At 72.7% G+C, this 57,243-nt stretch carries 46 protein-coding genes, 1 tRNA gene and 3 pseudogenes; 20 read left to right on the top strand and 30 right to left on the bottom strand.

All coding sequences use genetic code 11. The features are described from left to right. Window positions 1-50 precede the first annotated feature (50 nt). Window positions 51-305, bottom strand: a complete 255-nt coding sequence (locus AB0E98_RS25300) for a hypothetical protein (RefSeq protein WP_361706584.1) — start codon at window positions 303-305, stop codon at window positions 51-53. A gap of 113 nt (window positions 306-418) precedes the next feature. Further along, window positions 419-889, bottom strand: coding sequence for a DUF6415 family natural product biosynthesis protein (locus AB0E98_RS25295; protein ID WP_361706582.1), 471 nt, complete (start codon window positions 887-889; stop codon window positions 419-421). A gap of 122 nt (window positions 890-1,011) precedes the next feature. On the opposite strand from AB0E98_RS25295, the gene AB0E98_RS25290 reads away from it, so the two are divergent. From AB0E98_RS25290 to AB0E98_RS25280, 3 genes are all read left to right on the top strand, one after another. Then, window positions 1,012-2,352 (top strand): hypothetical protein, encoded by a 1,341-nt coding sequence (locus AB0E98_RS25290; protein ID WP_361706579.1) that lies wholly within the window; start codon window positions 1,012-1,014, stop codon window positions 2,350-2,352. A 167-nt stretch (window positions 2,353-2,519) separates the two neighbouring features. After that, a complete protein-coding gene (locus AB0E98_RS25285) occupies window positions 2,520-2,771 on the top strand; it encodes a hypothetical protein (RefSeq protein WP_361706576.1) in 252 nt (83 codons plus the stop codon). Between the two features lie 11 nt (window positions 2,772-2,782). Beyond that, complete coding sequence (locus AB0E98_RS25280; protein ID WP_361706573.1) at window positions 2,783-3,319, top strand: DUF6879 family protein; 537 nt, start codon at window positions 2,783-2,785, stop codon at window positions 3,317-3,319. Window positions 3,320-3,329: 10 nt separating this feature from the next. On the opposite strand, the gene AB0E98_RS25275 is transcribed toward AB0E98_RS25280, so the two are convergent. Next, window positions 3,330-4,148 carry a DUF6159 family protein gene (locus tag AB0E98_RS25275; RefSeq protein WP_361706570.1) on the bottom strand — a complete coding sequence of 273 codons (819 nt, stop codon included), beginning with the start codon at window positions 4,146-4,148 and terminating at the stop codon, window positions 3,330-3,332. 87 nt (window positions 4,149-4,235) lie between these two features. Between AB0E98_RS25275 and AB0E98_RS25270 the strand changes: the two genes are divergently transcribed. Together AB0E98_RS25270 and AB0E98_RS25265 are read left to right on the top strand one after the other, a co-directional pair. After that, on the top strand, window positions 4,236-5,225 hold the full coding sequence (locus AB0E98_RS25270; protein ID WP_361706569.1) for a hypothetical protein: 990 nt from the start codon (window positions 4,236-4,238) through the stop codon (window positions 5,223-5,225). A gap of 1 nt (window position 5,226) precedes the next feature. Beyond that, complete coding sequence (locus AB0E98_RS25265; RefSeq protein WP_361706566.1) at window positions 5,227-5,583, top strand: GntR family transcriptional regulator; 357 nt, start codon at window positions 5,227-5,229, stop codon at window positions 5,581-5,583. Here the strand turns inward: AB0E98_RS25265 and AB0E98_RS25260 are convergent. The 5 genes and pseudogenes from AB0E98_RS25260 to AB0E98_RS25240 all read right to left on the bottom strand — a co-directional run. Beyond that, a complete protein-coding gene (locus AB0E98_RS25260) occupies window positions 5,521-6,402 on the bottom strand; it encodes an SDR family NAD(P)-dependent oxidoreductase (RefSeq protein WP_361706563.1) in 882 nt (293 codons plus the stop codon). The two genes, AB0E98_RS25265 and AB0E98_RS25260, sit on opposite strands and share 63 nt — an antisense overlap. A gap of 41 nt (window positions 6,403-6,443) precedes the next feature. Further along, the gene (locus AB0E98_RS25255; RefSeq protein ID WP_361706560.1) at window positions 6,444-7,631 is read right to left on the bottom strand and encodes a serine hydrolase domain-containing protein; all 1,188 of its coding nucleotides are present in this window, start codon (window positions 7,629-7,631) and stop codon (window positions 6,444-6,446) included. 123 nt (window positions 7,632-7,754) lie between these two features. After that, window positions 7,755-8,521 (bottom strand): annotated as a pseudogene (locus AB0E98_RS25250) (ABC transporter ATP-binding protein). Beyond that, window positions 8,518-9,310: pseudogene (gene cbiQ, locus AB0E98_RS25245) on the bottom strand (cobalt ECF transporter T component CbiQ). The pseudogenes AB0E98_RS25250 and cbiQ overlap by 4 nt, the downstream one beginning before the upstream one ends. Before the next feature lies 1 nt (window position 9,311). Beyond that, window positions 9,312-9,602 (bottom strand): annotated as a pseudogene (locus tag AB0E98_RS25240) (PDGLE domain-containing protein); the annotation flags it as partial. A gap of 168 nt (window positions 9,603-9,770) precedes the next feature. Between AB0E98_RS25240 and AB0E98_RS25235 the strand changes: the two are divergent. Beyond that, on the top strand, window positions 9,771-11,069 hold the full coding sequence (locus AB0E98_RS25235) for an HNH endonuclease family protein (protein ID WP_361706557.1): 1,299 nt from the start codon (window positions 9,771-9,773) through the stop codon (window positions 11,067-11,069). Between the two features lie 83 nt (window positions 11,070-11,152). Here AB0E98_RS25235 and AB0E98_RS25230 read toward each other — a convergent pair whose 3' ends face one another. The 3 genes from AB0E98_RS25230 to AB0E98_RS25220 all read right to left on the bottom strand — a co-directional run bounded on the left by AB0E98_RS25230 (window position 11,153) and on the right by AB0E98_RS25220 (window position 15,578). Beyond that, on the bottom strand, window positions 11,153-12,352 hold the full coding sequence (locus AB0E98_RS25230) for a MarP family serine protease (protein ID WP_361706554.1): 1,200 nt from the start codon (window positions 12,350-12,352) through the stop codon (window positions 11,153-11,155). 286 nt (window positions 12,353-12,638) lie between these two features. Continuing rightward, window positions 12,639-14,855 carry an MMPL family transporter gene (locus AB0E98_RS25225; protein ID WP_361706551.1) on the bottom strand — a complete coding sequence of 739 codons (2,217 nt, stop codon included), beginning with the start codon at window positions 14,853-14,855 and terminating at the stop codon, window positions 12,639-12,641. 123 nt (window positions 14,856-14,978) lie between these two features. After that, window positions 14,979-15,578, bottom strand: a complete 600-nt coding sequence (locus AB0E98_RS25220) for a TetR/AcrR family transcriptional regulator (RefSeq protein WP_361706548.1) — start codon at window positions 15,576-15,578, stop codon at window positions 14,979-14,981. A 149-nt stretch (window positions 15,579-15,727) separates the two neighbouring features. Between AB0E98_RS25220 and AB0E98_RS25215 the strand changes: the two genes are divergently transcribed. Further along, entirely contained in the window at window positions 15,728-18,988 is a 3,261-nt protein-coding gene (locus tag AB0E98_RS25215; protein ID WP_361706546.1) for a S41 family peptidase, read from the top strand. A 64-nt stretch (window positions 18,989-19,052) separates the two neighbouring features. On the opposite strand, the gene AB0E98_RS25210 is transcribed toward AB0E98_RS25215, so the two are convergent. The 3 genes from AB0E98_RS25210 to AB0E98_RS25200 all read right to left on the bottom strand — a co-directional run bounded on the left by AB0E98_RS25210 (window position 19,053) and on the right by AB0E98_RS25200 (window position 21,749). Further along, window positions 19,053-19,256: a hypothetical protein gene (locus AB0E98_RS25210; protein ID WP_361706544.1), complete on the bottom strand. Its 204-nt coding sequence runs from the start codon at window positions 19,254-19,256 to the stop codon at window positions 19,053-19,055. A gap of 79 nt (window positions 19,257-19,335) precedes the next feature. After that, on the bottom strand, window positions 19,336-20,220 hold the full coding sequence (locus tag AB0E98_RS25205) for an SDR family oxidoreductase (protein WP_361706541.1): 885 nt from the start codon (window positions 20,218-20,220) through the stop codon (window positions 19,336-19,338). After that, the gene (locus AB0E98_RS25200) at window positions 20,217-21,749 is read right to left on the bottom strand and encodes an NAD(P)/FAD-dependent oxidoreductase (RefSeq protein WP_361706538.1); all 1,533 of its coding nucleotides are present in this window, start codon (window positions 21,747-21,749) and stop codon (window positions 20,217-20,219) included. Before AB0E98_RS25200 ends, AB0E98_RS25205 begins: the two co-directional genes overlap by 4 nt. A gap of 149 nt (window positions 21,750-21,898) precedes the next feature. Here AB0E98_RS25200 and AB0E98_RS25195 point away from each other — a divergent pair, with 149 nt between their 5' ends. Further along, window positions 21,899-22,627 (top strand): MerR family transcriptional regulator, encoded by a 729-nt coding sequence (locus AB0E98_RS25195; RefSeq protein ID WP_361706535.1) that lies wholly within the window; start codon window positions 21,899-21,901, stop codon window positions 22,625-22,627. A 563-nt stretch (window positions 22,628-23,190) separates the two neighbouring features. On the opposite strand, the gene AB0E98_RS25190 is transcribed toward AB0E98_RS25195, so the two are convergent. After that, complete coding sequence (locus AB0E98_RS25190) at window positions 23,191-23,856, bottom strand: hypothetical protein (RefSeq protein WP_361706534.1); 666 nt, start codon at window positions 23,854-23,856, stop codon at window positions 23,191-23,193. A gap of 152 nt (window positions 23,857-24,008) precedes the next feature. After that, window positions 24,009-24,803: an exodeoxyribonuclease III gene (locus tag AB0E98_RS25185; protein ID WP_361706531.1), complete on the bottom strand. Its 795-nt coding sequence runs from the start codon at window positions 24,801-24,803 to the stop codon at window positions 24,009-24,011. Between the two features lie 66 nt (window positions 24,804-24,869). Between AB0E98_RS25185 and AB0E98_RS25180 the strand changes: the two genes are divergently transcribed. After that, a complete protein-coding gene (locus AB0E98_RS25180) occupies window positions 24,870-25,370 on the top strand; it encodes a GNAT family N-acetyltransferase (RefSeq protein ID WP_361706528.1) in 501 nt (166 codons plus the stop codon). 57 nt (window positions 25,371-25,427) lie between these two features. On the opposite strand, the gene AB0E98_RS25175 is transcribed toward AB0E98_RS25180, so the two are convergent. The 3 genes from AB0E98_RS25175 to AB0E98_RS25165 are packed head-to-tail and all read right to left on the bottom strand — an operon-like array spanning window position 25,428 to window position 27,700. Beyond that, window positions 25,428-25,928: a DUF1269 domain-containing protein gene (locus AB0E98_RS25175; protein WP_361706526.1), complete on the bottom strand. Its 501-nt coding sequence runs from the start codon at window positions 25,926-25,928 to the stop codon at window positions 25,428-25,430. A gap of 37 nt (window positions 25,929-25,965) precedes the next feature. Beyond that, the gene (locus AB0E98_RS25170; protein WP_361706523.1) at window positions 25,966-27,195 is read right to left on the bottom strand and encodes a HAMP domain-containing sensor histidine kinase; all 1,230 of its coding nucleotides are present in this window, start codon (window positions 27,193-27,195) and stop codon (window positions 25,966-25,968) included. A gap of 40 nt (window positions 27,196-27,235) precedes the next feature. Next, entirely contained in the window at window positions 27,236-27,700 is a 465-nt protein-coding gene (locus AB0E98_RS25165) for a hypothetical protein (RefSeq protein ID WP_361706521.1), read from the bottom strand. Window positions 27,701-28,019: 319 nt separating this feature from the next. On the opposite strand from AB0E98_RS25165, the gene AB0E98_RS25160 reads away from it, so the two are divergent. Then, window positions 28,020-30,197 (top strand): alpha-N-acetylglucosaminidase, encoded by a 2,178-nt coding sequence (locus AB0E98_RS25160; RefSeq protein ID WP_361706519.1) that lies wholly within the window; start codon window positions 28,020-28,022, stop codon window positions 30,195-30,197. 163 nt (window positions 30,198-30,360) lie between these two features. Here the strand turns inward: AB0E98_RS25160 and AB0E98_RS25155 are convergent, their stop codons facing one another. Next, a complete protein-coding gene (locus AB0E98_RS25155; protein WP_361706517.1) occupies window positions 30,361-31,854 on the bottom strand; it encodes a hypothetical protein in 1,494 nt (497 codons plus the stop codon). Between the two features lie 291 nt (window positions 31,855-32,145). Beyond that, window positions 32,146-35,397 carry a BTAD domain-containing putative transcriptional regulator gene (locus AB0E98_RS25150; RefSeq protein WP_361706514.1) on the bottom strand — a complete coding sequence of 1,084 codons (3,252 nt, stop codon included), beginning with the start codon at window positions 35,395-35,397 and terminating at the stop codon, window positions 32,146-32,148. A 181-nt stretch (window positions 35,398-35,578) separates the two neighbouring features. Between AB0E98_RS25150 and AB0E98_RS25145 the strand changes: the two genes are divergently transcribed. The 4 genes from AB0E98_RS25145 to AB0E98_RS25130 all read left to right on the top strand — a co-directional run bounded on the left by AB0E98_RS25145 (window position 35,579) and on the right by AB0E98_RS25130 (window position 40,306). Then, a complete protein-coding gene (locus AB0E98_RS25145; RefSeq protein ID WP_361706512.1) occupies window positions 35,579-37,180 on the top strand; it encodes an MFS transporter in 1,602 nt (533 codons plus the stop codon). Between the two features lie 61 nt (window positions 37,181-37,241). Next, complete coding sequence (locus AB0E98_RS25140; protein WP_361706509.1) at window positions 37,242-38,585, top strand: FAD-binding monooxygenase; 1,344 nt, start codon at window positions 37,242-37,244, stop codon at window positions 38,583-38,585. 52 nt (window positions 38,586-38,637) lie between these two features. Next, window positions 38,638-39,483 carry an alpha/beta hydrolase gene (locus AB0E98_RS25135; protein ID WP_361706507.1) on the top strand — a complete coding sequence of 282 codons (846 nt, stop codon included), beginning with the start codon at window positions 38,638-38,640 and terminating at the stop codon, window positions 39,481-39,483. Window positions 39,484-39,538: 55 nt separating this feature from the next. Then, window positions 39,539-40,306 carry an SDR family oxidoreductase gene (locus AB0E98_RS25130; RefSeq protein ID WP_361706505.1) on the top strand — a complete coding sequence of 256 codons (768 nt, stop codon included), beginning with the start codon at window positions 39,539-39,541 and terminating at the stop codon, window positions 40,304-40,306. Window positions 40,307-40,374: 68 nt separating this feature from the next. Here the strand turns inward: AB0E98_RS25130 and AB0E98_RS25125 are convergent, their stop codons facing one another. The 8 genes from AB0E98_RS25125 to galU all read right to left on the bottom strand — a co-directional run bounded on the left by AB0E98_RS25125 (window position 40,375) and on the right by galU (window position 47,691). Next, the gene (locus tag AB0E98_RS25125) at window positions 40,375-41,994 is read right to left on the bottom strand and encodes an FAD-binding oxidoreductase (RefSeq protein WP_361706503.1); all 1,620 of its coding nucleotides are present in this window, start codon (window positions 41,992-41,994) and stop codon (window positions 40,375-40,377) included. Between the two features lie 247 nt (window positions 41,995-42,241). Beyond that, window positions 42,242-42,315 (bottom strand) — tRNA-Ala (locus AB0E98_RS25120). Window positions 42,316-42,409: 94 nt separating this feature from the next. Next, the gene (gene glpR, locus AB0E98_RS25115) at window positions 42,410-43,516 is read right to left on the bottom strand and encodes a gephyrin-like molybdotransferase receptor GlpR (protein WP_361706500.1); all 1,107 of its coding nucleotides are present in this window, start codon (window positions 43,514-43,516) and stop codon (window positions 42,410-42,412) included. Between the two features lie 146 nt (window positions 43,517-43,662). Continuing rightward, window positions 43,663-44,313: a GNAT family protein gene (locus AB0E98_RS25110; protein ID WP_361706498.1), complete on the bottom strand. Its 651-nt coding sequence runs from the start codon at window positions 44,311-44,313 to the stop codon at window positions 43,663-43,665. Continuing rightward, window positions 44,310-44,792 carry a MogA/MoaB family molybdenum cofactor biosynthesis protein gene (locus AB0E98_RS25105; protein WP_361706854.1) on the bottom strand — a complete coding sequence of 161 codons (483 nt, stop codon included), beginning with the start codon at window positions 44,790-44,792 and terminating at the stop codon, window positions 44,310-44,312. Before AB0E98_RS25105 ends, AB0E98_RS25110 begins: the two co-directional genes overlap by 4 nt. 101 nt (window positions 44,793-44,893) lie before the next feature. After that, the gene (gene moaC / locus AB0E98_RS25100) at window positions 44,894-45,388 is read right to left on the bottom strand and encodes a cyclic pyranopterin monophosphate synthase MoaC (protein WP_361706497.1); all 495 of its coding nucleotides are present in this window, start codon (window positions 45,386-45,388) and stop codon (window positions 44,894-44,896) included. A 70-nt stretch (window positions 45,389-45,458) separates the two neighbouring features. Next, window positions 45,459-46,775: a gephyrin-like molybdotransferase Glp gene (glp, locus tag AB0E98_RS25095; RefSeq protein WP_361706852.1), complete on the bottom strand. Its 1,317-nt coding sequence runs from the start codon at window positions 46,773-46,775 to the stop codon at window positions 45,459-45,461. Window positions 46,776-46,788: 13 nt separating this feature from the next. Next, window positions 46,789-47,691: a UTP--glucose-1-phosphate uridylyltransferase GalU gene (gene galU, locus AB0E98_RS25090; protein WP_361706495.1), complete on the bottom strand. Its 903-nt coding sequence runs from the start codon at window positions 47,689-47,691 to the stop codon at window positions 46,789-46,791. An 80-nt stretch (window positions 47,692-47,771) separates the two neighbouring features. On the opposite strand from galU, the gene AB0E98_RS25085 reads away from it, so the two are divergent. Beyond that, window positions 47,772-48,374: a 5-formyltetrahydrofolate cyclo-ligase gene (locus AB0E98_RS25085; RefSeq protein WP_361706492.1), complete on the top strand. Its 603-nt coding sequence runs from the start codon at window positions 47,772-47,774 to the stop codon at window positions 48,372-48,374. A gap of 134 nt (window positions 48,375-48,508) precedes the next feature. Here AB0E98_RS25085 and AB0E98_RS25080 read toward each other — a convergent pair whose 3' ends face one another. Continuing rightward, window positions 48,509-51,442 (bottom strand): penicillin acylase family protein, encoded by a 2,934-nt coding sequence (locus AB0E98_RS25080; protein ID WP_361706491.1) that lies wholly within the window; start codon window positions 51,440-51,442, stop codon window positions 48,509-48,511. Between the two features lie 323 nt (window positions 51,443-51,765). Here AB0E98_RS25080 and AB0E98_RS25075 point away from each other — a divergent pair, with 323 nt between their 5' ends. The 5 genes from AB0E98_RS25075 (at window position 51,766) to AB0E98_RS25055 (ending at window position 57,082) form a co-directional block, all read left to right on the top strand. After that, window positions 51,766-53,292 (top strand): potassium/proton antiporter, encoded by a 1,527-nt coding sequence (locus tag AB0E98_RS25075; RefSeq protein ID WP_361706488.1) that lies wholly within the window; start codon window positions 51,766-51,768, stop codon window positions 53,290-53,292. A gap of 249 nt (window positions 53,293-53,541) precedes the next feature. Beyond that, complete coding sequence (locus AB0E98_RS25070) at window positions 53,542-54,837, top strand: MFS transporter (RefSeq protein WP_361706486.1); 1,296 nt, start codon at window positions 53,542-53,544, stop codon at window positions 54,835-54,837. A gap of 66 nt (window positions 54,838-54,903) precedes the next feature. Continuing rightward, a complete protein-coding gene (locus tag AB0E98_RS25065) occupies window positions 54,904-55,233 on the top strand; it encodes an FmdB family zinc ribbon protein (RefSeq protein ID WP_361706484.1) in 330 nt (109 codons plus the stop codon). 128 nt (window positions 55,234-55,361) lie between these two features. Further along, window positions 55,362-56,231, top strand: coding sequence for an S-methyl-5'-thioadenosine phosphorylase (locus AB0E98_RS25060; RefSeq protein ID WP_361706481.1), 870 nt, complete (start codon window positions 55,362-55,364; stop codon window positions 56,229-56,231). A 416-nt stretch (window positions 56,232-56,647) separates the two neighbouring features. Next, window positions 56,648-57,082, top strand: a complete 435-nt coding sequence (locus tag AB0E98_RS25055) for an MscL family protein (RefSeq protein ID WP_361706849.1) — start codon at window positions 56,648-56,650, stop codon at window positions 57,080-57,082. The last annotated feature ends 161 nt before the right edge of the window (window positions 57,083-57,243 follow it).

Below are 57,243 nucleotides of genomic sequence, written 5' to 3'. Positions count from 1 at the left end.
GCCATCGTAGGGAACGGAGCTGTGAGGGCGCGGGGGGCGCGTCGCTCCGGTCAGGCGGAGCAGCTGATGCCGGGGCTGCCGGTCAGGCTGATGCTCTGGCCGGCGATGCCGGCCACGTCCTTCACGGCGCCGTTCACGACGTCGGCGGCCGGTGCCGGGAGGTCGGGAAGCCCGGCGTTGATGTCGCAGGCCGCCGGAATCGGACTCGGGGCGGCGGCAGCGGTCCCCGCGCCTCCCATGACGCTCAGGGCGGCGACGGCCGCGACACCGGTCAGGACGGAGACGGCTCGACGTGTACTGGACATGCCATCCTCACTCTCCGGGGCGCCCGCCCTGCCCGGACCACCCCTTCGCCTCGCGCGGACGCTACCCACCACCGGACGCGTCCAGCGCTTTGTGCGCGACCTCTCACAGGGCCTCACCGAGCCACCACGGACGCGTGCGCTTCGCGCTGGTGGACGCCCATCCGGAGGGCGGCGTCCCGCATCGCGGCGGAGTCGCCCTGCCGCTCGGCCTCGTGCCGGTCGGCCTTGATGTACGCGCACTGGGCGCACGGCAACGCGCTCCTCAGCTCGTGACAGGCCCGGCCGAGGTCCCGCATGTGCCCGACGGCCGAGCGCAGCCCGGCCCCGGGCCCCTCCGCGAGCGCGCGACGGGCCGCGCCGACCACCGACCGCGCCCGCTCACCGTCCGGCGTCGTCGGCGGCATGCGGCCGACGTGCGCCTCCGCGACCGGCAGCAGCTCCTCCAGGAACCCGCGCAGGCACGCGGTGGTCTCCGCGACCTCCTCGTGCCGGGGCAGGGCGGCGGGGTGCGCGATCGCGCGGCGGATGGCGTCGGCGACGTAGCGGGACATCGCGGTCGCGGTGTCATGGGCTTCCAGGTCCACGTTTCAGGGCTCCCTCGTGGAGATCGTCCGGTACGCAGAGGTAACACCCCTCGCGGCCCTCGCCGGTACCGTGGAGGCAAGGCGTGAACGTGAAAGCCATGAAAGTCGGCAGGAGTTGAAGCATGGCGAGCAACCCACGCACCTCGAACACGGCCCTGGTGGCTCTGCTCGACCAGGCGAAGTGGTCGCGCGGCCAATTCGCGACGGCAGTCAACCGGACCGGCGCCGAGGCCGGGTCGGCTCTGCGCTACGACCAGTCGGCCGTCTCGCACTGGCTGTCCGGGACGATGCCCCGGCGGGACGTACGGCCCATCGTCCTCGAAACCCTCGCCCGCCGCCTGAAGCGGCCGGTAACACACGCCGAGGCCGGGCTGCCCGCCCCGGACGGGAACGACGGCAGGAACACCCTCGAAGAGCTGATCGACGTCGGCAGGGCCGACATGGACCCGTCCCGCCGGGGCGTGCTCACGGCGGGCGTGTACTCGGCCGCGCTCGCGATCCCGCTCTTCCCCGACCTCGCCGGGGGCGTGGAACATCGTACGGGCGACACCGGCCGCACCGTACGCATCGGCGCGGGCGAGGTCGCCACGGTCCGCACCATGACCGAGAGGATCGCCGACATCCTCGACGAGCTCGGCGGTGGCCACGCCCGCCCCATGGCAGCCGCCTTCCTGGTCAACACCATCGCCCCGTACCTGAAGGCGTCGGCCCCGGGGAACGTGCGCAAGGGCATGCTGTCCGCCGCGTCCGACCTCGTCTATCTGACCGGCTGGATGGCGATGTACGAGCGCGAGCACGGCCTCGGGCAGCTCTACTACACCAAGGCCCTCAAGCTCGCCGGAGCGGCGGAGGACCATGTCACCTACTGCCGCACCCTGCGCGGCATGAGCCTCCAGGCCTCGAACCTCGGCCACGGCGCCAAGGCCCTGGAGCTCGCCGACGCCGCCGCCGAGGCCTCGCCGAAGGCCGGCCCGCGCCTGCGGGCCTTCCTCGCGGGCCAGCAGGCGCACGCCGCGTCGATGACGGGCGACCGCCACACCGCGCTCGCGCGGCTGCGGGAGACGGAGGCGGCCCTGTCGAAGGCGGACTCCCGGCGGGAGGCCATCGGCGGGTACGACGCGAGCGCGTACCACTTCCACGTGTCGCACGTGCTCTACGAGTTCAAGGACCTGGAAGGATCGATCCGCGCGATGCGGGAGTGCCTCAAGGTTCAGCCGCGACAGGAGCGCCAGGGGCGCGTGCACTCCAACGCTCTACTGGCGCAGCGTCAGTTCGAGCTCGGCCACGTGGAGGCAGCGTGCGCCACGTGGCACGCCTTCCTCGACGACTACGTCCAGCTCTCGACGGCCCGCGGGGACGAGCACTTCGACACGATGCGGCGCCGGATCCGCCCGCACGGGAAGGCACGAGCGGTGCGGGAACTGACGGAACGGGCCCGGGAGATCGCGCGCGCTAAGGCGTAGGAACCGGTAAGGCAGCGGAATTCCGCACCAGGAGAGCCAACGAATTGAGATTGGCGCTGCCTTCTCGACACCGCGGCGGCGGCAGCCGCGCATCACGACACCTCCGGCGCCATCGCCGCCACCACACGCGACATGGCCGCGATCCGAGCCGCCCTGGGGGCCCAACCGTGATCCCCCGCGCCCCACGCACGATCCAGGTCATCGCCGATGCCCTGGATCCGGAACGGCGGCCGGAGCTCTACCGCTTGGTCCTCACCACCGAGGCGGGGCCCGAGTTGCACAACCTGATCGCGACCTGGTGGGGCCACGCGATGCTCGACACCGACCCGGACCGCGAGCGCATCATCGCCGCCGCCGAAGTGGGCACCCTGCCGACCGTGAGCATGGACGCGGTCTTGAAACTTCGCCATGCCCGATGAAAGGTGAGCATGTGCCGGACATCATCCCGCTCAGTGAGGTCTCTTACCTGTTTGAGGACTTCGAGCACACAGCCTGGCGACTCCAGACGCGACAGGAGTACCCGTCGGACCGACGCAGCGTGAGGTGGAAGCGCTGGCAAGCCGGTGAGACCCTGGCCTACGAGGCCGATCATCCGTGGCACTCGAACGTCCGCGCCCAGGCCGAAGCGGGAAAGCGATTCGAGCGGGTGCGCGTCGTCGATGACCCGCCGACCGAAGGGCAGCGTTTCCTGCTGGCCTCGGGGCTCAGCAACGCCGAGGCAGGCGAAGACGTCCGTTACCTGGCCCGCATAGACGCCGAGCGCGTCGGGCTGCCCGACGGCGACTTCTGGTTGTTCGACTCGCGTATCCTCGCCCGCTTCCACTTCGGCGAGCACGCCGCGACACTGGGCGTCGAGCTGATCGAAGAGCCCTCGGCCGTACTGAGCGCCTGCCAGGTCCGCGATCTGGCCTGGCACTACGCCGTCCGTACAGAGGAGTTCCCGAAGCACGGGCTCCCCGACCGATAGTGGGGCCCGGTCACATCCACAGCCCCGGCTGGGCAGCCGGCAGCGCGGACCGGAAGGGCAGCAGCGGCGGGACGTCCCCCGACGTCACCTCGCGGTGGTAGAGCGCCATCCGGTAGATGCCCGACATGGTCGACGTGACGATGCCCGTCAGCAGCCACAGCAGCACCACCCCGCCCGCCACGCCCAGCATCACCGCGACGTCGTCCGTCTCGACCGCGAGGATCAGCGCTGCCACGCCCATGGCCGCCACGAGCGCGGTCGTCAGGAAAACCCGCATTGATCCGGCCACCTGGGCACCCAGCTCCCGGCGCCCCAGGGCCAGCGAGTGGCGCAGGGCCGTGAGCAGGCCGGAGCCCTCGACGACGAGGACGGGGAGGGCGAAGTAGGTCAGCAGCGACCAGGACAGCCCGGCCACGTCGAAGAGCCAGGAGACGCCGACCGTCGACTCGGCGATCTGTAGCAGCACCCCAACCGTGTTGCCGAGCACGCTCCAGCAGGCGAGCGTCGGCAAGCGGCGCAGCATCGCGCGCAGGGAGGTGCGGATCGTGGGCCGGTCGTCGTCCAGCAGGGCGTGCACGGAGTGGAGCAGCGCCGCGGTGAAGTAGGTGCCCACACAGGACAGCAGGGCCAGCAGCGCGAAGAGTTCGACAGTCTGGGGCGTCGTCGGCGCCTGGCCGTCCAGCACGCGGTCGCGGACGCCGCTCAGGGGCAGTAGCCAAGCGGTCGTCAGGACCGCGGCGAGCGCGGCGATGTTCATCGCCGGGAAGCACAGGAGCGCCGGTCGGCGCTTCAGTACCCCGAAGGCCGTTCTGATGATTCCTCGTCTCACGCCGCTCCTTTTCAGCCAATCGGGAGCCGCATCCTTCCACAACACCACTTGTCTTGTTCTATTACTATGCAAACAACTGGAGGTGCCATGTCGTCCACCGCACGCCGCGTTCTCGTCGCCGTCCTCCCCCATCCCCTCGCCTGCGCCGCAGTCGTCACCGCCTACTACTCGTTCCGCGACCGGCTGCCACACCCCATGGCCTCGCACATCGGCCCCGGGAACAAGGCCGATGGGTTCGACGACCCGGAATCGTTCCTCGCCGTCTCCCTCGTCGTGCTCCTCGTCATCGGTGTGGTGTTCGCGTTCCTGACGTGGCTGACGCGGTCGGCGCCCGGGCAGCAGCGCGGGGTCGCCGTGGCCGGGGGCGGCATGGGCGTGGCCCTCGGATGGATCGTCGTCGGCATTCTGCGCGCCAATGCCGAGGTCGGCGCGGGCGGCGACGCCGCCACCGTCACGCTCCCCCTCTGGCAGGCGGGCCTGGGCTTCGCCGCCGGTGCCGTGTACGGCGTTCTCGGCTGGCTGGTCACGGGGCGGGACAAGGCCCCCGCCCCGGCCACCGAGCGAGCCCCCGCCGAAGCCGCACGGCTGCCGCTCGGCGAGAGCGAGAGCGCGAGCTGGACCCGGGTCGTGGGGGCCCGGGCGCAGATCGGCGTCGGGGCGATCATGCTCGTGACGGGCGTGTTCGTCGCGATCGTCACGGGCTGGACCGGCGGGCTCGTCTGCCTCGTCTGCGGGGTGCCGCTGGTGCTCCTCTGCCGGGTGCGGGTCAGCGCCGACCGGCGCGGCATCACCGTCACGCCCGCCGCCCTGCCCTGGCCGCGCCTGAACGTACCGCTGGAGCGGATCGAGGAGGCCGGCCACCGGCCCGTCGACGCCCTGCGCGACCTCGGCGGCTGGGGCTACCGGGCCCACCCCGGCATCAGCGGTATCGTGCTGCGCTCCGGCGACGCGCTCAGCGCCCGGCTGACCACCGGCAGCGAGTTCGTCGTCACCGTCGACGACGCGGCCACCGCCGCCGCGCTGCTCAACACCCTGGCCGACAGGGAACGTTCCAACGGAAACGGAGTGCGGGGCTGACATGTTGTTCCGGGTCGACCCGTCCTCATCCGTCCCCCTCGGCGAACAGATCGCCGGCGGGCTGCGCGGCGCCATCGCCGACGGCTCCGTACGCCCCGGCGAGCGGCTGCCGTCCGCGCGGGAGGTCGCCGCGTCCCTCGGCGTCAACATGCACACCGTGCTGCGCGGTTATCAGCAGCTCCGCGACGAGGGGCTCATCGAGCTGCGCCGGGGGCGCGGGGCCGTGGTGACGGGCGGGACGGCGACCTCCGGGCGCGCCCGGCTCACCGCGCGGGCGCGCGAACTCGTCGCCGAGTCACGCGCGCTCGGGCTCTCCGACGACGACATCCTGGCCATGATCAGGTCGTCCCTCGGCTGAGTCTGAGCCTGATCCTGAGTCCGAGTCCGAGTCCGAGTCACGCCGCAGCGCCTGCCGCAGGCCCAGGTTCCCGATCAGGATGCCGCCGTCCACCGGCAGCGTCACCCCCGTGATCCACGACGCGTCCGGCGAGGCGAGGAAGGCGACGGCCGCCGCGATGTCCTCCGGCTGTCCGACCCGTCCCAGCGGGTAGTGCTCGGCCGCCCGGTCCAGCGAGTCCTCCCGCCCCGCCCAGCCGGGGGTGCGGATCGTGCCGGGCGCCACGAGGTTGACCCGTACGCCCCGGGCCGCGCAGTGGCCGGCCAGTGTCCGGGTCAGGCCGGCCAGGCCCGCCTTGGCCGCGCTGTAGGCGTGGTTGCCGAAGTCCTGCTCGCCGTTGACCGAGCCGACGCTGACGACCGAGGCACGGCCGCCCGCGGCGGTCAGCAGCGGCATCGCGGCCCGGACGCACCGGAAGGCGCCGGTGAGGGTGATGTCGAGGTCGCGGGCCCACGCCTCGTCCGGGAAGTCCTCGACCAGCGGTGGGTCCGGGTGGAACGAGTAGGCGTTGTTGACCAGTACGTCCAGGCGTCCGTAGCGCTCCGCCACAAAGGCCAGCGCCGCCGCGACCGCCGCCGCGTCGCCGACGTCGCAGGCGAGCGAATCGGCGGTGAGCCCGTCCGCCCGCAGGCCCGAGGCGGCCTTCGCCGCGCGCTCGCCGTCCAGGTCGGTGACGAGCACGCGCGCGCCCTCCGAGGCGAAGCGGCGCGCCGTGGCCTCGCCGATGCCCCGGCCCGCGCCCGTGATCAGTACAGCGTAGCCCTCGAACCTTCGGGTCATGCGGCCAGCTCTACCCCGCCGAGGGCCCCTTCTACCCCGCTCTACCCCGCCAGCGACCGTGCGACCGCCCGGACGAGCGCCTGGGCGCGCGGGTCCGCCGTGACGTTCTTCTGCATGCCGTTCGTGACGTACCCGAAGGCGACGCCCGACTCGGGGTCGGCGAAGGCCAGGGAGCCGCCGCGGCCCGGGTGGCCGAAGGAGCCGGGGGCCAGCAGCGGGGAGGCCGGGCCGTGGAGCATATAGCCGAGGCCGAAGCGGGTGTTGACGACGAGGACGCGGTCCGGGCCCGCCGACTCCTCCGTGCGCGCCAGGGTCAGCGTCGCCGGGGCGAAGAGCCGGCGGCCGCCGTCGACCGGGCCGATCAGCGAGGCGTAGAAGCGGGCCAGCGCGTCGGCTGTGGCGATGCCGGCGGAGGCGGGCAGCTCGGCGGCGCGGTAGGCCGGGTCGTTCTCGTCGGCGGCGGGGCTGATCGCGCCGAAGGCGCGGCGGGTCAGCGAGTCCGGGTCGCGGTAGGCGTCGGTGACGGACGCCTTGGGTCGGACACGCAGCCCGGCGGCGGCGGGCGCGGCGGGGGCCGGGGCGTCGGCGATCCGGCCGACGCGGTGCCGCTCCGCGTCCGGCAGGCCTATCCACAGGTCCAGGCCCAGCGGCCCGGATATCTCCTCGGCCACCCACCTGCCCAGGGACCGGCCGGTCACGCGCGGCACCAGCTCGCCGAGCAGCCAGCTGTACGTCTGGGCGTGGTAGCCGTGGTCCGTGCCGGGCTCCCAGGCGGGGGCCTGCGCGGCGAGGGCGCGCGGGCCGCTGACGCCGTCGATGGCCTCGGCGGGTGTGAGCGGGGTGTCCAGCACGGGCAGCCCGGCGCGGTGGGCGAGCAGGTGACGGACGAGGACCCGCTCCTTGCCGGCCGCCTTGAACTCGGGCCAGTACGTGCCCACGGGCGCGTCCAGGTCCACCTGGCCGCGCTGGTGCAGCAGGAGGAGGACGGCGGCGGCGACGCCCTTGGTGGCGGAGCGGACGATCTGGGCGGTGCCCCGGGTCCAGGGCTCCGCGTCACCGTCCGGATCCGCGTCCGCGTCCTTCGTGCCGGCCCACAGGTCGGCCACCTTCCGCCCGTCCCGGTAGACCGTCACGGCCGCGCCGCGCTCACCGCGCCGTGCGAAGTTCTCCGCGAAGGCGTCCCGGACCGGCTCGAAGCCGTCCGTCACCGTGCCCTGGACGTCCACCACTGTCTTCCGCTCCCACTGTGCCGATCGCTACAAAACCATCCACCATGGTGCAACGTGTCCGGAAGTGGTCGGGGACGGGGGTCGCCTCAGGTCGCCTCAGGTCACCTCGGATCACCTCGGGGGTCACCTCCCCACGACCGCCGTGCGCGGGTCGAAGCCGAACGGCAGCTCCAGGCGGTGGGCCCGCATGGTGCCCTCGTCGCACAGCAATTCCCCGGTGGGCCCGTCGGCGGCGATGACCCCGCCGCTGAGGATCACCGAGCGCTCGCACAGCTCCAGCGCGTACGGCAGGTCGTGGGTGGCCATGAGCACCGTCACATCCAGCGAGCGCAGGATGTCGGCAAGCTCACGCCGGGAGTCCGGGTCGAGGTTGGAGGAGGGCTCGTCGAGGACGAGGATCTCCGGCTCCATGGCGAGGACCGTGGCCACCGCCACCCGGCGCCGCTGCCCGAAGGAGAGGTGGTGCGGGGGGCGGTCGGCGAAGTCCGCCATGCCGACCCGCTCCAGGGCCGTACGGACGCGCTCCTCCAGCTCCGGGCCGCGCAGCCCGGCGGCGGCCGGGCCGAAGGCCACGTCCTCGCGGACGGTCGGCATGAACAGCTGGTCGTCCGGGTCCTGGAAGACGATGCCGACCCGGCGCCGCACCTCGGCCAGGTTCGGCTTCGTCACCGGCAGCCCGGCGACCCGGCGACCCGGACCGAGCCCACGCCGCCGCCGAGGATGCCGTTGAGGTGGAGGACGAGGGTGGTCTTCCCGGCGCCGTTGGGGCCGAGCAGGGCCACCCGCTCCCCGCGCCGGACGGTCAGGTCGACGCCGAAGAGGGCCTGGTGGCCGTCGGGGTAGGCGAAGGCCGGCCCGGAGACCTCCAGGGAAGGGGAAAGGGCGGTCATGTCAGGGTCCATCCCGTCAGGCAGACCGCCAGCGCGGCCGGCGGCAGCGCGGCAGCGTGCGTCCACTGCGCACGGGTCGCGGTCACGTCGTCGATCACGGGCATCGTGCCCACGTACCCCCGGCTGACCATCGCCAGGTGGACGCGTTCACCACGCTCGTACGAGCGGATGAACAGCGCCCCCGCGGACTTGGCCGGCACCCCCCAGTGGCCCACCCCGCGCGCGGTGAAGCCGCGCGACTCCCGGGCGATGCGCATCCGCCGCATCTCGTCCGTGACCACATCGCCGTAGCGGATCATGAAGGACGCGATCTGGACGAGCAGCGGCGGCATCCGCAGCCGCTCCAGCCCCAGCAGCAGCGCCCGCAGCTCGGTCGTCGCGGCGAGCAGCACCGAGGCGGCGACGCCCAGGGTGCCCTTGGCCAGGATGTTCCAGGCGCCCCACAGCCCGGGTCCGCTGAGCGCCACGCCGAGGACGTGCACCCGCTCGCCGGGTACGACGAACGGCATGCAGCGCGAACGCCACGAACGGCACCTCGATCAGCAGCCGCCGCAGCAGAAACCCGTACGGCACCCGGCCCACGCCCGCGACGGCCGCGAGCAGCAGCGCGTACAGCCCGAAGGCCCACACCGCCTCGCGGGGCATGGAGACGACGACGAGGACGAAGCAGAAGACGGCCGCGAGCTCGCAGTGCGGCGGCAGGTCGTGGACCGGCGACCGGGCGTGCCGGTAGAGCTTGTGGGCTCCCCCATAGCTGAACGCATGGGAGGTACCCCCATCGGCGCCCATGTCAGACGGTCTCGCCGGTCACGGCTGCGGCCTTGGCCGCGTTACTCCTGCGACGGCGTACGACCACGAAGACGCCCGTGCCCACCGCCGGCGTCGCCCCGACGCCGATCACACCGGCCAGTCCGCCGGAGAGCCGGGCGTCCGGGACGTCCTTGACCTGGTAGTCCGCGAGCGGGGAGTCCTTGGCCGCATGCTCCTTGGCCCTGGCGTCGATGCCCTTGTCGTGGGCGACCTTCTCCAGGCCGTCCGGGCTGGAGAAGGCGTAGAAGCTGACGAAGCCGGCGAGCGCCAGGCCCCTCGCCGGGGCCCGCGCCCCACCGGCCGGCACGGGCCGGAACCGCCCCCGGGGCCAGTCGGGTGATTCATCGCCGCCTCGGGCATATGTCCCGTTCCACGGCTTACTCATCATGACGGCCATCTCTGCTCTGCCCCTGGCTGCGGAGCCACCGAAGGAGGTCCCATGCGATCGCAGGACATATCCGCGCGCCGGTACCGGCGGCCGTTCCTCGCGTCCACCGTCACCGCCGCCGCCCTGCTGCTGGCGGCGGGTCCGGGCACCACCGCCCGGGCCGTGCCACCGCCCGGCACGGATCACGCGCGGCCCCGGGCGGCCGGACTGCCCGGCGACTACGACGAGACCGCCTGCGAGGGCCCGTCGCCGGACGAGGGGGACATCTACTCGCGGCCTCCCGTGCCCGGCCCCGAGTCCGACCCTCCCGGCGGCAAGCCCGCGCGGCCCAAACCCTCCGCCCCGGCCAAGCCCCCGGAGCGAGCGCCGCACGGCTCCTCGGCCGGGGCCGCGCCCGCGCGCCACGGCCGCGCCCTGCCCAAGCGCGCGCCCAGGCGCGTGCCCACGAGATGGCCCAGGAACCTGCCCGGCCGCGACGAGGCCACGCGCATGCTCGGCGACCTCGACGTCAGGCCACTGCGGGGCGAGGGCTACGACCACCGCTACTTCGGCGCGACCTGCTGGGTGCGGCACGGCCTGGACCAGTGCACGACGCGCGAGGTCGCCCTGAAGCTCTACTCCGTCGTGCCGGCCACGCTCCAGGGCAAGTGCCGGGTCGTCGGCGGCCAGTGGCACAGCGAGTACGACAACAGGACGCTGGCCGACCCGGTGCACGTCGACGTCGACCACATCGTGTCGCTGCGCAACGCCTGGGGCTCGGGGGCACGCGAGTGGTCGGCGGAGAAGCGCGTCGAGTTCGCCAACGACCTGACGGCCTCCCCCGAGCTGATCGTGGTGTCCACCTGGGGCAACCGCCGCAAGGGCGACAAGTCCCCGGACCAGTGGATGCCGCAGGACCCGATCGGTCAGTGCCTCTACAGCCAGGCGTGGATCGGGGTGAAGGACTACTACGGGCTGAGCGTCACCCGTGCCGAGAAGGACAAGCTGCGGCAGGTCCTGGACGCCTGCCCCGCCCAGACGCCCGTGGACGGCCCGGGCCGCCCGAACCGTCCGAACCGTCCGGACCAGCAGCCCAAGCAGGACCAGCAGCCCGGGGAGAACCACCAGCCCCGGCAGGACACCCAGCCCCAGCAGAACCATCCCGGCCGGAACGACCATCCTGACCGGAACGACCGCCCCGACCGACAGGACCGACAGGACCGACAGGACCGACAGGACCGACAGGACCACTCTGACCGCCCCGACCGGCAGGACCACTCTGACCGGCAGGACCGCCCCGACCGCGACGACCGGCACGGCCAGAACGACCAGAACGGCCGTCCCGACCGGAACAGCCGGGACGGCCACTGAGAGCAGACCGGCAGGTCGACAGACCGGCAGACCGGGCCCGGGGACCGGGGCCCACCGGGCCCAGGCCCCGCCCCGGCCACCGCCTAAAGCGCGGCCCGGCTGCCGGTGCTGACCGGTGTGGTCGCCTGTGCCGCCCGTCGCGCGGCGTCGGCGACCTGGTCGGCGGTCAGCACGTAGCCCGTCTCCGCGTCCGTCGTGGAACGGGCGAAGACCACCCCGTACACCTTGCCGGAGGGGGTCAGCAGAGGTCCGCCCGAGTTGCCGGGGCGGACCGTGGAGCGGACGGAGAAGACCTCGCGCGTGGTGATGCCGTCGCCGTAGATGTCCTGGCCCTTGGCCCGGACCTCGTTGGCGACGATCGCCGCGCGCAGGTCGAGGCCGCCGTTCTCGGGGAAGCCCGCGACGACGGACGCGTCGCCGCGCTTGGCGCTCTTGTCGAAGGGCAGCACGGGCGCGTCCAGGCCGGGGACGTCCAGGACGGCCACGTCCGTGTCCGGGTCGAAGAGGACGACCTTCGCGTTGTACGCCCGCCCGACGCCGCCGACCTTGACGGTCGGGTCGCTGACGCCGGCCACCACGTGGGCGTTGGTCATCACGTGCTCGTGGGAGAAGACGAATCCGCTGCCCTCCTGGCCGCGCCGCCCGTCGCCGCCGACGTTCGCCACGCCCTCGACCTTCACCACGCTCCGCCGGGCCGCCCGGGCCGCGTCCGCGGTCACCATGTCCCCGGTGGGCTTGGGAACGCTGGTGGCGGGCTCGCTCTCGAAGGGGTTGAACACCTGGGGGAACCCGGCCCCCGCCAGCGCGTCGGTCGTCCGGCTGAACCAGGTGGGCGCCTGCTCGGGCATCACCTTGTGCACCGCGCCCAGCAGCTTCGACTCCTTGATCTCCCGGGTGAGGGAGGCGGAGTTCGCCGAGCCGAGCACGCTCGCGGCCACCCAGCCGACCAGCAGCACGGCCAGTGAGGCGGCGGCCGCGCCGGCTATGCCGTCGAGGCCGCGCACGGGCGCCCACGTCAGCCGGGACCGCAGCCGCCAGGCGAACCGGCCCGCGACGGCGTGGCCGATCACGGCCGGGATCAGCACGACCAGGACGGCGGCGACGGCCGCCAGGGACGTACCGGGTTCGAAGGGCTCCAGGGCGTAGGGCAGCGCCCAGACGCCCAGCACGGCGCCGCCGAGGAACCCGGCGAGCAGCACGACGCTCGCCACCAGGCCCCTGCGGTAGCCGGAGACGGCGTAGGCGAGGACGAGCAGCAACAGCAGCACATCGATCAGGTTCAACGCGAAGCCCTTTCCTTCACACGCGTCCCCCGACCGCGCCCACCTGCGTGGACTTAGAAAAACGCCACCGTGGCGGGTGGCGGTTCCCATTCCGTCCGAATTCATGGCGTACGCCACGTAGCCGTCCACCGGGGGCAAGCCCCCGGCCCCCGGCCCCCGGGAAGGGGCGGGACCCGGGCCCCCTCCCCGCCGCGACGGCGACCGGCCGAAACGACGCGGCCCGGCGGTACCGGACCCGCCGAAGCGGGACCGTACCACCGGGCCGCGAAGCACCGGGAATGCCGCGTCAGACGCGGACGGGCTCCCGCTCCCCGTCCGGGTCGGGCGAACCGGCCCCGTCGGAAGGCGCGAGCGTCTTCTGGAGCCCCTCACCCTCCACGTCCACGTTGGGCAGCGCCTTGTCCAGCCACTTCGGCAGCCACCAGGCCGTCTTGCCCAGCAGGGCGAGGACCGCCGGCACGATCGCCATCCGGACCACGAACGCGTCGAAGAAGACCGCGATCGCCAGGCCGAAGCCGATCATCTTGATCATCTGCTCGGACGAGCCGATGAAGCCCGCGAAGACGCTCATCATGATGACGGCCGCCGCCGTGACGACCCGCGCGCCGTGGCGGAAGCCGGTCACGATGGCCTCGCCCGGGCGCTCGCCGTGGACGTAGGCCTCGCGCATCCGGGTCACGAGGAAGACCTCGTAGTCCATGGCCAGACCGAAGACGACACCCACCATGAAGATCGGCATCATGCTCATGATCGGGCCGGTCTCCTCGACCCCGAAGAGCGAGCCCAGCCAGCCCCATTGGAAGACCGCGACGACGGCGCCGAGCGCGGCGACCACCGACAGCAGGAAGCCCAGCGCGGCCTTCAGCGGCACCAGGATGGACCGGAAGACGACGATCAGCAGCAGGAAGGCCAGGCCGACGACGAGCGCCAGGTACGGCAGCAGGGCGTCGTTGAGCTTCTGCGAGACGTCGATGTTCATCGCCGTCCCGCCGGTGACCAGGATCTTCGCACCGGTGTCGGAGGCCAGCGCGGCGCGCTCGCCCCGGATCGCGTGGACCAGGTCCTCGGTCTCGGTGCCGGTCGGCTTGGACTTGGGGATGACCATCAGGGTGGCCGTGTCCCCGGCCTTGTTGAACTGCGCCGGGGTGACCATGGCGACGTCGTCCAGCTTCGCCAGGGTGTCGTGGGTCTTCTGCGCCGCGGCCTTGGGGTCCTTGGCGTCCTTCAGGTCCACGACGTTCAGCAGCGGGCCGTTGAAGCCCGGGCCGAAGCCCTCGCTGAGCAGGTCGTAGGCCTTGCGCTGGGTGGAGCTCTTGGAGGCGGCGCCGTCGTCGGGCAGGCCGAGCTCCAGCGAGGCGGCGGGCACGGCGATCGCGCCCAGGCCGATCACACCGGCCGCGAGCACCAGCACCGGGCGGCGCAGCACGACGCGGGCCCAGCGGGTGCCCATGTTGGGCTTGTCGCCGGCGGCCGCGGCGGGGCCGCCCTTGCGGATCTTGCGGGGCAGCACCTGCTTGCCCGCGAAGCCCAGCAGCGCGGGGATCAGCGACAGGGCGATGAGCACGGCGATGGTGACCGTGCCGGCGGCCGCCATGCCCATCTTCGTCAGCATCGGGATGTTGACGACCGCGAGGCCGGCCAGCGCGATGACGACGGTCAGGCCGGCGAAGACCACCGCGGAACCGGCGGTGCCGACGGCGCGGCCCGCGGCTTCCTCGCGCTCACGGCCCTCGGCGAGCTCCGCGCGGTAGCGGGAGACGATGAAGAGGGCGTAGTCGATGCCGACCGCGAGGCCGATCATCATGGCGAGCGTCGAGGTGTTGGCGGAGAGGTCGAGCACGGGCGCCAGGGCGGCGATCGAGGAGACGCCGATGCCCACGCCGATGATGGCGGTCAGCAGCGGCAGTCCGGCCGCGACCAGCGAGCCGAAGGTGATCACCAGGACGAGTGCCGACACGGCGATGCCGATGATCTCCGAGCCGCCCTCGGGCATCTGCTGGAGGACGCTGCCGCCGACCTCGACGGTCAGCCCGGCGTCGCGGCCGTGCTGGGCGGCGTCCTTGAGCTCGGTGCGGGTGTCCTCGGTCAGGTCCATGGACTTGACCTTGTACGCGGCCGAGGCGTACCCGATGTTCTGGTCCTTGTTGACGGCCTGGCCCTGGAACGGGTCGACCGTCATGGCCACCTGCGGGCCGCGCTTGATCTCGGCGACGACCTTCTCGACGGCCGCCTTGTTCTTGGGGTCGGTCAGCTTCTGGCCTGCGGGGGCCTTGAAGACGACGCGGGCGGAGGCGTTCTGCTCGGTATTGCCGGGGAAACGTTCCTCCAGGAGGTCGAAGGCCTGCTGGGCCTCCGTGCCCGGTATGGAGAAGTCGTTGTTGGTGGACTTGGACGCCGTGGCGGCGCCCGCCCCGGCCAGCACCAGCAGCAGCACCCATATGAGGGCGAAGTACCAGCGCCGTCGGAAGGACAGTCTTCCGAGTCTGTAGAGGAACGTGGCCACGAGTGTGATGCTCCCGTCGGTTGGAGTGATGCGGGGAACTGGAAGTGGGAACCAGCCCGACGGGAGCGGTACGTCAGGTGGGGCCTCAGTGGGGGTGTAAGTGGGGGTGTAAGTGGGGGGTGGTCATACGCCTAGAGCGGGGATGATCACGGCGTCGACGTAGTGGGTGAGGAACTCGGCGTCCGGAGCCCGGTCCTCGATGAGCGGACGGGCCAGAAAGCCGCCGATCATCATGTGCGCGACGAAGGGGATGGCGGGGTTGTCCGCCACCAGCTCGCCACGTCCGACCGCGCGCCGGAGCATCTCGTCCATCCATCCCATCTCGGGTTCGACGAGCACCTCGCGCAACGCCCGGTGGAGTTCCGGGTTGGTGTGCACGGCGTGCCCGAGCCCGCGGAGCAGGGCGGTGTCCTTCTCCATCTGCTCCGTGTCGGCCTGGCACACCATGGCGTGGAGGTCACCGCGCACCGAACCGGTGTCGATGCCCTCCAGGCTGCCCGGCTTGTTGTGCCGCAGGGCCTTGGCGACCAGCTCCGGCTTGCCCTTCCACTGGCGGTAGAGGGTGGCCTTGCTGGAGTGCGTCCGGGCGGCGACGGCGTCCATCGTCAGGGCGTCGTAGCCGACCTCGCACAGGATCGCGAGCACCGCCTCGTAGAGCTCGGCCTCGCGTTCGGGGGTCAGCCTGGTGCGGCGGACCGCCGGCTTGGGTGGTTCCGTGGGCATACCGCCCCTCCCTTCCCCCCGTAGCCGTACGAAACGGTTTCGTACCGTACGAGAGTAAGCCCGGGCCGCAGCGAAACGACATCGTTTCGATGGTGTTCTCCGTCACGAACCGAGTTGCCGGGGGATCAGCCGCCCGAAACCATTGACGCGTGAGCGACGCCTACATCCGCTTTCCTCATCTGCACGGCGAGCTGCTCTGCTTCGTGGCGGAGGACGACCTCTGGCTGGCCCCGATCGGGCCGCCGGGGGCCGCCGCCGGGCGGGCCTGGCGGCTGACCGTGGACCGCACCCGCGCCGGGCACCCCCGCTTCTCCCCCGACGGGCGCCACATCGCCTTCACCAACTGGCGCAGTCTGGATCCCGAGATCCATCTCGTGGACATCGAGGGCGGGCCCGCCCGCCGGCTGAGCTACTGGGGCAGCACCGACACCCGGGTCTGCGGCTGGGCGCCCTCCGACCGGAACGGCGGCTACGACATCCTCGCCGTCTCCTCGCACGGCCAGCCGTTCTCGTACTTCTCCTGGGCCTACCGGCTGCCCACCGACGGCGGCCCCGGGCTGCGGCTGCCGTGGGGGCCGGTGTCCGACATCGCGATGGGCGAGGTCGACGGCGAGCACCGCACCCTGCTGCTGGCCGGCAAGCCGCCGCACGAGCCCGCGTCCTGGAAGCGCTACCGGGGCGGGGCGACGGGCCGGCTGTGGCTGCACGGCACCCGGCTGGTGCCGGACATCCAGGGCCATCTGGACTCGGTGATGTTCGTCGACGGCCGGATCGCCTTCCTCTCCGACCACGAAGGCATCGGAAACCTCTACTCCTGCCGGCCCGACGGTTCGGATCTGCGCAGACACACCGATCACGCCGACTTCTACGCCCGCCACGCCGCCACCGACGGCTCCCGCGTCGTCTACCAGTGCGCGGGCGAGGTGTGGCTGGTGGAGGACTTCTCCCCCGGCGCCGCCCCCCGCCGGCTGGATCTGCGCCTGGGCGGGCCGCGCGCCGGGCGGCGCACGTACCAGGTGCAGGCCGCCCAGCACGTCGGCGCGCTGGCCGTGGACACCACCGGCCGGGCCAGCGCGGTCGGGGTGCGCGGCAGCCTGTACTGGCTCACCCACCGCGACGGCCCGGCCCGCGCCATCTCCGACACCCCGGGCGTAAGGGTGCGGCTGCCGGAGATGCTGGGCTCCACCGGCCGCATCGCCTATGTGACGGACGCCGAGGGCGAGGACGCCATCGAGATCGCCCAGCTGCCGCGCGCCTCCGGGCCCTCCGAACCGCGCCGGCTGGCCGCCGGCCTGCTGGGCCGGGTGCACGAGCTGCTGTCCTCGCCCGACGGCGCACGGCTGGCCGTCGCCTCGCACGACGGGCGGCTGCTGCTCGTGGACGCCACGGCCGAGGGGACGGGCGAGGTCACGGAGCTGATCCAGTCCGCCAACGGGCCCGTGCGCGAGCTCGCCTTCTCCCCCGACTCCGGCTGGCTGACCTGGTCCCACCCGGGGGTCGGGCGCTCCCTCCGGCAGATCAAGATCGCCCGGCTCTCGGACCGGCTGATCGTCGACGTCACCAACGGCCGCTTCGAGGACGAACAGCCCGTCTTCACCCGCGACGGCCGCTACCTCGCCTTCCTCTCCTGGCGCGGCTTCGACCCGGTGTACGACGTCCACACCGGCGACCTCTCCTTCCCCCTGGGCTGCCGCCCCTACCTCGTCCCGCTGTCGTCGGCCACACGCTCGCCGTTCGCGCTGTCCGCCGAGGGCCGGCCGGCGGGCGGCGGGCTCGACCTGGACGACACCGGGGACCACGAGGGCGCGCTGGTGGTGGAGGTGGAGGGGCTGGAGAACCGGGTGACGCCGTTCCCGGTGGCCGCCTCGAAGTACTCCTCGCTCCACCCGGTCGGCGGCGGCGGTCTGGTGTGGCTGCGGTGGCCCATCTCCGGCGCCCTCGGCGAGACCTTCGCCAGCCCCACCGACGTCTCCGGCAAGCCCACACTGGAACACTTCGACCTGGTCAAGGCCAAGCGCACCGAACTCACCTCCTCCATCGACTGGTACGCGGTCAGCGGCGACGGCACCCGGCTCGTCGTCAACGACGACGGCGACCTGCGCGTCGTCCCCGCCGCCGACACCCCGGACCCCGACTCGACCGTCTTCATCGACATGCGGCGCATCCTCCACGAGGCCGACCCCGCCGCCGAGTGGCGGCAGGCCTACGCCGAGGCGGGCCGGATCATCCGCGCCTACTTCTGGGAACCGGGCATGTGCGGCATCGACTGGGACGCGGTGCTGGAGCAGTACCGTCCGCTGCTCGAACGCGTCGCCTCCCCCGACGAGTTCGCCGACCTCCTCCGCGAGGTCCTCGGCGAACTGGGCACCTCCCACGCCTACGTCGTCCCCGCCCGCCGCAACGAGGGCCCGCCCCACTACCAGCGCGCCATCGGCCTCCTCGGCACCAACCTCACCCATCGGAAGGACGGCTCCTGGGCCGTGCGCCGCGTCCTGCCCGGCGACTCCTCCGACTCCAAGGCCCGCTCCCCGCTGGCCGGTTCGGGCATCCGCGAGGGCTGGGCACTCACCCATGTCGACGGCCGCCCCGTCGACCCGGTCGCCGGCCCGTACCCGCTGCTCGCGGCGGCGGGCGGGACGACCGTCGAGCTCACCTTCCGCCCGCCCGAACCGGACGGGCACCCGCGCCGGGTCGCGATCGTCCCCCTCGTCGACGAACGGCCCCTGCGCTACCAGGACTGGGTGACCAAGCGCCGCGCTGTCGTCCACGAGCTCAGCGGCGGCAAGTGCGGCTACCTCCACATCCCCGACATGGGCGGCTCGGGCTGGGCGCAGTTCAACCGCGACGTACGGATGGAGATGTCCCGGCCCGCCCTGATCGTGGACGTGCGCGGCAACGCGGGCGGCAACATCAGCGAGCTGGTGGTGGAGAAGCTCACCCGCACCATCGTCGGCTGGGACCTCACCCGCGGCGCCCAGCCCGTCTCGTACGCCTCCAACGCCCCGCGCGGCCCGGTCGTCGCCATCGCCGACGAGATGACCTCCTCCGACGGCGACATGATCACCGCCGCGTTCAAGCTCCAGGGCATCGGCCCGGTCGTCGGCCTGCGCACCTGGGGCGGAGTCGTCGGCATGACCGGCCGCCACCGGCTCGGCGACGGCACGTCCATCACCGTGCCGATGAACGCCGCCTGGTTCGACGCCTACGGCTGGGGCGTGGAGAACCACGGCGTCGAACCCGACATCGAGGTCGACCGCACCCCGCTGGACTGGGCCGAGGGCCGCCACAAGCAACTGGACGACGCGGTACGGGTGGCGCTGGACCTGCTGGAACAGCACGGCGCGACGAACCCGCCCGACTACTCGGGCGTACCGGACCTGCGCCGCCCGAAGCTGCCGCCGCGCGGGTGAGTACGAGTGAGGGGCGCGCCCTGCTGCTGGGCGCGCCCCTCACTCGTACTCGACGGTCGGCAGGCTACTGACGGTCGTCGAACTCGTCCTGGATGTCGTCCAGGGACTGCTGGCGGTTCTGCTGCTGGCTCTTCTGCTGCTGCTGTTGCTGCTGGCCCTTGACCTTGTCCTGCGTCTGCTGGCCCTTCTGCTGAGCCTGCTGCTTGGCCTGCTGGGCCTTCTGCCTGGCCTGCTGGGCCTTGCCCTGCATCTCGTCCTTGATGCCCATGCGTAACTCACTCCTAAGGGGTGATCGGGGAAGTGGGCCGCGACCAGCCTCACACGCCCCCGCGCCGCCCGCATGTCGATCAGTGACGCTCCGTGCGCGCCTTCGTGTCCGCCTCGCCGCCCGCGCCCACCAGCCCGAACCGCGCCCCGGCCAGCCGGGGTTCGGCGCGCCGCATCTCGCGCGGGCCGCCCAGGGCGACCAGCGCCGGGAGCGCGGCGCGCAGCGGCTGCAACGCGCGGAGCCAGCCCTGCCCGTAGACGTGGGCCGAGCGCCGCTCGATACCGTTCGCCAGCCGGTCGACGGTCGGCGCCAGCGGATAGGTGCGGTTGGCCGGCCACGGAAGCCGCTGCCGCAACTCCCGCATCACCTCGAACTCGTCGGCCCCGCGCACCATGTCGGTGTCGGTCCAGCTCAGATAGGCCACGCCGACGCGTACGCCCTTGTGGGCGACCTCGGCGCGCAGGCTGTGCGCGTACGCCTCGACGCCCGCCTTGGACGCGCAGTAAGCGCTCATCATGGGCGCCGGGGTGATCGCGGCGAGGGAGGCGATCTGGAGCAGATAGCCACGGCTCTCGGTGAGGACGGGCAGGAAGGCGCGGCCGGTGACGGCGCTGCCGATCAGGTTGACCTCGATCACCCGCCGCCAGTCGGCCGGGTCGGAGCCGACCAGCGGGCCGCCGGCGGCGACACCGGCGTTGGCGACGACGACGTCCACCTTGCCGAAGCGCGCCTTGACCTCCGCCGCCACGCCCGCCATGGCCTCGTGGTCGGTGACGTCGGCGTGCCAGTACGCGGCCTCGCCGTGCAGCGTCCGGGCGACCCGGCGCAGTTCGTCCGGCTCCAGCCCGACGAGCGCCACGTCCGCGCCGCGCGCCGACAGCGCGCGGGCCAGTGCCTCCCCCACGCCGCGCGCGGCGCCGGTGACGACGGCGACCTGCCCGCGCAGGCTCGTCCGGGGCCTCATCGCACGGCTCCTGCGGCGTCGGCCGCACCGGCCTTCGTACGGGCCCGGGGCGCCCTCAGCAGCTGGTACTCGGCGAGGTCCACCCGCCGGGTGACCTTGCGGAACTCCGCCGTGCTGCCCGGCCAGACCGTGGTGTTGCGCCCCTGGGCGTCGAGGTACCAGCTGCGGCAGCCGGTGTTCCAGACCGTGCGCTCCATGCGGCGCTGGATGCCGCGGTTCCAGGCGCGGACGGCGGAGGGGCGGGCGTCCAGGGCGGCCCGGCCGCCGATGGTGTCGAGCTGGCGCAGGAAGTCGGCCAGATAGTTCAGCTGGGCCTCGATGATGAGGATCATCGAGTTGTTGCCCAGGCCGGTGTTGGGTCCTATGACGAAGAGGAAGTTGGGGAACCCGGCGGCGCTGGCGCCGCGCAGGGCCGCCATGCCGCCCTTCCCCCACTCCTCCGCGAGCGTGGTGCCGTTCGCGCCGGTGACGCGGTCGGCGATCGGCATGTCGGTGGTGTGGAAACCGGTGCCGAAGACGATGACGTCGGCCTCCGTCTCCGTGCCGTCGGCGGCCACGAGCGTGGAGCCGCGCACCTCGGCGAGACCGGAGGCGACGACGTCGACGTTGGGGCGGGCGAGCGCGGGGTAGTAGTCGTCGGACAGCAGGATGCGCTTGCAGCCGATGCGGTAGTCGGGCAGCAGCTTGGCGCGCAGGGCGGGGTCCTTGACGGCTCTGCGCAGATGGGCGGCGGTGACGCGCTCCATGAGCCCGAGCCGTTCGGGCCACTTGGTGAACAGGCCGACCTGCATCTCCCGTACGCCCCACAGCGTGCCGCGCCGCAGCATGCCCGTGGCCGGGACCTTCGAGTGCAGCCAGCGCTCGCCGGCGGTGATCCGGCGGTCGAAGCGCGGCAGCACCCAGGGCGGGGTGCGCTGGAAGAGGGTGAGACGGGCCGCCTCGGGCTGGATCGCGGGCACGATCTGGGCCGCCGAGGCGCCGGTGCCGACCATGGCGACGCGCTTGCCGCGCAGGTCGGCTTCGTGGTCCCAGCGGGCGGAGTGGAAAACGGGCCCGGGGAAGTCCGCCAGCCCCGCGACGTCCGGGATCCGGGGGTCGGAGAGCGGCCCGGTGGCGGAGACGACGACGTCGGCCGTCCAGTCCTCCTTGGAGGTGCTGATCTCCCAGAGCAGCCGCTCGGCGTCCCAGCGCATCGCCAGCACCTCGGAGCCGAAGCGCAGATGCGGGCGGAGCCCGAAGGTGTCCGTGATCCGCTCCAGATAGGCCCGGATGTGCGGCTGGCCCGAGAAGCTGCGCGGCCATTCGGGATTGGGCGCGAAGGAGAACGAGTAGAGGTGCGAGGGAACGTCGCAGGCGCAGCCGGGATAGGTGTTGTCCCGCCAGGTGCCGCCGACGGAGTCCGCGCGCTCCAGGACGACGAAGTCGGTGACGCCCTCGCGGCGCAACCGCACGGCCGCGCCCAGCCCGCCGAACCCCGACCCGATCACCGCCACGCGCACGTGACGTACGCGCTGTTCGTGCTCGACCATGCCGCCGCCTCCCGGCCCCAGTTCCACAGAAGCACCCGCTCGACCGCGCCAGCGCTCACTGGCACGGTCGGAGCGTAGGGCAGGGACGGGCCGCGGCGATAGTGGCCGGGGGAAGGGAAGTTACCGGCGGTCGCGCGTACGCTTCCCGCGTGGCGAACGACGGGAAGCGCGAGTACCGGACGGCGGAACTGGCCGCGGAGGCCGGCATCACGGTGCGCACCCTGCGCTTCTACCGTGAACGCGGACTCCTTCCGGCGCCGCGCCGCGAGGGCCGCATCGCCTGGTACGGCGAGCCCCACCTGGACCGGCTGCGCACGGTCGCCGCGCTGCTGGACCGGGGCCACACGCTCGGCGGCATCGCCGAGCTGATCGCGGCCTTCGAGGGCGGGCGCAACGTGGCCGAACTCCTGGGCACTTCTTGGCCGGAGTCGGAGTCGGGGGAGACCTCGGTCCGGCTGACCCCGGAGGAGCTCGCCGACCACTTCGCGGGCGAGGTGACCCCGGAGAACCTCGCCGCCGCCCTCGACATCGGCTATCTCGCCGTGGACGGCGAGCGGATCGTCCACATCAGCAGCCGCCTCCTGGACGCCTCCACGGACCTGGTCCGCGCGGGCATCCCCCTCTCCGCCGTCCTCACGGCGGCCCGCGAGGTCCGCGCCCACGCGGACGCGCTGGCGGGGATGTTCAGCCGGCTGGTGCGCGAACACACCGATCCGGCGTCTATCGACGGCGAGTTGACGCGCCTGCGACCGCTGGCGCGGACGGTCGTGGACGCGGAGTTCTCACTGGCGATGGACCGACGGTCGCGCGGGGCGGGCGCGCGCGACGCCATGAGCCCCGGGGACGAGCCCGCGTGCGCCCCGCCCAAACCTTGCTAACGGGCTAACAGTTGGGGATGGCGGCACTAAAGTCCCTGTTGTGACGGGTCGAGCCATATCGGCTCAACGCGCGCCTTTCCTAGGTGCGGTTCGCTGCGTTCGAGGCTCCAGCCAGGGGCCTCGGACGCGGGCCACATCGTGCCGTGTCCGGGGTTCCTTCATGGGGCCTCGCCGTCGGCGGGCCTCTCCTTCGAAGGAAAGGCGCCGGGAATGTCTCGTCATAGGAAGCCGAAGCCGTCGATCGACTGGGGGCAGGGGAAGCGGTGGGTGAAAGCAGTTACACCGTGAGTGGAACTGCTTGTCACCGTCACAACGCTGATCTTGCTCATGATCGGCAAGGGATGACCGGCGAGGCCTAACCCCATTAGGCCTCGAACGACCACTCTTTCGGCCCGCCCGTCACGAATCCAGATTCCGTGGCGGGCGTTCCTGTTCCTGCAAGCAGGAGCAGAAGCCAACGCTCCGACCGGCGGGGCCTATATCCGGCAGGTCCCGAACGGACATCGCGCTTCGCCTCCTGTATACCAGCCCACCGCCCCGCGCGCACGGCACTCCGGCCCGGACTACCCCTTAGGGACCGGCGGGAGCTCCGCGTGCCGGACCGTGTAGCCGCCCTTGGTGACCGGGGCGTACGGGGCGGAGGACATGCAGGTGCCGACGTCGGAGGCCACCGGCTCCTTCGCGCCCTTGTCGCCGTCGCGCAGGACGTTCACCGCCGCCCAGGAGAAGCCCACCCGGTCCTGTGACTTGTGGCCCGCCTTCTCCTTGCCGCCGTCCAGGACGCTGAAGCCGAGCCGCTTGCCCAGCCCGTCCTGCGGGACGTCCGGGCTGATCTTGGTTATCACCGCCGTGAGGGACGCGACGCCCGGCCCGGTGACGAGGCAGTCGACCTTGCCCTCGGCGGTCACGGTCTTGCCGAGCGCGGCGACGTAGTGGGAGACCTTCACCGTCCCCTCGGCATCGGTGGGCAGCCCGGTGGGCAGCCCGGCCAGCGGTCGGCTGTAGGGCTTGGCGTGGGCGTCGAAGGTGAAGGATCGGACGTCCTTGTCCGGCGAGTACGGGAGCTCGAAGGTCGCCGACCCGGTCACGCTCGCGCGCTTCGGGGCGGTGTCCGCCGCCGCGTTCCCGGCGGCGGCACCACCGAGGGTGACGGTGGCGGCCAACGCGGCACCCAGCGCGGCGACTTTGCGCGAGCGCGAGGAAAGACGGACGGACGATGCGTATGCCATGGTGTTTCTCCCGAGGAGGCCGGTGGAGCCGCGGTTGCTGCGGTTGCTGCCGAACTCATCGTTCAGCAGCGCCCGCCGCCGCCCATCCGTCCCCGGGCGTAATCCGCCCGCGCCCCCTCCGCCACGGGGCGATCCGCCATCCGCCCGGAGGACTACCGCGCCTCGTAGACGGCCGTCACCGGTGCGTGGTCCGACCAGCGCAGGTCGTGGCTCGCGGCCCGCTCGACGACCGCCTTCACCGCACGCCCGGCCAGGCCCGGCGTCGCGACCTGGTAGTCGATGCGCCAGCCGGAGTCGTTGTCGAAGGCGCGGCCCCGGTACGACCACCACGAGTACGGGCCCTCCACCCCGGGGTGGAGGGTACGGACGACGTCCACGTACTCCTCGAAGACCTCGCCGAGCCACTCGCGCTCCTCGGGGAGGAAGCCGGCGCTCTTGCGGTTGGCCTTCCAGTTCTTGAGGTCGGCCTCGGTGTGGGCGATGTTCCAGTCGCCGCAGACCAGCACCTCGCGACCCTCCGCCGCGGCGCGGGCCTTCAGTCCCACGAGGTGGGGCAGGAACTCCGCCATGAAGCGTTCCTTCTCGTCCTGCCGCTCCGTGCCCACCTCGCCCGAGGGCAGGTAGAGGCTGGCCACGGTCACACCGGGAAGGTCGATCTCCACGTACCGGCCGCTGCCGTCGAACTCCGCCGAGCCGAAGCCGACGCGCACCGCGTCCGGCTCGCGCCGGGAGTAGAGGGAGACGCCCGCACGGCCCTTGGCCGCGGCCGGGGCGTGGACGACGTGCCAGCCCTCGGGGTCGCGGACCTCGTCCGGGAGCTGGTGGGGCTCGGCGCGGACCTCCTGGAGGCACACGACGTCGGCTTCGGTCTGCGCGAGCCACTCGACGAAACCCTTCTTGGCGGCGGCACGCAGTCCGTTCACATTTGCGGTGGTAACGGTGAGCATCCCGGCACGATACCGACTCCTGAAATCCCTTGCCGCCCGGCGGCCGCCCGCACGTACCATCGCGGCATGGAGATCGTGCCGGTCGCCTACGACCACCCGGACGCCGTAAAGCTCAATGACCAGGTGCAATTGGAGTACGCCGAGCGGTACGGGGGCGGCGACGACACCCCCCTGGACCCGGCGCACTTCGCCCCGCCGCGTGGCCTGTATCTCATCGCGTACGACACGGACGGCGAGCCGGTCGCCACGGGCGGCTGGCGCGCGATGGAGCGCGACTCCGAGGGCGGCGTGGGGTACGCGGACGGGGACGCCGAGCTCAAGCGGATGTTCGTGATACCCCGGGCCCGCGGCCGGGGCCTGGCGCGACGCGTCCTCTCCCTCCTGGAGACCGACGCCCTCGGGGCGGGCCGCGCCCGCATGGTCCTGGAAACGGGCGACAAGCAGCCGGAGGCCATGACCCTCTACCTCTCCAGCGGCTACGCCCCGGTACCGGCGGAGGGGAAATTCGGCTACTACCGCGCATACGACACGAGCCGCTGCTTCACCAAGCCGCTGCGCTGCCGCTAGGGCTTCGGGGGGGCGCGGGGCGCAGCCCCCGTGGTACGGGCCGGGGCCGGGGGCGTGTCAGGTGCCGTGGCCGGCGGCGATGGCCGCTTCCACTTCCGCGCGGACCCGTTCCGCGGGGTAGCGGCGGACCTCGCCGAAGGGGGAAAGGGCGCGGTCGACCGGGCCCGGGTCGTCCTCGCGGACCTCGGCCATCAGGACCGTGCTGCCCGGCGGCACCTCCGCCGCCAGCATCTCCAGGGCCGCGTTCGACGCGGTGGCCGCGCGGGCGTCGTGGACGCCGCCGATCAGGCCGCCCGCGCCGAAGCCGACCAGGACGCCGAGCGGCCCGCCGAGGATGCCCAGCAGTCCGCCGAGCAGGCCGCCCATGGCGAAGGCGGTGGCCGTGCCGGTGTTGTCGACGGCGTCGGGGAAGTCGAGGGCGCCCTCCGCGTCCCGGGCGATCACGGCGCCCTCGCGCAGGGTGACCTCCTTGTCGGTGTGGGCCCGGCGCAGGGCGTCCAGCGCCTTGTGGCCCTTGGCGGGGCCGGCGACGTTCAGGAAGAGGACGTTGTCGTTCACGGCATCCACTCTTCAGCCTGCCGACGCACCCCGCACGTCAGTCGCCGTCGTCCGGCGGATCGTCCCGTATCGCGTCGCTCAGGTCGAGCACCGCCTCCGCTCCCCCGCCCGGCGGGTTGGTGAAGGAGAGGGCGGCGCCCAGCACCCGTGCCTGGCCGACCGCGATCGTCAGCCCCAGGCCGAGGCCGGCCCGCGAGCCCGTGCGGAAGCGCTGCGGGCCGTGGGAGAGCAGCTGCTCGGGAAAGCCGGGGCCCAGGTCGCGTATGCGTATGACGCCGTCGTCGACCTCGGCCACCACCGTCCCCGAGCCGTGCCGGAAGGCGTTCGTGACGAGGTTCGCCAGGATCCGCTCGACACGGCGCGCGTCGGTCTCGACCAGCCGGTCGCGGACCACCCTGACCTCGACGGCCTCCCCCGTCCCGGCCGCCGCCGCCCGTACCGCCCGCCGGGTGAGCTCGCCCAGCGCCCGTACGTCCGTCTCGGCGTGCTCGGCGTCCGCGTCGAGGCGGGCGACCTCCAGGACGTCCTCCATCAGCGTGCGCACCCGGTGCGACCGCTCCCGGACGAGTTCGGCGGGCCGGCCCGGCGGCAGCAGTTCCGCCGCCGCGACCAGGCCCGCGACGGGCGTGCGCAGCTCATGGGCGATGTTGGCGGTGACCTCGCGCTCGGCCTGGAGACGGGCGGCCAGCGCGTCGGCCATGGTGTTGACGGCGTGGATCAGCCGGGCGAGCTCGTCCTTGCCGCCCCGGGGCCGGAGCCGGGCCGTGAGGTCGCCGTCGGCGATCCGCTCGGCGGTCCGTGCGGAGGCGTTGAGCCGGCGCCCCGCGACCGTCGCCAGCGCCACCCCGACGACTCCGGCGAGGGCGGTGCCGATGCCGCCCGCCAGCCACAGGACCTCGTCGAGCTCCTCCAGGTTGCGGATCTGCCGGGTGTAGGGGTGTTTGAGGACGATGGTGTCGTCGCCCACCCGCGTCGCGGCCCACAGGGTCGGCTCGGGTCCCGAGCGGTCCAGGTAGGTGGCGCGTCTGCCCCGGTCGACGGCGCGCCGCAGGGGCTCGGGCAGCCGGTGGGGGTTGAGGATCACCCGGGGGCGGTCGAAGCCCGCCGCGTGGTCCTCGGCGGCGGACACTACGCGCTGGTCGAGGGACTCGCGCGCGGTCTCCAGCTGGTTGAGCGCGGTGCGGTGGTGCACGACGAGGCCGATGAGGACGGAGACGACCGCGGCGGTGGCCGTGATGGCCACCCCGATCTTCGTACGCAGACCCATCGACTGAAGTCTCCTCGGCTGGGGGCTGGGCTCCGCGCGCTCAGCGCGGCGCCTGCTGGGGGACGAAGAGCCGCAGGTCGCGCAGCTCGTTGTGCTGCCCGGGCGGAAGCCCGTCGACGACGACCACGGCCCGCCCGTAGTAGGCGGAACGATCCTTCCGCACCAGGCCGGCGAAGGTGACCTTCGCCGGGTAGCTCCTGTCGCGGCAGCCCGGCAGGCACCAACCGCCGGACGCCTCCCCGGTCGCCTCGGCGGCCGGACCGCCCCAGGACAGCCAGCGCAGCCCGGTGAGCCGTACGGACTCACCGGCCTCGAAGGACGCGGGACGGCGCAGCGAGGGTTTACCGGGGCCCTCGATCGCGTAGACCGGGCCGGTGAGGGCGGTGGGGGGCCGGGCGGGGCCCGCGTCCTCGAGCCCGCCGGGTTCCGCGCAGCCGCAGAGCAGGGCGGCCAGCAGTCCGGCGGCGAGGGTGGCGGCGCCGGGCCGTGCGTGAATCGGTCGCACGGGTTTCGCGTGGAGTGGTCGCACGGACTTCCTCACGCCGTCGGGACAGGAGCGGACTGGACGAGCGGGACGCGTTGGTCGAGCCGAGCGAACGGAACAGGCGCCCCTAGCAGGTCGCACGAGGCTCGCGGGGCCATTCGTGCCAAATGTAACCGGCGTGGCTGGTTCGACGCCCGCGCCCTTGACCGATTCCCGACGAGGACTCATAGGATCTCCGCGCTCAAGTGGTCCAGGCCGGCCGGCCGTCAGCCGACGGCCGGGAGCCGGCCCGTAGCCAGTCGCCGGCCGGCAGGCCGCCGCGCCACGGTGGAGGTCACTCATGCCCATCGCCCGTCGTACGATCCTCGGCGCGCTCGCCGGGACCGCCGCACTCGGCACGGTGGGGGTGCCCTCCGCCGGGGCGGCCCCGGCCGGGGCCGCCGCCTCCGCGCTGGCCCGGCTGCTGCCGCGCCACCATGACCAGGTCACCTTCCGTACCGTGCCCCGCCGGGGCGGCCACGACGCCTTCCGGGTGTCCGGCACGGCGGGCCGGATCACCGTCGAGGGCACCACGGCGGCCGTCCAGCTGACCGGCTTCCACCACTACCTCCGGCACGTCGCGCACGCCCATGTCTCCTGGCGCGGCGAGCAGACCGGTCTCCTCCCGGCCCGGCTCCCCGCCGTCGGCACCCCGGTCGCCGGCACGGCGAACGTCGCCCACCGCTTCGTGTTCAACGACACCAACGACGGCTACACCGGCCCGTACCACGACTGGGACTACTGGGAGCGCGAGCTCGACGTCCTGGCCCTCCACGGCTTCAACGAGGTCCTCGTCTACGCGGGCGCCGACGCCGTGTACCACCGCACCTTCATCGAACACGGTTACAGCGACGCGGAAGTCCGCGCGTGGGTTCCCGGCCCCGCGCACCAGCCGTGGTGGCTGATGCAGAACATGGCCTCCTTCGGCGGGCCCGCCTCCCCCGAACTCCTCGACCGCCGCACCGCCCTGGCGCAGAGGATCGTGCGCCGGCTGCGCGAGCTGGGCATGACCCCGGTGCTGCCCGGCTACTTCGGCACCGTCCCGCCCGGCTACGCCGAGCGCGACAAGGGCGCCCGGACCATTCCGCAGGGCGGCTGGTGCGGCTTCGACCGCCCCGACTGGCTCGACCCCCGCACCCCCCACTTCGCCGCCGTCGCCCGCACCTTCTACCGGGTGCAGCAGGAGCTCTACGGCGCGACGGCCATGTACAAGATGGACCTGCTGCACGAGGGCGGCTCCCCCGGCGACGTCCCCGTCGGGGCGGCGGCCAAGGCGGTGGAGAAGGCGCTGCGCACGGCCCACCCGGACGCCGTCTGGGCCATCCTCGGCTGGCAGCACAACCCCCGGCGGGAGATCGTCGACGCCGTCGACCGCTCCCGGATGCTCGTCCTCGACGGCATCCCCGACCGCTTCCCGAAGATCGTCGACCGGGAGCGGGACTGGGGCGGCACGCCCTACGCCTTCGGCACCATCTGGAACTTCGGCGGCCACACCCAGCTGGGCGCCAACACCCCCGAATGGGTCTCGCTGTACGAGCAGTGGCGCACCAAGCCGGGCAGCGCCCTGCGCGGCATCGCCGTGATGCCGGAGGCCGCCGACAACGACCCCGCCGCCCTCGCCCTCTTCTCCGACCTGGCCTGGACGTCCGGGCCGGTCGACCTCCGGACGTGGTTCGGGCAGTGGGCCGTCACCCGCTACGGGGCCGCCGACGCGGGCGCCGCCCGCGCCTGGGACGCCCTGCGCCGCACCGCCTACGGCACCACCCGCGCCGACAGCTGGAGCGAGCAGGCCGACGGCCTCTTCGGCGCCCGCCCCGACCTGGCGGTCGACCGGGCCGCGAGCTGGTCGCCGCAGAAGCTGCGCTACGACGCCGCCGAGTTCGAGACGGCCCTCCCGGCCCTGCTGTCCGTGGCCCCGCCCCTGCGCGCGAGCTCCGCGTACCGGGCCGACCTCGTGGACGTCGCCCGCCAGTGCGTGTCCAACCGCGGCCGGCTGCTGCTGCCGCGCGTCAAGGCCGCCTACGACGAGGGGGACCGCGACCGCTTCGGCGACCTCACCCGGCAGTGGCTCGACTGGATGGAGCTGCTGGAGCAGATCGTCGCCACGGACGACCGCCACCTGCTGGGCCGCTGGCTGGCCGCCGCCCGCGCCTGGGGCTCCTCCGACGCCGAACGCGACCGTCTCCAGGCCGACGCCCTCTCCCTGCTGACGGTCTGGGGCCCCCGCCCGGCGGCGGACGGCGGCAAGCTCCACGACTACGCGAACCGCGAGTGGGCGGGCCTGGTGGGCGGCCTCTACCGGCTGCGCTGGAAGACGTACTTCACGGAGCTGGAGACGGCCCTGGACGAGGACCGCGACCCGCACCCCATCGACTGGTTCGCCCTGGAGGACCGCTGGACCCACCGCCCCCCGGAAACCCGCACCCGCCCGACGGGCGACATCGTCCGCATCGCGAGGACGGTGGCGTCACGGCTGTAGAGCCCTCCGGGCACAACTCAGCCCCTCTGGGCACAACTCAGCCCGTCCGGACACAACCCGGCCCGTCCGGCGTTTGAGGACCGGGGTCCGGGGCGGAACCCCAGGAACACGGGAACCCCCACCGGCACAAGCCGACAGGGGTCCCCGGAATCGCGCTGACGCGCTACCGCTTCTTGGCCGCCTTGCTGACAGTCCCCTCCCCGCCCGCGAGCTTCCACTCCCGGTGCAGGATGTCGACGGGGATCCGCCGCTCGAACAGCGGCGTGCCGAAGATCTTCAGCTGCGCCTGGAGCGAGCCCGTCAGGTCGACACCGCCGTACGCGGCCCACTTGCCGCTCGCGGAGGCCGACCCGTCGGACGCGGCGGTGGCGGTGCCCTCCGCCTCGGCCCGCAGGTAGGGGGCGAGGTTGGCGCTGACGCCGACCGCGCCGTAGAGGCCCACGGACGCCTCTGTGCCGAGCGTGGCCTTGACCTTGCCCGCCGCGCCGGCCGTCGCCCGCACCGGCGTGGCGTTCATCTGGGAGCTGCTGACGGGCGTCCAGCCCTTGCCCCAGGTGTAGGCGCCGCCGACCTTGAAGTCGCCCTTCAGCTCCTGCTTGACGTCGACGGAGATCTTTCCTTCGGCGTCGATCTGGAGGTAGCAGGTGAGGTCGAGGTTGACGACGACCGGCACCGGGCCGACCTGGATGACCGGGTCGGCGTGGAGCTTGGCGAAGGGCAGCTTGATGGGCTTGTCGGCGGTGGTGGCCACCGCCTGGCCCTTCAGCTCCCACGCGGAGGACCAGTCGCCGGACAGGGCCAGCGACGCGGTGCCCGGGCCGCCGGTGGAGCCGACGCCCTTGCCGTTGTAGGAGAAGTCCACCTCGGGGGCGAGCTGGACATAGCCCGCGGCGGAGGCCTCGGCCGTGACCGGGGACCCCTTGGGCGTGGGGATGGACGCGCCGACGTCCAGCCGCAGGTTGCCCAGCGGCACCTTGGCGCCCTGGGGCCCCACGTGCACGCCGTCCGGCTTCGTCCAGGATGCCTTGACGCCCGGCAGGAGCGGTACGACCTTCACGGCCGACGGGTCGACGGGCACCGAGCCCTTGGCCTCGGAGTCGCCGAGCAGCGCGTCGAGGGTGGCCGGGGCCGTATTGACCTCGGTGCCCTTGTCGGTCGTGCCCAGCACCTTGGTCACCTTGGCCAGCAGGCCGGAGGGCGCGCCGGGCGCGGGGGCGCTGGCGATGACGTCGCCGACGGCCACGCTGTTCGCCTCGGCCCCGCCCGGCTTGGCCGGCTGAGCCGGCTGGTCCGACCCATTCGAGCCGTTCGACTGCGAAGGCTGCGAGGTCTGCGGCGACTTGTGGGGCTGGGGCGCGATGCCCTTCGGCTTCTTCGCGACGCCGTCGCCCTTGGGGCCCGCGATCACGGCCCGGCCACTGCGCTGGTCGAACGAGGCGACCTTCAGCGCCGACTTGGCCGCCTTGGGCGCCGCGGTGCCGCTCGAACCACCGTCGGGGCGGGCCACCGCGCTCGGCGCGCCCGCCCCGGCGGGGGCGGCGGCGACCGCGAGCTGCGGCGCGAGGGCGTTCGACGTCGCGGCGACCGGCTCGGCGTCCGAGCCCTTGGCCGCCTTGGAGGAGCTATCCGCCGAACAACCCGTGGAAAATATGGACACAGCGGTCAGAGAAGTTAAAACGGCGGCGTATCTAACAGACTTACGCAAATTCAAGTCCTTGGGAGCGTGAGGTGGGGGCGACCCGGCGGGGTACACGGCCGGGCCGCATCACACGGCATCAGGAAGGGTTGCGACCGCCACGGGGCCCGGTATTACCGGGAAGTAGCGATCCGCAAGATCGTGCCATGGGCCACACACTCAGCAGAACCGTTTCCCTACCGCTGGAAACATGATCTGAGTCACATTTTATTCAACGAGGTTTAATAAGTCAGCCGTTCAATCATCGGCCGTTCAACTGACGTCGGCCGAAGACCCCTTGGCCCGCTCCGCCAGGTCCGCGCACTCCTCCGGCCACGCCCCGCCGCCCCGGGTGAATTCCGCCGCGCGGCCCTCCTCCCCCAGTGCCTCCCGCACCACCGCCGTCACCCGGTCGACGTCGCCGCGCTCGGCGGGTGGCAGCGGGGCTCCCGTCGAGGCGCGGGCCGCGGCCGCCGCGCCCAGCAGCTGGGCGGCATGGGCGGGGTCGCCGGCCAGGGCCCGGGCGCCGGCGAGCCCCTCGAGTGCGAGCGCCAGCGCGCGGGGGTCGCCGGTGGCCCGCGCGACGGCGAATCCCTCCAGTTGCAGCGCGAGGGCCTCGCACGCCTCGCCCCGCTGCTCGGCGATGAAGCCGAGCTCGGCCAGGATCAGCGCGTTGGCGCCCTCCAGCCCGACACGGCGGTGCCAGTGCAGGACGTTGCGCATATGGGCCTCGGCGATGTCCAGCTCGCCCTCGCGCCGCGCCCCCAGCCCGAGCCCCACCTCGGCGTTGACCTCGCCGATCCGGAACCCCTGCTCGGCGGCGAGCCGCATCGAGCGCTCGTGGAACGCGCGGGCGCGGTCGTGGTCGCCGGTCAGCAGGGCGATCCGGCCCAGCCCCGAGAGCAGGTCGGACGCCTCCGTCCACATGCCCAGCCGCTCGGCCATCCGCAGCCCGTCGCGCAGCAGCCGGGCGGCCCGGTCGTAGTCGCCGAAGACCTCGGCCCAGGTGGTGAGCGCGGGCACGGCCCGCAGCTGGCCCCAGCGGTCGCCGAGTTCGCGGAAGAGCTCCGCGCTGCGCTCGCCGTCGCGCTCGACGCCCGCGAGGTCGCCCCGGAGCAGCCGCAGCTGGGCCCGGTCGCCGAGTGCCGCCGCCGTGCCCCAGCGGTCGCCGAGCGCGCGATAGCCGCGCAGGGCCCGGTTGACCAGCTCCTCGCTGGCGGCCAGGTCGCCGATGCTGCACAGGGCGTGCCCGAGGAACCACTCGGCCTCCGCCAGCCCGCTCGGATCGGCGAGTTCCGCGTACGGCGCGAGGGCCGCGCGCACCAGCCCGGCGCGGCCGGCGACGTCACCGCCGCCCAGGATGGTCAGGCCGGTGTGCCAGGCCCGGGCCCGTACGGCCGCGGGGCCCGCCGTCCCCGCCCCCGCGGCGAGCGCCGCCTCCAGGGAGCGCCGGGCCTCGCCGAGCCGGCCGCGCAGGATCCAGTACCAGGTCAGGGCGTTGGCCAGGCGGAGCGCCAGCGCGCCGTCGCCGTCGTCCAGGGCGGTGCGCAGATTGGCGGTCTCGGCGTCCAGCAGCTCCAGCAGGCGCTGCTGGTCCCGGCCGCGCAGACGGGGCCGGGCCCGCTCGGCGAGCTCGGCGTAGTACCGCTGGTGGCGCAGACGGACGGAGGCCAGCTCGCCGGTCTCGCGCAGCCGCTCCAGGCAGTAGGCGGCGACGGACTCCAGGAGCCGGTAGCGGGGCCCGTGGGGGCCCGGGACGACGAGGAGCAGGGAGCGGTCCACGAGCCGGGCGAGGAGGCCGAGGACGTCCTCCGGGGCCACGACGTCGTCGGCGCACACCGCCTCGGCGGCCTCCAGGGTGCAGCCCTCGGCGTGCACGCCGAGACGGCGCAGCACGGTGCGTTCGGGCTCGGTGAGCAGTTCCCAGCTCCAGTCGATCATCGCGCGCAGCGTCTGCTGCCGGGCCGGGGCGCCGCGGAGCCCGGTGGCGAGCAGCCGGAAGCGGTCGTCGAGCCGGTCGGCGAGCGCGTGGACGCCGAGGACGCGCACCCGGGTGGCGGCGAGTTCGAGGGCGAGCGGGATGCCGTCCAGGCGGCGGCAGACGGCCGTGACGGCCGCGGCGTTGCCGGAGTCCAGCTCGAAGCCGGGCACGGCCGCGGCGGTACGGGCCACGAACAGCCGCACCGCGGCCGACTGCCGCAGCACCTCCGGGTCGTCCCCGGCGCCGGGGTGCGGGAGTCGCAGCGGCGGGACGTGCCACACCGTCTCGCCCGACAAGGAGAGCGGCTCCTGACTGGTCGCCAGGATGTGCAGGCCCGGCGCGCCGTGCAGCAGCGTCGCGGCGAGGCGGGCCACGTGCTCGACGAGGTGCTCGCAGTTGTCGAGCACGAGCAGGAGTTGCTTGGTGCGCAGCGCGTCGGTGAGCCGGTCGAGCGGGGTGACGGCGTTGCCGCCGGTGAGGATGCCGGGCGCGCCGTCCTCACGGATGCCGAGCACGGTGAGCAGGGCCTCGACGAGGGCGTCCGCGCCCCCGTGGGCGTCCAGCGCGGCCAGCTCGACGAGCCAGGCGCCGTCGGGGTAGCCCGGTGCGAGCTGGGTGGCGGTCTCCAGGGCGAGGCGGGTCTTGCCGACGCCGCCGGAGCCGGTGAGGGTCACCAGGCGGCCGGCGGCGAGCCGGGCGTGGATCTCCTCCATGGCCTGTTCCCGGCCGATGAGTTCGCTGACGGGCGCGGGCAGGTTGGTGCGCGGCCGGACCGGGGCGGCGGCCGGAGCGGGCGCGGGGGCGAGCGAGCGGTCCTGGACGAGGATGGCCCGGTGGAGGGCGCCCAGTTCGGGGGACGGGTCGAGGCCGAGTTCCTCGGCGAGCCGGACCCGCAGTTCCTCGTACCCGGCGAGCGCCTCGCTCTGCCGGCCCGACCGGTACAGGGCGAGGAGCTGGACGGCGCGCAGGCCCTCGCGCAGCGGGTGGGCGGCCACGAGGTCGGCCAGCTCGCCGGCGAGCACCTTGTGCTCGCCGAGCTCGAGGCGGGCCCGGGCCTGCTCCTCAAGGGCGACGAGACGTTCCTCCTCAAGGCGGGCGGCGGCGGCGCGGGTGAACTCCTCGTCGGCGAAGTCGGCGTAGGCCTGCCCGCGCCACAGGTCGAGCGCCCGGCCCAGCAGCGCGGCCCGTTCGCGCGGACCGCCGGCCGCCCGGGCGCGCTCGACGAGCTCGGTGAACCGCCGGTGGTCCACGGCGTCGGTCTGCAAGGCGTAGCCGGGCGGGCGGGAGACGACCAGGGCGCGGCCGCCGGGTTCGGCGTCCTCCAGCGCCCGGCGCAGCTGTGAGACCTTGGCCTGTAACGCTCCGGCGGGGTTGCGGGGCCGGGCGCGTCCCCACAGGTCCTCGATCAGGCGGTCGGCGGAGACCGGGCGGCCTTCGTGGACGAGGAGGTCGGTCAGCAGCGCGCGGACCTTCAGCTCGGGGACACGGACGGGCCTGCCGTCCGCGGTCCACACTTCCAGTGGGCCCAGCACTCCAAAACGCATTCCTTCACCATAGGTAAGTTACCCGCGGTTTTTTGTTCGGACTTGACGAACTCCATGTGTCCGAAACGGACTACGAGCCTCCCGCAAGGCCGCCTCGAGCGCCACCGGTGTGCTCCCGCCGCAAGCACACCCGAAGCCGACCGGAAGCGGGCCGGAAGCGCCGGTCCGCAGGGTTACGGCCATGTCCTCCAACGCCGCACCCGTATCCACCCTGCGGGCCGGGCCACGGCAGTGGTTCGGCCTGGCCGTCCTGCTGCTGCCCACCGCGCTGATGACCGTGGACCTGGGCGTGCTGTGGCTGGCGACCCCGTATCTGACGGCAGACATCGAGCCGTCGTCCAGCGAGCTGCTGTGGATCACCGACATCTACGGCTTCCTGACCGCCGGAACGATGGTGATCATGGGCAGTCTGGGCGACCGTATCGGCCGCCGCAGACTGCTGATGATCGGCGCGGTCGGCTTCATCGTCGCCTCGCTGGCCGCCGCGTACGCCACCACCCCGGCGATGATGATCGCCGCCCGGGCGGTGCTGGGCGTCGCCGGCGCCGCGGTCCTGCCCTCCACTCTGTCGCTCATCAACCACATGTTCGCCGACCCCCGGCAGCGGGCCACGGCCATCGCCATGTGGGTCACCGCGCTCTCCGTCGGCCTGGCCATCGGCCCGGTGATCGGCGGCGGCCTGCTGGCCGTCTGGTGGTGGGGCTCGGTCTTCCTCATCGGCGTGCCCGTGATGGTGCTGGCGCTGGTCACGGCACCGCTCCTGCTGCCCGAGTACCGCGCCCCCGAGGCCGGCCGGCTGGACCTCGCCAGCGTGGTGCTGTTCCTGCTGGGCATCCTGCCGCTCGTCTACGCCGTCAAGAAGTTCGCGGAGTACGGGTTCGGCCCGCAGGTCGGTGTGTCCCTGCTCATCGGCGTGGTCTTCGCCGTGCTCTTCGTCCGCCGGCAGCGGGGGCTGGAGTCGCCGCTCCTGGAACTGCGCCTGTTCTCCCACCGCGCCTTCACCGGCGCCCTGCTGACGCTGCTGCTGGGCATGACCGCCCTCAACGGCGTCGAGGTCCTCGTCCCGCAGTACCTCCAGTTCATCGCCGGCCGCTCGCCGCTGGAGGCGGGCCTGTGGCTGCTGCCCGGCGCGGCCGGTCTGGTCCTCGGCTCGCAGCTGACGCCCGTCTTCGCCCGCCGTGTGCGCCCCGCCTACGTCCTGATCGTGGGCACCCTGATCGCCGCCGTCGGCTGCTGCATGACGGCCCGGGTGGCGGGCGACGACTCCGGTGTCGTCCTCGCCTCGGTCTCGCTCGCCGTCGTCATGTTCGGCGTCGCGCCGATCAGCGTGCTCGGCACCGCCCTGGCCGTCGGCTCCGCACCGCCGGAGAAGGCCGGCTCGGCCGCCGCGACCGGCCAGACCGCCTACGAGATCGGCCTGGCCATGGGCATCGCCGTCACCGGCAGCATCGCCGTCGCGGTCTACCGCTCCGACGTGGCCGACAAGGCCCCCTCCGGAGTGCCCGACGCCGCCGCCGACGCCGCCCGCGACACCATCGGCGGTGCCGCCGCCGCGGCCGAGGGCCTTCCCGGCACCGTCGGTGACGGCCTGCTGAAGGCCGCTCACGAGGCCTTCACCCACGGCTTCCACACCGCCGCCTGGGTCAGCGGCGGGTTCGCCCTCCTGACCACCGTCATCGTCTTCGCGCTGCTGCGCCACATCCCCCCGATCTCCGCCGCCGAACCCGAGCCCGAGGGCGCGGAGGCGGGCGGGGAGACGAAGGCCGCGGCCCCGGCGCACTGACGGAGCACACCAGCCGACCGAAGCACCGACCGACAACCAACCGAGAGAGGTGCGCACCACAATGAACAACCAACGGGGAAGACGTGCCATCGTGCTCGGCGGGAGCATGGCGGGCCTGTTCGCCGCCCGCGTCCTGTCCGAGTCCTACGAGAACGTCCTGGTGATCGACCGCGACGAGCTGACCGGCGTGACCGGCACCCGGCGCGGCGTACCACAGGGCCGGCACGTGCACGGCCTGCTCTCCCGCGGCCAGCAGATCATCGAGGAGCTGTTCCCGGGCCTCACCGACGAGCTGGCCGCGAACGGCGGCGCCCGCGGCGACGTCGGCAAGGACGTGCGCTGGTACATGAACGGCGAGCGGCTGCGGCCCGCGGCCACCGGCCTCGTCGCCCTCACCTCCCGTAGGCCCTTCCTGGAACGGCACGTCCGCGCCCGCGTCCAGGCGCTGCCCAACGTCGCCTTCCTGGAGACCTGCGACATCCTGCGCCTCCAGGCCGCCCCCGACCGCGGCCGGATCACCGGCGCGTGGGTGCTGCGACAGGCGGAGGACAGTACCGAGGAACTCGTCGAGGGCGACCTGGTCGTCGACGCCACCGGCCGTGGCTCGCGCACCCCCGCCTGGCTCGAGGAGCTCGGCTACCCGCGCGTCGAGGAGTCCCGGCACCGCATCGGCCTGGGCTACACCACCCGGCACTACCGGCTGCGGGGCGAGCCGTTCGACGGCGACATGGCCGTCAACGCCGTCGCCTCGCCGGACCGGCCGCGCGGCGTGATCGTCAGCGCGGTCGACGGGGACCGCAGCGTGGTGACCGCCTACGGCATTCTCGGCGACCACCCGCCCACCGACGACGAGGGCTTCCTCGCCTTCGTCAAGTCGCTGTCCGTGCCCGGCGTCCACGAGGCGCTGACCGAGGCGGAGCCGCTGGACGAGCTGGTGGCCTACCGCTTCCCGGCCAACCTGCGCCGCCACTACGAGCGCATGCCCAGCCTCCCCGAAGGCCTGCTGGTCCTGGGCGACGCCGTGTGCAGCTTCAACCCCTCCTACGCGCAGGGCATGACCGTCTCCGCCCTCCAGGCGCTCTCCCTGCGCGAGCACCTGCGCCGCGACACCGGACCGGACCCGCTCGCGTACTTCCGGGCCCTGGCCGCCGACGCCGTCGAGGGCGCCTGGTCCATGGCCATCAGCGGCGACCTGGGCTTCCCGGAAGTCGAGGGCGAGCGCACGGAGGAGGTCCTGGCCGGTCACGCCCACCTGGCCCGGGTCCAGGCCGCCGCGGCGCACGACGAGGAGGTCTCCGGCGCGCTCATGCGTGTGATCGGCCTCGTCGACGCGCCGGAGGCCCTGGCGAGCCCGGCCGTCCTGGAGGCCCTGGACCGCCACGAGCGGCGGACCACCGGCGACTGACCCCGCGATCCTCCGCTCCCCCCCGGATCCCCACCCGAAAGACAGGAACACCATGCAGATCTCCGTCGACGGCCTCACCTTCGACGCCGATGTCAGCGGCCCCCAGGACGGCCCGCCGGTCCTGCTCCTGCACGGCTTCCCGCAGAGCCGGCAGTCCTGGCTGGACGTCGTACCGCTGCTCAACGCGGCCGGGCTGCGAACCATCGCGTTCGACCAGCGCGGCTACTCCCCCGGGGCGCGCCCCGGCGACGTGGCCGACTACACCCTGCCGAAGATCGCCGGGGACGCGCTCGGCGTCCTCGACGCCCTGGGCCTGGAGTCGGCCCACGTCGTCGGCCACGACTGGGGGGCGATCGTCGCCTGGCACCTGGCCGCCCGCCACTCCGGCCGCGTCCGCACCCTGACCGCGGTGGCCTTCCCGCACCTCGACGCCTACCAGCACGCCTTCCGCAACGACCCGGAACAGCGGAAGAGCTCGGAGTACGTGGACTTCCTCACCGCGCCGGGGCGGGCGGAGGCCATGCTGGCGAACGGCGCCACCGAGCTGCGCGAGTGGTACCACGTGGTCGACACCGTGCTCACCGACGAGCAGATCGACCGCTACATGGCCGTCCACACCCGGCCGGGCGCCCTGGACGCGGCCCTCAACTGGTACCGCGTCGGCACCCTCTTCGACGACAGCGAGCCCACCGGCGTCGTCCCCGTGCCGACGACGTTCATCTGGAGCGAGGCGGACCCCTCGGTCAGCACCCTGGCCGCCGAGAGGACCGCCGAGCACGTCACCGGGCCCTACCGGCTCGTGACCCTGAAGGACGCCTCGCACTGGCAGCCGGAAGAGGTGCCCGGGACCGTCGCCGACGAGATCACGCGCCTGGTGCGCGAGCACGCCGCCGCCTGATCCCGTCCCCGTGACCGACACCGTCCGAAGCGAACGACGAAAGAGAGAAGGAAACATGAGCGGGCTCAGCGGCAAGACGGCACTGGTGACCGGCGCCAGCCGGGGCATCGGACGGGCCGTCGCCGAGCGACTGGCGGCGGACGGAGCGCTCGTCGCCGTCCACTACGGCTCGAACGAGGCCGCCGCCAAGGAGACCGTGACCGCCATCGAGGCGGCCGGCGGACGGGCGTTCCCCCTCGGCGCGGTCCTGGGCGAGCCCGGCGACGCCGAGGCCCTGTGGGCGGCCTTCGACGAGCGGATCGGGGAGTTCTCCGACCGGCCGGGCCTGGACATCCTGGTCAACAACGCCGGGATCCTGGTCGAGGGCGGCATCGCCGACGTCGACGAGGAGGGCTACGACCGGGTCTTCGCGGTGAACGCCAAGGCGCCGTTCTTCATCATCAAGCACGGCCTGGAGCGGCTGCGCGACGGCGGCCGGATCATCAACGTCTCCTCCGGCGTCACCCGCGTCGCCTACCCGCCGATGACGGCCTACGCCATGGCCAAGGGCGCCCTGAACACCCTGACGCTCACCCTCGCCCAGGCCCTCGGCTCGCGGAACATCACCGTCAACGCCGTGACGCCGGGCATCATCGAGACCGACCTCGCCCCCTACCTGGCCGACCCGGAGACCCGCAAGGTCATCGCGGGCTTCTCGGTCTTCGACCGCGTCGGGCAGACCGGGGACGTCTCGGGCATCGTCGGCTTCCTGGCCTCCGCCGACGCCGGCTGGATCACCGGCCAGATCGTCGACGCCACCGGTGGCTGCGGGATCGGCATTTGAGCCGTCCTTCGCCGGATCCCACCCCCGTAGGGGCGCCCGCTCGCGCGGGCGCCCCTACGGGCCGTGCGTCAAGGCTTACGGATGGCCATCGAGTGGGTGAAGTGGTTCTTCGGGTCCCACTTGGCCTTGACCGCCTGCAACCGGCTGTAGTTGTCCTTGAAGTACAGCTGGTGCCACGGCACGCCCGAGGCGTTGATCGCCGGGTCGGCCATGTCGGCGTCCACGTAGTTGATGAACGCGCCGTCGTCGACCCCGCCGGGGCGCGGTACACCGCCGGTCGCCGCGTAGACGTCGCGGTAGAACTCCCGGATCCAGGCGAGGTGCTTGGCGTCCTCCGACGCCTCGTTCCACAGGCTCACGTACAGCAGCTTGACGATCGAGTCCCGCTGCGCGACGGCCGTGTCGCCCGGGGCCACCTGGTTGATGCGGCCGCCGTAGCTGGAGAGGACGACCAAACCGCCCGGGTTGTCGTAGTCGGTGCGTGTCAGGTGCTTGTAGAACGCCTTGAGCTGCGTGTCGGGGAACGCCTTGCGCAGGTAGGCCGACTTGGCCTTCCAGCGGGCCGTGGTCCCGCCCACCCAGCCGGCCCACTGGGTCACGACGTACAGCCACGGCACCCTCTTGCGGTCGCCGACCCGGTACGTCAGCCCAGTGCCCTCGTTGACCGCGGCCAGGAAGGCGTCGAGCAGCTTGTCCGCGTCCGGGACGGAGGCATCGATCTGGGTGTTCATCGAGAACGACCCGGCCGAGCGGTGCTGCGGCGTCAGGTGGCTGAACAGCGACGCGTACGGGGTGCCCGGCGCGGAGTTCTTCTCGTGCCACTGGCTGAAGTTCTTCAGCAGGCGGGTGAAGGCCGCCTCCGTCATCCCCTCCCACGACCAGGTGACCTCGGCGACCAGCAGCTCGGCGGGCGGCTTGGGCAGCAGGGCCGAGGGCTCGGTGCCGGTCGCGCCGGGCGAGCGGAACCAGTAGCAGGTGATGACACCGAAGTTGCCGCCGCCGGCCCCCGTGTGCGCCCACCACAGCTCACGGTTGGGGTCGTCCGGCTCCCGGGTGGCCACCACCTTCTTCGCCTTGCCGGCCTCGTCCACCACGACGACCTCGACCGCGTACAGATGGTCGACGATCAGCCCGTGCAACCGTCCCAGCGGACCGTAGCCACCACCCGCCACATGCCCGCCCGCGCCCACCGTGGGGCAGGTGCCACCGGGCAGGGTCACGCCCCAACCCTTGAACAGCGCCCGGTAGACGGTGCCCAGCGTCGCCCCCGGCTCCACGGCGAACGCCCGCCGGTCCCGGTCGTACGTCACCGACGACATGCCCGACATGTCGATGACCACCCGCACCTCGGGCCGGGTGACGAAGTCCTCGTAGCAGTGCCCACCGCTGCGCACGGCGACCGGCTGCCCCCTGTCCACGGCCTCCTGCACCACCTGCGCCACCTGGTCGGCGGACCCCACAACCCGCACGGCATCGGGGGTGCCCACCCAACGCAGATTCACCCCCGACACCAGGCTCGGATATCGCGGATCCCCCTTCGTCACGCTGAGCGCCGCGTTCTCCGCGACACCGCCGCCGGGTATGCGCACGGCCTCGGCCACCGTCTGGCCCAACACGGACCCGGCCACCGCCGCCCCACCCGTCACGGCCGCGCCCTGGACGAATCGTCTGCGGGACACACCAGTCATTGCCGTACCTCCATCTGATCGATATCGGACGATCTGATGGGGAATGTATGTGATCACCCCACATTGGTAGCCCTCCCTCCGGTCACTCGGAGGTCGCCCTTCGGCCCTCGGGACGGGCGGAACGCGAAAAGTCCCGCTCCGTTCTCGGAGCGGGACTCTTGTCGCGAAAACGAGAAGATCCCGCCCGATCTGACGATCGGACGGGATCTCCCGTTGGCTCCCATTCCGCTTCGGGAACCTTCTGTTGTGGACCTGAGGGGATTCGAACCCCTGACCCCCTCGATGCGAACGAGGTGCGCTACCGGACTGCGCCACAGGCCCTTGCAACGAGTGAAACTCTAGCACCCCCATCGCACTGCCCGGAAATCCGCTCCCCACCGCCTCCGCTGGTCAGCGCGGGGAGCGGCCCCCGGCGTCACTCGTTGGCGGCGCGGGGGCGGCCCTCGTCGGCGTACTGGTCGAACAGCGGGGTGTGCCCGCGTTCGCGACGGGGACGGCGGGGGCGGGTCCCCCGGCGGTCCTCGGCGGGCGGCCGGTGGGCGTCGGCCGGCTCGGCGGTGCTGGAGCGGGCCGAGCTCCAGGTGTCCGCCGCGCCGCCGCCGGTCGCCCGGGGGGCCACCGGCGCGGAGACATAGGTGGGCAGCGGGACGGGCACGGGCTCCCAGCCCTCGCCCTGGTCCCGCTCGCGCTGCTGGTCGACCCACTCGGCGTGGTCGGTCTGCTCGACCAGGGCGCGCCGGCCCGCGCTGCGCGCGGCGGCCGCGCCGCCCATCGCCGGGGGCGCCGCGTGGTGGACAACGGTGTCAGCGTCGCCGGAGCCGTCCTCGGGGGGCGCGGAGTGGGAGCGCGCACGACCCTCGCGGAGGCGCTGGGCGGCCAGTTCGGCGCGGCGCTGGTCCATGGTGAAGGCGAAACGGCGGCGCTCGTGGATGCGCAGGTAGCAGATGTACGCGCTCAGCAGCACGGCCGGGACGCCCGGCACCCACAGGAGGGAGAGGCCGCCGACGCCCGCGACGACCGCGCCCAGGGTGAAGGCGAGGAAGAGCAGCACCGTGGTCCGGCGGCGGCGGGCCAGCACCTTGGAACGCCGGGCACGCTCGGCCGCCGTCAGGGCGCCGGCCTGGGCGGCCGCGACCGATGGCGACGGGGACGCCGACGGGGCCGGTGCCGGGGTCTGGGGCTGGGCCGCCGGGGGCGCCTGCGCCGCGTCCGGCCGGCCGGACGCGGGCGCGCCGAAGGACCGGACGTCGACCATTTCGGTCGCCGCGTCCGGCTCGGGCGCCCGGGGCTCCGGCTCCCCGGCTTCCCCGGGGGCCGCCGCCTCGGCGGGGGCACGCCCCTCCAGGTCCTTGGCGTAACGGCGCTCCATGCCCGCCCGTCCGGACAGCAACCGGATGGCCGTGCTGAAGCGTTCCGTCGGACGGGCTTCATTGAGCTCGTCCTGCCTACGGAGCCACATCGGCACCAAGTAGGCGGCCCAGGCCCCGACGATGACTGCGTAGATCAGGCCGCTGCTGCTCACCCTTCACACGGTAGAGGGGTGTGCGCAGATGATTCCGCCAATTGGCGCGGTGTGTCGCACGATCCGGCTGATATCTCGAACTTTTTTTGTGATTGTTGAGATCGGAACCCTACGAATACCGTCAATTGACCGGTCAATTCGAACGTTTATTTTATTTCCGGGGAGAGTCCGGTCCCCGCGCCCGTCCCGCCCCTCGGCCGGGACCGGTGCCAGCGGGCGAGCAGCCCCTCGGGGAGCTCCTCGGCGGTCAGCGCGTAGACCAGGTGGTCGCGCCAGGCGCCGTCGATGTGGAGATAGCGGGGGCGTAGGCCCTCCTCGCGGAATCCCAGTTTCTCCACCACCCGGCGGCTGGGCAGATTCTCCGGCCGGATGCACACCTCCACCCGGTGCAGCCCGACCGCGTGGAAGCAGTGGTCCACCACCAGCGCCACGGCCGTGGGCATCACGCCCCGGCCGGCGACGGCCTCGTCCACCCAGTAGCCGATGTGGGCCGAGCACATCGAGCCCCAGGTGATCCCGGCCACGGTCAGCTGGCCGACGAGCTGACCGCGGTACTCGATCACGAACGGCAGCATCCGCCCGGCGTGCGCCTCGGCCTTCAGATGGCGGACCATCTGCCGGTAGGTGGGGCGCTGGGCGACGGGCCCGCCGGGCGGCGGCGGGGGCACGGTGGCCTCCCAGGGGCGCAACCAGTCACGGTTGCGCCGGTTGACCTCGCGCCAGGCGCGCTGGTCGCGCAGTTTTATGGGGCGCAGGGCGACATCGCCGTCCGCCAGCTCGACCGGCCAGATGTTCATGGGGCGACTGCGGGGTTTCTCGGGTGGTCGCCGCCGTGGAGCTGGTCCACCGCGTGCCGGAGCAGCCGCTCCAGGACGGCCAGCCCGTCGCGTACGCCGCCCGTGGACCCGGGCAGATTGACGATCAGTGTCCGTCCGGCCACTCCGGCCAGGCCCCGGGAGAGCGCGGCCGTGGGCACCTTCGCCAGGCCCTCGGCCCGGATGGCCTCGGGGATGCCGGGGACCTCGTGGTCCAGGACGCGGCGGGTGGCCTCGGGGGTGCGGTCGGTGGGGGAGATCCCGGTGCCGCCGGTGGTGACGATGACGTCGTACCCGGCGGCCACGCCCGCGCGCAGGGCCTGCTCGACGGGCTCGCCGTCGGGCACGACCAGGGGCCCGTCGACGGCGAAGCCCATGGACGTCAGCCCGGCCGCGAGGAGGGGCCCGCCCCGGTCCTCGTAGACGCCGGCCGAGGCCCGGTTGGAGGCGGTGACCACCAGGGCGCGGTAGGACGCGGCGGCGCCCGTCGCGTCCGGGCCGGTGCCGGGGGCCCGGCCGCCGTCCCCGGCCGCCGGTGCCGGGCCCGCCGCCCGCCCGGCCGTCACGCGCCGGCCTCCTGCCGGACGTACGGGCCGGACTTGCCGCCCGTCTTCTCCTCGACGCGGATGTCCGTGAGGACCGCCGCCTTGTCGACGGCCTTGACCATGTCGACCACGGTCAGCCCCGCGACGGCCACAGCCGTCATCGCCTCCATCTCCACGCCCGTGCGGTCCGTGGTCCGCACGCTCGCGAGGATCTCGACGGCCTCGTCGGTGACGGTCAGGTCGACCGTGACCCCGGAGAGGGCGAGCGGGTGGCAGAGGGGGATCAGTTCGGGCGTCCGCTTGGCGCCCATGATCCCGGCGATCCGGGCGGTGGCGAGGGCGTCGCCCTTGGGCAGCCCCTCGCCCCTCAGCAGTTCCACGACGCGCGGCGAGACCAGCACCCGGCCACTCGCCCTCGCGGTGCGCGCGGTGACCTCCTTGGCCGAGACGTCGACCATGCGGGCCGCGCCCGTGGCGTCGAGATGGGTGAGGTGCTCCTGGCCGCTGCTCATCGTTCTCCCGGTCCGGTCCCTGTGGGCAGCCACCGTACCCGGAGGGAGCGCGGACCGTCCGGGAAGGACGTCAGCCGAGGAGGACGACCTCGACCTCGGCGCCCGGGTCCACGGACGTGGTGTCCTCGGGGACGACGATCAGGGCGTCGGCGTCGGCGAGGGCCTTGACCAGATGGGAGCCCGCCCCGCCGACCGGGGTGACCTCGCCGTCCGCGTAACGGCCGCGCAGGAACTGCCGCCTGCCCGCCGGGGAGGACTTCACCCCGTCCACGCACACCGCCCGTACCGTCTCGCGGTCGCCGGGCGGGAGGCCCATCAGGGCGCGCAGCGCGGGCCGGACGAAGAGCTCGAAGGAGACGTACGAGCTGACGGGGTTGCCCGGCAGCGCGAACAGGGGGACGCGGTCGGGGCCGACGCGGCCGAAGCCCTGGGGCTTGCCGGGCTGCATGGCCAGCCGCCGGAAGGAGACCCGGCCCTCCTCGGCGGTCAGCCCGGTCAGGGCCTCCTTGACCACGTCGTACGCGCCGACGCTGACGCCGCCGCTGGTGACGACGGCGTCGGCGCGCACGAGCTGGTCCTCCAGGGTGGCGCGGAAGACCACGGGGTCGTCGTCCACGGCGCCGACGCGGTAGGCGAGGGCTCCGGCGTCCCGGGCGCAGGCGGTGAGCATGAAGCTGTTGGAGTCGTGGATGCGGCCCTCGCCCAGGGGCTCGCCGGGCGGCACGAGCTCGCTGCCGGTGGAGAGCACGACGACGCGGGGGCGGGGCCGTACGCTCACGGTGGCGCGGCCGACGGCGGCCAGCAGCCCGAGCTGGGCGGGGCCGAGGACCGTACCGGCCCGCACGGCGATCTCGCCCGCGGCGACGTCGCTGCCGCGGTCGCGGATGTGGGCGCGGGCGGCGACGGGACGGTGGACGCGGACCTCGCCGAAGCCGTCGTCCTCCACCGGGGAGCCCTCGGGTCCGGCGGCGGCCATCGTCTCGGCCGGGCCCTCGCCGGTCTCGCCGTCGGTCCACTCCACGGGCACGACGGCCTCGGCGCCGGGCGGCAGCGGGGCGCCCGTCATGATCCGTACGGCCTCGCCGGGGCCCACGGCGGGCAGCTCGGCGCTGCCCGCCGCGATGTCGCCGACGACGGTGAGCACGGCGGGGAACTCCTCGCTCGCCCCCGCGACGTCGGCGGTGCGGACGGCGTAGCCGTCCATGGAACTGTTGTCGAAGGGGGGCAGGGCGGCGGGGACGACGACGTCCTCCACCAGCACACAGCCCTGCGCGTCCAGGAGTTGCAGCTCGATCGGCTCCAACGGGCGGATCTTCCCGAGGATGTCGTCGAGGTGCTCGTCCACCGACCAGATGCGGTCCCCTCCGGCGGCCGACCCGTCCGTCACACTGCTCAAGTCGCTACATCTCCTCGGTGACATAACTCCGGAGCCAGGCCCGGAAGTCCGGTCCCAGATCCTCGCGTTCGCATGCCAGTCTGACAATGGCACGCAGATAGTCACCGCGGTCGCCGGTGTCGTAGCGGCGTCCCTTGAAGACGACGCCGTGCACGGGCCCGCCGAGGCCGGGCGCGGCGGCCAGGGCCTGGAGGGCGTCGGTGAGCTGGATCTCGCCGCCCCGGCCGGGCTCGGTCTCGCGCAGCACGTCGAAGACGGCCGGGTCGAGGACATAGCGGCCGATCACCGCGTAGTTGCTGGGCGCCTCGCCGGGGCCGGGCTTCTCGATCAGGCCGGTGACCTCGACGACGTCCTCGATGTCGGTGGGCTTGACGGCCGCGCAGCCGTAGAGCCCGATCTGCGCGGGGTCGACCTCCATCAGCGCGATCACGCTGCCGCCGTGCCTGCGCTGGATGTCGACCATGCGCGAGAGCAGCGGGTCGCGCGCGTCGATCAGGTCGTCGCCGAGCAGCACGGCGAAGGGCTCGTCGCCCACGTGCGGGGCGGCGCACAGCACCGCGTGACCCAGGCCCCGGGGGTCGCCCTGGCGCACGTAGTGCATGGTGGCGAGATCGCTGGACTCCTGGACCTTGGCGAGGCGGGACTCGTCGCCCTTGCGCCGCAGGGCCTCCTCCAGCTCGTAATTGCGGTCGAAGTGGTCCTCAAGGGGGCGCTTGTTACGGCCCGTGATCATGAGGACGTCCGACAAACCCGCGTGAACCGCTTCTTCCACCACGTACTGGATGGCCGGCTTGTCGACGACCGGCAGCATCTCCTTGGGCGTGGCCTTGGTGGCCGGGAGAAAACGGGTTCCGAGCCCGGCGGCAGGGATGACAGCCTTGCTGATCCGAGGGCGCGATTGAGTCATGGGCCGAACACTAACCGTTGAGACTGAGCGGAAGATGTGACTCCGCCGAGTATGACCCCAGACAGGAGATTGCCGAAACCATGGGTTCGTCAGCAGAGATCCCCGAGCCCGGCAAGGCGTCGTTGCGACGCGCCCTCCTGGCGGTGAGAGCCGGGTTGACCAGGGATGACATCCACGCGTACGAGACGGAACTGGGCCGCCGCGCCCTGGAGCTGCCGGAGCTCGCGGACGCGCGGACGGTGGCCGCGTACGTCTCCGTCGGCGGGGAGCCGGGCACCCGCGCGCTGCTGGACACGCTGCGTGACCGAGGGGTGCGGGTGCTGCTGCCGGTGCTGCTGCCGGACAACGATCTCGACTGGGGGCTCTACCGGGGCCCGGACCATCTCGTCCGGGCGGGCCGGGGCCTGCTGGAGCCCGACGGGGAGCGGCTCGGCCCCGACGCGGTCACCGGGGCCGACGCGGTACTGCTGCCCGGGCTCGCCGTGGACGGGCGCGGGCTGCGGCTGGGGCGGGGCGGCGGCTCCTACGACCGGGTGCTGGCCCGGCTGGACCGCGCGGGGGCGGCCCCCGCCCGCGTCGTGCTCCTCTACGACAACGAGGTGGTCGCGCGGGTCCCGGAGGAACCGCACGACCACCCCGTGCACGCGGTGATCACCCCTGGCGGGGTCCGCCGCTTCGGCTGACGCCGAGCCCATCGCCGGACCGGCCCGTACCCACCACCGCGGTGGAAGTCCCCGCCGTGACGGCGAGGACCCACGACGGCGGATCCCGGCGGTGCCGGCCGACGGCGGCCCCGGCCCGGGCCCGCCGGGAGGGCTTACGGCTTGAGCGTCAGGACCGCGTCCTTGCTCTTCTCGACGGCATCCTTACTGAAGGCCCACGGCAGGAGCTCGCCCTTGGCCCACATGTCCGTCTGGTCGTAGTAGTGGGCGTTGTAGGCGTGGCCGGAGGCGCCGGTGAGGTTGATCCAGCGGGACTTGTCGAGGTCGGCGAGGTTGACGACCATCCGCATGGACGGCACCCAGACCACGTCGTAGCCGCCCGCCGCGTTCCAGCCGGCGGCGTTGACCGCCGCCTCGCCGCCCGCGAGGTTCCAGGGGCCCCGGTTGAGCATCCACCGGACGATGGCGGGGCCCTCCTTGCCGAGGGTCTGGTTCTTCAGGTTCAGCTGGTGCAGCCGGCCCCAGCTCCACTGGGTGACGTCCTTGCCGAGCTTGGAGGTCAGCTCCATGCGGGCGTCGATCATGGCCTGGGCCAGCAGCTGGTCGCGACCGGCGGCGCCCGGGTTGGCGCGGGTGCCGTTGGTCTTCCACCACGCGTTGTCGGGCTTGTCCAGGATGTTGCGGACGACCTCGAACCAGCGGTCGCCGCCGTCGGGCTGCGCGGCGTCGGAATCGCGCTCGCCGCACTCGAGGACCAGACGGGTGTTGCCGTCCAGGTCCTCCTGCGGGCCGGAGTCATTGGGCGGGCGCACCCGCAGGCACTGGCCCTTGACCCGCAGCTCCTTGGGGAGCTTGTTGCCGAAGGCGAGCTTGAGAGTGTTGCGCCACACCGCGTTGAAGTACGCGGCGGCCGCCGAGTCGGGCTCCTGGGTGTAGTCCCAGTCCTTCAGCAGGTTCTGCGCCTCGCGGACGTACTTCGTCTCGCGCTCGTTGGCACCCTTGACATCGATCTTGAGCAGGTAGGGCGTCAGCAGCTTGCCGATCTCGCTGCTGTTGTCCATCTGAATCTTCTGCATGTCCTCCGTCGAGATCTTCCCGCCGTCCTTGATCTTCGACTGGATCATGTCGTTTATCCGCTGGCTGCGGGCGCCGTAGCCCCAGTCCTGCGTCAGGAGGTACGGGTAGGTCTTGTCGGCGACGGCCTGGTTGGCGGTGACGATGTAGCCGCGCTTGGGATTGAAGTCGTACGGCAGCGCGGACTGCGACACGTAGTCGGTCCACTGGTAGGCCGGGTCCCAGCCGGGAGCGGGCAGCCGGCCGTCGGGCGCGGGGGCCTGCGCGTCGGGCTTGGCGCCGTCCTTGGCGTCGATCTTGCCGTCGCCGTTGACGTCGGTCTTCGGCTCGCCGGTGGCGCCGCTCCGAGGAGTGCCGTTCGTCCCGGTCTGACCCTTCTGCGGGGTCTCGCCGGTCTCACCGCCCTTGGCCTCGCCGCCCGCCTTGCCGCGGACGGGGATCCGGCCCGGGGCCTGGTAGCCGATGTTGCCCTTGGTGTCGGCGTAGATCAGGTTCTGCGAGGGGACGTCGAAGTCGGCCGCCGCCTTGCGGAAGGAGGCCCAGTCGCTCGCCCGGTCCAGCGAGAACATGGCGTCCATCGTCTTGCCCGGGTCCAGCGCGGTCCAGCGCAGCGCGACGGCGTAGCCCTCGGCGCGGTCCGGCGCCGGGTCCTGCACGGGCGCCTTCCCGCCGACCTTGACGAGCTCGTCGTTGCGGTCGGAGACGATCGGGCCGTTGTTGGTCTCGCGGACGGTGATCTCACGGCTCTTCTCGCCCGCGACCTTGATGGTCTCCTTGCGGGTGGCGAAGGGCTTCTGCTTGCCGTCGTAGAGGTAGCTGTCGGCGGTGACCTTCTCCAGATAGAGGTCGGAGACGTCGGCGCCGAGATTGGTCATGCCCCAGGCGATGTCCTTGTTGTGGCCGATGACCACGCCGGGCATGCCCGCGAAGGTGTAGCCGGCCACGTCGAACGGGCACTGCTCGCCGGTGGTGGTGCAGTGGAGGCCCATCTGGTACCAGAGCGAGGGCATCTGCGGCGCGAGGTGGGGGTCGTTGGCCAGCAGCGGCTTTCCGGTGGTCGTGTACTGACCGGAGACGACCCACGAGTTGGAGCCGATGCCGTTGCCGCTGGGGCCGAGCAGCGCCGGGATCTTCTCCAGCGAGCTCGACAGCGAGGCCAGGCTGCTGCGCAGGCCGTTCGCCGCGCCCGCGCCCCCGGCCGTGGCCGGGTTCTGCGCACCGGCGGACTGGGCACCGCCGGTGGCGGCGCCCTTGGGGTCGAAGGTCTTGGCGGAGTCGACCGTGCCGCCCTCGACGATCGGCTTGTTCCGGTCGTACGGGTACGCCGGGTACAGGTCGTCGATCTGCTGGGGGGTCAGCCGCGAGGAGGCGAGGGAGCGGTCGATCTCGTCCTTCATATTGCCGCGCAGGTCCCAGGCCATCGCCTTGAGCCAGGCGACGGAGTCGACCGGGGTCCAGGCCTCGGGCTTGTAGTCGTTCTCGAACTCGAGGGCGGCGTACTCGACGGACAGCGACTTGCCCTTGTGGTCCTTCAGATAGGCGTTGACGCCGTCGGAGTACGCCTGGAGGTACTTCTTGGTGCTCGCCGACAGCTTGGTGTCGTACTCCTGCTGCGCGACCTTGCGCCAGCCCATGGTGCGCAGGAAGGCGTCGGTCTCCACCTGGCCGGATCCGAACATCTCGGAGAGCCGTCCGGCCGTCAGATGGCGGCGGACGTCCATCTCCCAGAAGCGGTCCTGCGCCTGGACGAAGCCCTGGGCGCGGAAGAGGTCCTCGGCGTTGCCGGCGTAGATCTGGGGAATGCCGTGGTCGTCGCGGACGACCTTCACCTGACCGGACAGACCCTTGAGCTGGAGGGTGCCGTCGGTCTCGGGGAAGGAGGCGCGAACGGTGCTGACGCTCCAGTACGCGCCGAAGGCGACGCCCGCCACGAGCAGCAGCACGGTGGTGATCACGAGCAGGCGGGCGCGTCGCCCCTTCTTCTTTTTGCCGGGGCCGTTCTTGTTGGCGGGCATCGCTGTCCTTTGAGGGGCAGATGGTCCTGGGAATGCTGGAAGCAACCATAGGCGCAGGGCGCGGGGCGCCCGGACGCGGTGCCGTACCGATCGACATCCGGCCAGTGCGGAGTGCCGAAGAGGCGTTAAGAACCCGTAAAATATTAGATGAGGAAATTAACTTCCTCTGGACGCATCCCCCGATTGCCCCCGCCCTCGCGGCCCCCAGGACAGGAGGAACGTTTCGGCCGAATCGTGAACACCCCGACGCCGTATGACGACGCCCGTGGAACACCTCGTGAAGGGACCGGCCCCTGACTGTCCACCACCTCAACGAACTCCTGTTGATCTGCTCGCTCGTGCTGCTCGTGGCGGTGGCGGCGGTCCGGATCTCCTCACGCAGCGGGCTCCCCAGCCTGCTCCTCTATCTCGGCATGGGTGTCGCCATCGGCCAGGACGGCATCGGCGTCTCCTTCAACGACGTCGGGCTCACCCAGGTCATCGGCTACGCGGCGCTGGTCGTGATCCTCGCCGAGGGCGGTCTCGGCACGAAGTGGCACGAGATCAAGCCGGCGCTGCCCGCCGCCGCCGTGCTCTCCACCTTCGGTGTCGCGATCAGCGTCGGTGTGACGGCCGCCGCCGCGCACTACCTGGCCGGCGTCGAATGGCGCCAGGCACTGATCATCGGCGCCGTGGTGTCCTCCACGGACGCGGCCGCCGTCTTCTCCGTCCTGCGGAACGTTCCCCTGCCCGGCCGGCTCACGGGTGTCCTGGAGGCCGAGTCCGGCTTCAACGACGCCCCCGTCGTCATCCTCGTCGTGGCCTTCTCGGCCGCCGGCCCGGTCGACCACTGGTATCTGCTGCTCGGCAAGATCGCGCTGGAGCTGGCCATCGGCGCCGCCGCCGGCCTGCTGATCGGCATGGCGGGCGCGTACGGGCTGCGGCACGTGGCGCTGCCCGCCTCCGGTCTCTACCCGATCGCCGTGATGGCCATCGCCGTCACCGCCTACGCGGCCGGCGCGCTCGCCCACGGGTCGGGCTTCCTGGCCGTCTATCTCGCCGCCCTGATCCTCGGCAACGCCAAGCTGCCGCACTGGCCGGCCACCCGCGGCTTCGCCGAGGGACTGGGCTGGATCGCCCAGATCGGCATGTTCGTACTGCTGGGCCTGCTGGTCACCCCGCACGAGCTGGGCGGCGACATCCTGCCCGCGCTGGTGGTGGGGCTGGTGCTCACGATGGTGGCCCGACCGCTGTCCGTGTTCCTGAGCACGGCGCCCTTCCGGACGCCCTGGCAGGAGAAGGCGCTGCTGTCCTGGGCGGGACTGCGCGGCGCGGTGCCCATCGTGCTGGCGACCATCCCCATGGTCGCCGGGGTCGCCGACAGCCGCCGGATATTCAACATCGTCTTCGTGCTGGTGATCGTCTACACACTGATACAGGGCCCGACCCTGCCCTGGCTGGCACGACGGCTGAAGCTGGGCGACGACGAGGAGGCCCGGGACCTGGGCATCGAGTCGGCGCCGCTGGAGCGGCTGCGCGGGCATCTGCTGTCGGTCTCCGTCCCCGACGGTTCGCGCATGCATGGCGTGGAGGTGAGCGAGCTGCGGCTGCCCGCCGGGGCCGCCGTCACCCTGGTCGTCCGGGACGGCGCGAGCTTCGTGCCGGGACCCTCGACCGTCCTGCGCCACGGCGACGAGCTGCTGGTCGTGGCCACCGACCCGGTGCGTGACGCGGCCGAGCGACGGCTGCGGGCGGTCGGCGAGGGCGGCAAGCTGGCGGGCTGGCTGGGCGCTCCCGCGCAGCCCCCGGAGAGTGCGATGGCGAAGCGCAAGGCAAAGAAGGGGCTGGTGAAGAAGAAGTTGGTTAAGTAAGCTATTCGGACTATTCGCGTGCGTATCGAGAGTCCGCCAGGACCTCAGGGCGTCACGCGAGGACCCGACAACATCGAACCATCTCTGCCTGACGCAGAGCTGGCGCGACCGCACGGCGGCCGTGGCCGCATAAAGGCGGCCGGATCGGTATCTACCACGGTCCTGCGCGAGAGGACAGCTCTCGGCGCGCTCCGTGCGGCGTTTTCCGTTCGTCCGGCGTGCGCTACCAGGCGGCGGAAAGGCCGGACCGTGGCAGCCACGGTCAATGACACCACCGGGGCCGAGGCCCGTGCCGGGTACGGCAGCCTGCTGCGCACGCGCGGCGCGCTGTCGTTCCTGCTCCCCGGGTTCCTGGCACGCCAGCCGTTCGCGATGCTGACGATCGGCATCCTGCTGCTGGTCAACGACACCACCGGCTCGTACGGCACCGCGGGCACCGTCTCGGCGACGGCGGGCGTGGCCATGGCCCTGTTCGCCCCGCTGAGCGGCAAACTCGCGGACCGCTTCGGACAGGCCACCGTGCTCATCCCCGGTGTCGTCGTGCACGCCGCCACGATCTCGCTGCTGACGGTGCTCGCGCTGTCGCACGCGCCCCTGTGGGCGCTGCTCGTGGCGGCCGTGCCGGCCGGCGCGTCGACCCCGCAGATCGGTCCGATGGTCCGGGCCCGCTGGGCGGCCAAGCTGGACGGCTCCCCGCTGATGCCCACGGCCGCGGCCTTCGAGTCGGTCACCGACGAGTTCACGTTCGTGATCGGCCCGGTGCTGGCCACCGCGCTGTGCACCGGCGTCCACCCGGCGGCCGGTCTGGTCGCCGAGGCGGCCCTGACGCTGATCGGCGGCCTGATCTTCGCCACCCAGCGGCGTACGCAGCCCGCCGCCGCGGGCCGCCCGGCCGCCGGGAGCGCCAAGAGCGCCTCCGCGCTGTCCGTGCCCGGTGTCCGGGTGCTGGCGATCACCATGCTCGGCATCGGCACGGTCTTCGGTGGCATGCAGGTCTCGATGACCGCCTTCACCAAGGAGCTGGGCGAGCCCGGCCTCAACGGTCTGATGTACGGCACGTTCGCGGCCGGCAACATGATCGCGGGCATCGTCTGCGGCGCCGTCGCCTGGAAGACCAGCGCGCAGCGCCGACTGCTGATCGCCTACCCGCTGCTGGTCCTGGCCACCACGCCGCTGTGGGCCGCGCACGCCCTGCCGCTGCTCGGCGCCGCGGGCCTGCTCGTGGGCCTGTGCATCGCGCCCTCGCTGATCACCGGCTACACGCTGGTCGAGAAGCTCGTCCCGGCGAGCGCCCGGACCGAGGCCTTCACCTGGCTGACCGGCGCGGTCGGCCTGGGCCAGGCCGCCGGCGCCACCGTGGGCGGCCGGCTGATCGACGCCCACGGCGCGAGCACCGGATTCCTGGTGCCGCTGGGCGGTACGGCGCTGGCGCTGGTGGTCCTGCTGGGCCTGCGCAAGGCGCTGACGCCGAAGGGCGAGTCGGTCGTCGCGGCAGGTGTCGTGGCACGTGGGGTCGGTCACCGTGAGCCCGTTTCGGTGGACTGACGGGCCGGAATACTGCACTATTGAGCGTCGTTAGCACTCAATGAGTGAGAGTGCCAGGAGGAACAAGTGCCGACTTACCAGTACCAGTGCACCGAGTGCGGCGAGGGCCTCGAGGCGGTGCAGAAGTTCACCGACGACGCCCTGACCGTGTGCCCGCAGTGCGACGGACGCCTCAAGAAGGTGTTCTCGGCGGTCGGCATCGTCTTCAAGGGCTCGGGCTTCTACCGGAACGACAGCCGTGGCTCGTCGTCCAGCAGCACCCCGGCGTCGAAGTCGACGTCCTCGACGTCGTCCTCCTCGTCGTCCTCTTCGAGCACCGCGAGCACCTCCTCGTCGAGCACTTCCTCGTCGAGCGGCTCTTCGTCGAGCACCACGAGCAGCAGCTCGGCCGCCTGACACACGCGCGTTCCGACGGAGCCCGTCGCCCCCTTGTATCCGGGGGCGGCGGGCTCCGTGGCGTTCGCGGGGTCCGCGGCGTTCGCCGACTCCCCGGCGGGCGGGGACGGGGCGGTTAGGGTGAGCGCATGCCTGAGACCAGCAGCGCGGCGACGACCACGGCGACGACCACGGCGGAGATAGGGGTCATCGGGGGCTCGGGGTTCTACTCCTTCCTCGACGACGTGACCGAGATCACGGTGGAGACGCCCTACGGGGCGCCGAGCGACTCGCTCTTCCTCGGCGAGCTGGCGGGCCGGAAGGTGGCCTTCCTGCCCCGCCACGGCCGCGAGCACCGCACTCCCCCGCACCGCATCAACTACCGGGCCAACCTCTGGGCTCTGCGCTCGGTCGGCGTCCGGCAGGTCCTGGGCCCGTGCGCGGTGGGCGGTCTCCACCCGGAGCACGGACCGGGCACCCTGCTCGTACCGGACCAGCTCGTGGACCGTACGAAGTCCCGCGCCCAGACCTTCTTCGACGGGGAGCCGCTGCCCGACGGCTCGGTGCCCAACGTGGTCCACATGACCTTCGCCGACCCCTACTGCCCCGCCGGACGCTCGGTGGCCCTCGGGTCGGCGCGCGGGCGCGGCTGGGAGCCGGTGGACGGCGGGACGATGGTCGTCATCGAGGGGCCGCGCTTCTCCACCCGTGCCGAGTCGCGCTGGCACGCGGCGCAGGGCTGGTCGGTGGTCGGCATGACCGGGCACCCGGAGGCGGTCCTCGCCCGGGAGCTGGGGCTCTGCTACACGTCGATGGCGCTGGTCACGGACCTGGACGCGGGCGCGGAGGCCGGGGAGGGCGTCTCACACGAGGACGTGCTGCGGGTCTTCGGCGAGAACGTGGACCGGCTGCGCGAGGTGCTGTTCGACGCGGTGGGCGCGCTGCCGAAGACGGAGGACCGGGACTGTCTGTGCACGCGGGCGCACGAGGGATGGGACCTGGGGATCGAGCTGCCGTAGGGGACGCGCGGGGCGCGCAGGGGTGACGGAGTTGTCCACAACCCGCGAGTAGTCCACAGGGCCCAGCGGGATCGGCGCGGAGCCGGGATCGTGGGGAGCGTCCGTTGCCGCTCCCCACGTCAGGTGGTGTTCCCCATGCCCACGGCCCCTGCCCCCACCCCGATTTCCCGCCCCTTCCCCGCGCCCTGGAGCCCGCCGGGGCGCCGGGTGCCGATGTTCGCGCCAGTGCGCGTGGGGCGGCGCGGGCGCCGCCGACGCACCAGGGCGCGCGTTTGCGGATTGGACAGACCAGCCAGACTCTCTCGTATGTTATGTAATCGGCCATTCCGGCATAGGTACGTACAGAGAGAGGTTGTTCGGTGAGCTCCGGGAGCGATAAGAAGACAGGAGTCCTCGGAGGTTTCAAGGCCTTCCTGATGCGGGGCAATGTGATCGACCTCGCGGTCGCGGTCGTCATCGGAGCGGCGTTCACCAACATCGTGAACTCTGTGGTGAAGGGCGTCATCAACCCCGTCGTGGGCGCCTTCGGCACCAAGGACCTCGACCACTACGCGTCCTGCCTCAAGGGCCCCTGCACGCGGAACGCCGCGACGGGCGAGGTCACCAAGGGCGTCTACATCCAGTGGGGCTCGGTGCTCAGCGCCACACTGACGTTCCTGATCACGGCGGCAGTGGTCTACTTCCTGATGCTGCTGCCCATGAAGCGCTGGCAGGACCGCCAGGCCGCGAGGACCCCGGCGGAGACCAAGCCCGACGAACCCACCGAGATCGAGCTGCTGGCCCAGATCCGCGACACCCTGATCGAACAGCGCCGGGGCCCGGGCTCCGACTCGGTCCCGGCCCAGCGCTGAGCGGTCTTGTCGAAGTCCGGTGCGGTATCGCGCCCCGGAAGGGGCGCGGGGCAGTGCCGATATGCGGCTACCGCCGCGTGGGCGCGACCAGCCCCCACCGGCCCGCGGCGACCGGCCCCCGCTCCCCGCGGGAGGCCGTGGGGCTCAGATGTGATTTTGCG

Origin of the sequence: Streptomyces sp. NPDC037389, assembly GCF_040636475.1 — a bacterium.
Taxonomy (GTDB): Bacteria; Actinomycetota; Actinomycetes; order Streptomycetales; family Streptomycetaceae; genus Streptomyces; species Streptomyces hesseae.
Note: the sequence above shows the minus strand (reverse complement) of the source record. Positions and strands in the feature narration are given on the sequence as shown.

Bases quoted from the DNA above. Each gene is read 5' to 3' on its own strand.
- AB0E98_RS25300 (WP_361706584.1), bottom strand. From the start codon at position 305: ATGTCCAGTACACGTCGAGCCGTCTCCGTCCTGACCGGTGTCGCGGCC.
- AB0E98_RS25220 (WP_361706548.1), bottom strand. From the start codon at position 15,578: ATGCCCACGGAACCACCCAAGCCGGCGGTCCGCCGCACCAGGCTGACC.
- AB0E98_RS25060 (WP_361706481.1), top strand. From the start codon at position 55,362: ATGCCTGAGACCAGCAGCGCGGCGACGACCACGGCGACGACCACGGCG.
- moaC (WP_361706497.1), bottom strand. From the start codon at position 45,388: ATGAGCAGCGGCCAGGAGCACCTCACCCATCTCGACGCCACGGGCGCG.
- AB0E98_RS25080 (WP_361706491.1), bottom strand. From the start codon at position 51,442: ATGCCCGCCAACAAGAACGGCCCCGGCAAAAAGAAGAAGGGGCGACGC.
- AB0E98_RS25270 (WP_361706569.1), top strand. From the start codon at position 4,236: ATGTCGTCCACCGCACGCCGCGTTCTCGTCGCCGTCCTCCCCCATCCC.
- AB0E98_RS25205 (WP_361706541.1), bottom strand. From the start codon at position 20,220: ATGAGGCCCCGGACGAGCCTGCGCGGGCAGGTCGCCGTCGTCACCGGC.
- AB0E98_RS25160 (WP_361706519.1), top strand. From the start codon at position 28,020: ATGCCCATCGCCCGTCGTACGATCCTCGGCGCGCTCGCCGGGACCGCC.
- AB0E98_RS25055 (WP_361706849.1), top strand. From the start codon at position 56,648: ATGCGGGGCAATGTGATCGACCTCGCGGTCGCGGTCGTCATCGGAGCG.
- AB0E98_RS25170 (WP_361706523.1), bottom strand. From the start codon at position 27,195: ATGGGTCTGCGTACGAAGATCGGGGTGGCCATCACGGCCACCGCCGCG.
- AB0E98_RS25145 (WP_361706512.1), top strand. From the start codon at position 35,579: ATGTCCTCCAACGCCGCACCCGTATCCACCCTGCGGGCCGGGCCACGG.
- AB0E98_RS25190 (WP_361706534.1), bottom strand. From the start codon at position 23,856: ATGGCATACGCATCGTCCGTCCGTCTTTCCTCGCGCTCGCGCAAAGTC.
- AB0E98_RS25110 (WP_361706498.1), bottom strand. From the start codon at position 44,313: ATGAACATCTGGCCGGTCGAGCTGGCGGACGGCGATGTCGCCCTGCGC.
- AB0E98_RS25085 (WP_361706492.1), top strand. From the start codon at position 47,772: ATGGGTTCGTCAGCAGAGATCCCCGAGCCCGGCAAGGCGTCGTTGCGA.
- AB0E98_RS25185 (WP_361706531.1), bottom strand. From the start codon at position 24,803: ATGCTCACCGTTACCACCGCAAATGTGAACGGACTGCGTGCCGCCGCC.
- AB0E98_RS25125 (WP_361706503.1), bottom strand. From the start codon at position 41,994: ATGACTGGTGTGTCCCGCAGACGATTCGTCCAGGGCGCGGCCGTGACG.
- AB0E98_RS25150 (WP_361706514.1), bottom strand. From the start codon at position 35,397: ATGCGTTTTGGAGTGCTGGGCCCACTGGAAGTGTGGACCGCGGACGGC.
- AB0E98_RS25200 (WP_361706538.1), bottom strand. From the start codon at position 21,749: ATGGTCGAGCACGAACAGCGCGTACGTCACGTGCGCGTGGCGGTGATC.
- AB0E98_RS25130 (WP_361706505.1), top strand. From the start codon at position 39,539: ATGAGCGGGCTCAGCGGCAAGACGGCACTGGTGACCGGCGCCAGCCGG.
- AB0E98_RS25210 (WP_361706544.1), bottom strand. From the start codon at position 19,256: ATGGGCATCAAGGACGAGATGCAGGGCAAGGCCCAGCAGGCCAGGCAG.
- AB0E98_RS25235 (WP_361706557.1), top strand. From the start codon at position 9,771: ATGCGATCGCAGGACATATCCGCGCGCCGGTACCGGCGGCCGTTCCTC.
- galU (WP_361706495.1), bottom strand. From the start codon at position 47,691: ATGACTCAATCGCGCCCTCGGATCAGCAAGGCTGTCATCCCTGCCGCC.
- AB0E98_RS25290 (WP_361706579.1), top strand. From the start codon at position 1,012: ATGGCGAGCAACCCACGCACCTCGAACACGGCCCTGGTGGCTCTGCTC.
- AB0E98_RS25140 (WP_361706509.1), top strand. From the start codon at position 37,242: ATGAACAACCAACGGGGAAGACGTGCCATCGTGCTCGGCGGGAGCATG.
- AB0E98_RS25260 (WP_361706563.1), bottom strand. From the start codon at position 6,402: ATGACCCGAAGGTTCGAGGGCTACGCTGTACTGATCACGGGCGCGGGC.
- AB0E98_RS25135 (WP_361706507.1), top strand. From the start codon at position 38,638: ATGCAGATCTCCGTCGACGGCCTCACCTTCGACGCCGATGTCAGCGGC.
- AB0E98_RS25265 (WP_361706566.1), top strand. From the start codon at position 5,227: ATGTTGTTCCGGGTCGACCCGTCCTCATCCGTCCCCCTCGGCGAACAG.
- AB0E98_RS25180 (WP_361706528.1), top strand. From the start codon at position 24,870: ATGGAGATCGTGCCGGTCGCCTACGACCACCCGGACGCCGTAAAGCTC.